Here is a 55,805-nt window from a genome sequence, read left to right as displayed (position 1 = left end):
GCAGCTGGAAGATACCGATGACGGTGGCCGTCATGGCGAGGGCGAAGGAGGCGACGGCCTGACCGTAGAAGGCGGCCGTGTTCTGTTGTCTGACCGGTGTGTCACTCATACCTCGAGCATCGGCGGACGTGTCCCGCGCCACATCCGCCGAGATACTCAGGGACCTACTCAGAACGCCGAAACGCCCGTCAGCGCCCGCCCGATGAGCAGTTTCTGGATCTGGCTGGTGCCCTCGTAGAGGGTCATCACCCGGGCGTCGCGCAGCAGTTTGCCGACCGGGTACTCGTCGATGTAGCCGTAGCCGCCGAAGACCTGGAGGGCGTTGTTTGCGGCGCGTACGGCGGCCTCGGAGGCGAAGAGCTTGGCCTTGGAGGACTCGGTGGCGAACGGCAGGCCGCGGTCGATCAGATCGGCGACCCGCCAGGTCAGCAGCCGGGCCGCGTCCACGTCGACGGCGATGTCGCTGATGAGTTCCTGGACCAGCTGGTGCCCGGCGATCGGCGTCCCGAACTGCTCGCGCTCCCCCGCGTACCGCACTGCCGCGTCCAGCGCGGCCTGGGCTATGCCGACGCAGCCCGCGGCGACCGACATCCGCCCCTTGGCCAGCGCCGACATGGCGACCGAGAAGCCCTTGCCCTCGGGCCCGAGCAGCGCGGAGGCGGGGATGCGGACATCCTCCAGGACGAGCTCCGCGGTGGCCTGGCCGCGCAGGCCGAGCTTGCCGTGGACGGCGCGGCGGGTCAGGCCGGGGATGTCGGCCGGCACCAGGAAGGCGGAGACGCCCTTGTGGCCGGGCGCGTCGGTGGAGCGGGCGAAGAGGAGCACCACGTCGGCCCAGGTGCCGTTGGTGATGAACATCTTGGAGCCGTTGACCACGTAGTCGTCGCCGTCGCGAACGGCACGGGTGGTGAGGTTGCCCGCGTCGGAGCCGGTGCCGGGTTCGGTGAGGCCGAAGCAGCCGACGTACGCGCCGGAGGTCAGCCCCGGCAGCCAGCGCCGCTTCTGCTCCTCGCTCCCCCAGGCGGCGACGGACTTGGCGACAAGCCCGAGGGAGACCGACACGATTCCGCGCACGGAGGAGTCCCCACGGCCGAGTTCCTCGGTGACCAGGCAGTACGACAGGTGGTCGCCGCCCGCGCCGCCGTACTCCTCGTCGACTGTCAGACCGAGGAAGCCGACCTCGCCGAGCTTCTTCACGATCCCCCGGTCCACCTCCTCGGCGCGGTCCCAGGCGATCACGTGCGGGGTGATCTCGCGCTCGACGAAGTCCCGGGCGAGCTGCCGTACGGCGGTCTGCTCCTCGCTGAGTCCCAGGTCCACCATGCGATCACCCACATCTAAATTAGCACTGCTAGTTTCTTGGTGCAGCCCTACTATGTGCGCCATGGCCCGACCGCGCAAGCCCCTCCTCAGCACCGACCGGATCGTCCGGGTGGCCCGGGAACTCGTGGACGCGGAGGGCCTGGCGGCCGTCTCCACCCGCCGGCTCGCGGCCGAACTGGGGGTGAGCGGCCCCTCCCTCTACAACCACTTCCGCACCAAGGACGAGATCCTGGAGGCGGTCGCGGACTCGGTGAGCGCGCAGGTCGACCTGTCGATGTTCGAGGGCGGCGGCGGGCTGGACTGGCGGACCGCGCTGCACGACTGGGCGGTGTCGTACCGGGCCGCGCTCCGCGACCACCCGAACATCGTCCCGGTGCTGGCCGGCGGTCCCGGCCGCCGCCCCGCCGGACTGCGGCTCGCGGACGCGGTCTACGGCGCGATGGTGGACGCGGGGTGGCCACCGTCGCAGGCGACGTCGATCGGGGCGCTGATGCGGTACTTCATCATGGGGTCGGCGCTGGGATCGTTCGCCGGGGGGTTTGTGGACGACGCGAGCGCGTACGACCCGGCCGACTATCCGCATCTCGGGCAGGCGCATCTGCTGGCGGAACAGCAGGAGAAGATCGACGAGCGGGCGTTCGAGACGGGCTTGCGGGCGTTGCTGGACGGGTTGCAGGAGCAATTTACGCGGCTGGGGCAGGGGGCTTAGGGGTACCCCGCACCCGGACCTCGCCCACCAGCCCCCCGTCCGAAAACCGCGAGCCCGCGCACACCCCTTCTCTCTACCCTCGGGGACATGACCGATCGCACCGCCCCCGCACCCCGCCCGCTCCCCGCCCTCGCCGCCGTCGTCACCGTCGTGCTCTGGGCCTCCGCCTTCGTGGCCATCCGGAGCGCGGGCGACTCCTACTCCCCCGGAGCCCTCGCCCTCGGCCGGCTGTTCTCCGGCTCTCTCGCGCTCGGACTGCTCTGTCTCCTGCGGCGCGAAGGGCTGCCGCCCCGGTCCGCCTGGCGGGGTATCGGGATATCCGGAGTGCTGTGGTTCGGCTTCTACATGGTCGCCCTGAACTGGGGCGAGCAGCAGGTGGATGCCGGGACGGCCGCCCTCGTGGTGAACGTCGGCCCCTTGCTGATCGCCCTGCTGGGAACACGGCTGCTCGGCGACCCCATGCCGCCCCGGCTGCTCGCGGGGATGGCGGTGTCGTTCGCGGGTGCCGTCACCGTGGGGCTGTCGATGGCCGGCGGGGGCGGCTCCTCGGTGCTGGGTGTGGTGCTCTGCCTGCTCGCGGCGGTCGCCTACGCGGCCGGTGTCGTCTCCCAGAAGCCCGCCCTGGCCCGGGCGAGCGCGCTCCAGGCGACCACGTACGGGTGTCTCGTCGGCACCGTGGCCTGTCTGCCGTTCGCCGGGCAGCTGGTGCACCAGGTGGCGGGCGCGCCGCTGTCCGCGACCCTCGACATGGTGTACCTCGGTGTCTTCCCGACCGCGCTCGCCTTCACGACCTGGGCGTACGCGCTCGCCCGGACCACCGCGAGCCGGATGGGCGCGACGACGTACGCCGTGCCGGCGCTGGTCGTGCTGATGTCCTGGCTGGCCCTCGGCGAGGTGCCGGGGCCGGTCACCCTGGCGGGCGGGGTGCTGTGCCTGGCCGGTGTGGCGGTGTCCCGGTCTCGGGCACGGACACGGGCTCCCCGTACCGTCCCGGCGGCCGGGGAGCCGCACTCCGAACAGGTGCCGTAGCGGTCACCTGACGGTCAGAAGACGACCAGCGCGCGGCCGCCCCTGCCCGCCAGCATGTTCTCGAACGCGGCGGGGATGTCCTCCAGGGCGATCCGTTCCGTCACCAGCGCGCCCAGGTCCAGGCGACCCGCCCGGACGTGTCCGGCGAGCACCGGCAGGTCGCGGGCCGGGTCCGAGTTGCCGTAGACGCAGCCGGAGAGGGTGCGGCCCCAGTGGAAGAGCTCCAGGGCGTTGAAGGTGACCTGCTCCGTCCTGCCGCCGATGCCGACCACCGTCGTACGGCCGCCCCGCCGGGTGGACTCCCAGGCGGCGCGGATGCTGACCGCGCGGCCGACGCACTCCACGGCGACGTCGACGCCCTGTTTGCCGGTGAGGGCGCGGATCGCGCGGGGCGTGGTGTCGGAGGCGACCACGTAGTCGGTGGCCCCGGCGGCCCTGGCCAGCTTCTCCTTCTCCTCCGAGACGTCCACCGCGATGATCCGGGACGCGCCCGCGATCCGCGCCGCCTGCACCGTGGCCAGGCCCACGCCGCCGACGCCGAACACCGCGACGGTCTCGCCCTCGCGGACGCGCGCCGAGTTGTGGACGGCGCCGTAGCCCGTGAGCACCGCGCAGCCGAGGAGGGCCGCGTCGGTGAGCGGGATGCCGGCGGGGAGCGGCAGGACGCAGGACTCGGCGACCACCGTCTCCTCGGCGAACGCGGCGACGTTCAGGCCGGGGTGGAGGTCGGTGCCGTCCGCCGTACGGGCGTAGACCTCGGCGGCGCCGGCCAGGGCGTTGGCGCACAGCCAGACCTCGCCGAGCGCGCAGGCGTGGCAACGTCCGCAGGAGGGCGCCCAGTTGAGGATGACCGGGTCACCGGGTGACAGCCGGGTGACCCCCTCCCCCACGGCCACAACCGTGCCCGCGCCCTCGTGGCCGAGGACCGCCGGGACGGGCACCCGCATGGTGCCGTCGGACAGGGAGAGGTCGGAGTGGCAGACACCGGCGGCGGCGAGGCGGACCCGGACCTGGCCGGGGCCGGGGTCCGGGAGGTCGATCTCGGTGACCGCGAGCGGGGCGCCCACGGCGGGCAGTACGGCGGCTCGGACCTTGGTGGCCATCAGAGCGACCTCCTCAGAACTGAAGGGACTTGGTCTGGAGGTACTCGGCGAGGCCGTGCGTGCCGAGTTCGCGGCCGACGCCCGACTGCTTGTAACCGCCGAACGGCGCAAGGGGGTTGAAGCGGCCGCCGTTGATGTCCACCTGCCCGGTCTCCATGCGCCGGGCGAAGGCCACCGCTTCTGCGTCGTCCCCGGCCCAGACGGCTCCGGCGAGCCCGTAGACCGTGCCGTTGGCGATCCGGAGCGCGTCCTCCTCGTCCACGTAGCGCAGGATCGACAGCACCGGGCCGAAGATCTCCTCCTGCGCGATGGTCATCTCGGGGGTGACGTCGGCGAACACGGTCGAGCTGACGAAATAGCCCTGCTCGCGAGGGGACTCGGGACCGCCGGCGACCAGCCGGGCGCCCTCCGCGATGCCCTTCTCGATGTAACCGCGTACCCGCGCCTGCTGCCTGGCGCTGACGACCGGCCCGATCCGCTCGCCGTACTTGGCGGCGGCGGCAGCCGCCAGCTCCACCGCCTGCGCGTACTGGTCGGTGTGCACCAGCATCCGCGTCCAGGCGCTGCACGTCTGGCCGGAGTTGGACATCACGTTGGCCACCCCGACGTTGACGGCCTTGGCGAGGTCGGCGCTCGGCAGGATGACGTTGGCGGACTTACCGCCCAGTTCGAGGGCCACCTTCTTCACGGCCGCGCCGGCCACCGCACCGATCTGCTTGCCGACGGCCGTGGAGCCGGTGAAGGAGACCAGGTCGACACCGGGGTGCTCGGCGAGAGCCTGCCCGGCGACCGGGCCCAGGCCGGTGACCAGGTTGAACACACCGGCCGGGAAGGCCGCCTCGGCCACCGCCTCCGCGAACAGCTGGGCGGTCAGCGGAGTGTCCTCTGCGGGTTTGAGTACGACCGTGCAGCCGGCGGCGAGCGCAGGGGCGACCTTGGCGACGATCTGGTGCAGCGGATAGTTCCAGGGCGTGATCGCGCCCACCACACCGACCGGCTCCTGGTGGACGGTCGAGTTGCCGACCTTCTCCTCGAAGGGATGGGTCGCGGCCAGCTCGGCGTAGGAGCCCGCGACCGCGATCGGCAGCCCCGCGTGGACGGCCTGCGAGAACTGCGGCGGCGAACCCAGCTCCGCGGTGACCGTCTCGGCGATCTCGTCCTTGCGGGCCGCCAGGACGTCGCGCAGCGCGCCGAGCCGGGCGGCACGCTCGGCGGGCGGGGTGGCGGCCCAGACGGGGAGAGCGGCACGGGCGGCGCGTACGGCGGTGTCGACGTCCAGCGCACCGCCCGCCGGGACCCGGCCGATGACCTGCTCGTCGACCGGGTTCACGACCTCGATCACGTCCTGGCTCTCGGCGGCGCGCCAGGCGCCGTCGATGTACAGGCCGTCGTGTGCCTTCATGCTGCTTCCTCCCGGCGGGGCTGTCTCCGATCTCACAAACTAGCGGCGATAGTTTTCCGGCGCCAGAGACAGGTGCGTGGCGGGACCGTCAGAAGTCGACCTGGGCCCGTTCGTCCACCCGTCCCACGCTGTCCTGCGCGTACGCCTTCTCATAGGCCCGCCGGATCTCCTCGATCTTCCGGTCGCTGCCCTTCGCCACCGACTCCGGATACAGCAGGATCAGCTCGTACGACCGCTCCTTCTCGATCGTGCCGCGCGTGTCCCGCCACTGCCCGCGCCCGCTCTGCACGGTGAGCCCGTCGGGGAAGTCGGGGGTGATCTCCTTGTCGACGAAGGCCGTGAACTGCCGGTCGGTGACGGCGGGGCCACCGTCCGGCCGGCCCGTGCCGAAGAACAGCCGTGTCTCGACGTAGGGTTTGCCACGCGTCGGCGCGGCCGCCGGCCGGTCGTCGGCCAACGCCGTGTACGCGGCAGGGGTACCGGCGAGCAGAACTCCGGCCAGGGCCAGGGCCGACCGGTTACGGAGCGAATGAGTACGCATGCCCCCTTCCTAGGGGGTTCGGCCCTGACAAGTCCCCGATTCCGGCCGGGGTTCACCCATCCCGGTCGGGCAGCCGCGCCGGGGACGGGCAGATTCGCCGCCGCGCTCATCGAAGAAGAACCACTGTCCCTGGAGCACAGGCTGCTGCGGGTGCAGCAGGGGGCGGAGGTGGCACTTGTACACCGGTTCCCGGCAGTTCGAGGCGGGGAGGGACCGGTCGTGGTACCGGGCGCGCAGGAGATTGACAACGCGGGGTGCCGATGAAGGCGGCGACGAAGGTGTTGCGGGGCAGGGCGTAGACCGCGCGCGGGCTGCCGACCTGCTGGACCGCTCCCCCGGACGGTGACATTCGGCGCTCGGGGCGGGGCCCCAGCGACTGTCGGCGACTTGGCGGTGCGGCGGTGCGGCGGTGCGCTCAACCGCCCGCACCGCCGGGTCACTCCGTCGCGGTCAGGTGGGCGAAGACCACCACGTTGCTGGTGTAGCCCGTCCTCCGACTGAAGAGGCCACCGCAGGTGATCACGCGGATTTCCGGACGCCGGGTCGGACCGTACACCTCCTTGTCGGGAAAGCCGGCCTTGTCGTAGACCTTCACCCGGTCCACGGTGTAGACGGCGGTACGGCCGTCCGCACGCCTGGCCTCGATCCGTTTGCCGGGCTTCACCTGGGCGAGCGCCGCGAAGACGGCGGGCCCCGTCCTTGTGTCGCGGTGGCCGACGGCGACCGCGAGGCCGGACTCGCCCGGCGTGGCGCCGCCCTGGTACCAGCCGATCAGCTTCGGCTTGTCGACCGGCGGGGTCTCCAACTGCCGGCCCCGGTCGAGCCGGACGCCGATGACCGGCGCGTCGACGCCCAGGGAGGGGATGCGCAACGACGTCGGCCGGGACCGGGGCAGCGGGCGGGGCGGCGGCATGGGCCGGGCCGCGGGACGGGCCCCGTCGGACTCGTCCCGCCCCGCGCCCGGCCCGTCGTGCCCCCCGCACCGGACCACTGTCACCAGGACGATCGCCAGCAGGGCCGTCCTGGCGAGGCGGTAGGCGCGGGTCCGGTACCAGGGCCTGCGTCTGCGCCTACGCGGCGCCATGGGGCCGACGGCGGATCAGCCGGACGTACACCACACCGCTGGCCGCGACCAGGCCCACGGCCGCGGCGGCGGTCACGGGCGAGAACGCGGCCGCCGTGTCGACGAGGCCGCCGCCACCCGCGTGCACCCCGCCCTGCGGGCCGTTGTGGTCGCCGCCCTGTCCCCAGCCCGCCTCGCCACGCTGGTTGTCCTCGATCTGCCCGTTCGGGCCGCTTTGACCGTTCGGGCCATTCTGACCGTTCGGATCGCCCGGTCCGTTGGGGCCGCCCTGGCCGTTCGGGCCGTTCTGGCCGTGCTCCCCGTCCTGCTTTCCGTCCTGCTTTCCGTCATGGCAGTTGACCCGGAAGACCTTCTCCTTCACCGCGCCGCCCACGCCGCCCACGACCCACGTGATCTTGTACTGGCCGTCCGCCAGACCCAGTGGGTCGGTATGGCCGGCGCCGCCCGCGAGCTGGATGGTGCCGGCGACGGTGGCGGCAGTGGGCAGCGGGGGCTGCGGCGTGATGGTGTAGGCGATGGCGGTGAGGACGTCGAAGTTGACGGCGTCGAGATAGAACTTGCAGACCGCCGGGTCGTCCTTCGAGACGCCGAAGGGCACGCCCACACGGTGGATCCTGATGTCGCCGTTCTCCCCTTGGGCCACCGCGTTCGGCGCAGCCACCCACGATGCGCCCGCCACGGCGAGGGCGCTGAGGACGACGGTTGCACCCGCACGGGAAGCGGCGGAGCGTGGAAGTGTGAGGGTGGGCATGCAGGCTCCTCCAAGTTAGACGATTTTCATACAAATCGGCCTTTCGCCTGGACTGTCACTCATGCACTCCACGGACCGTGGCATCAACGCCCGACGCGCCGTCAGATATCGCTCGTGCGGCGCAACGCCGAACCCTTGCGCCCCGTCCGCGGCACCGGACCGGCATCCTCGGACGGCCCCACCGCCCCCGGCGCGCGCACCGCCACTCCCGCCGACAGCAGCAGCAAAGCCCCCAGCATCACGAACGGCGCGGCCACCCCCGCCACGCCCGCGACCAGGCCCGCGGCGGCCGGGGCGGCGACCTGGCCGAGCCGGTTGCCGGTCAGACGCAGGGCCAGCGCGGTGGACCGGGCGCCGTCGGGCGCGGCCTGGACGACCGTCGTCATCGACAGCGGCTGCCCGACTCCCAGGCAGAACCCGAGCGCGGCGAGCATCAGCCCGAGCACCCACACCGGCACCGGCAGTGCGATCCCCGCGCACAGCACGGCCGCCAGAAAACACGTCACCGTCAACAGCACCGGCCGCCCGAGCAGCCGTAGCAGCGGCGTGAGGACCAGCCGGCACGCGATCGTCGCCCCGGCCCGCACGCTCAGCAGCACGCCGATCACCGCCGGCGCGACACCCCGGTGCTCGCCGACCACCGGGAGGTACGCGGTGAGGATGTCCGTCGCGGACAGGACCGAGAGGCTGATCAGCATGCCGGCCGGGACACCCCGGGCGCGCAGGATGCCGCCCACCTGGACGCGGCCGCCCTTCTCGGGACGGGACGTGACCGCCGTACGGTCCTCGATGCGCCACAGCGAGGTGAACGCGATCGCCGCCCCCGCGCCCGCCACCACGAGGGCGAGCGCGCTGCTGCCCGCCATGTCGGGGCCGCCGATCAGCACACCCGCGGCGATCGGCCCGACCAGCTGGCCCAGCGACGCACCGATGGTGAAGTGACCGAAGTTGCGGTCCTGTTCGTGCGGGGCCGACTGACGGGCCACCAGTGACTGGGCGCCGATCACGAAACAGAGGTGGCCGAGGCCCATCACCCCGCTCCACAGGGCCATCGCCCAGAGGGAGTTCGCCAGCCCGCTGAGCGCACAGCCACCGGCTATCAGCACCACTCCGACCGGCAGCAGGGGCGCACAGCGGCCGTGGTCGGTACGGCGGCCGAGCGGTACGGCGGCGAAGAGGGGGAGCAGCGCGTAGACACCGGCGATGACACCGACGGCCCGTTCGTCGGCGCCGAGCGCGAGCGCCCGGTAGGAGACGGCGGGCCGGGCCATCGACACCGCCCCCTGCGCGAAGCCGAAGGCGATGACGAGGCGGAGCAGCCAGCCGCGGTTCCTGCCGGGCGCCATGGTGAAGTCCTCCGTGGAACAGGTCAGATGATCCCGAACAGGATTCCTGCCCCGAGCACCACGAGTGATGTGAGCGCGGCCCACTTGACGACGAAGCGTGTGTGGTCGCCGAACTCGACCTTGGCCATGCCGACCAGGACGTAGACCGCGGGCACCAGCGGGCTGGACATGTGCAGCGGCTGGCCGATGATCGAGGCTCGGGCGATCTCCACGGAGGAGACTCCGTGGGCCTGGGCCGCCTCGGCGAGGACCGGGAGGATGCCGAAGTAGAAGCCGTCGTTCGACATGAAGTACGTGAGCGGAATGCTGAGCACACCGGTGACGAGGGCCATGTGCGGGCCCATGACACGCGAGCAATAAGCGCAAAACTCCAGGTCACAGGGTTGTCGCTGGAACACGGGCGGTTTCGTCGTCAGTCCAGGACGCGCGCCAGATAGGCCCGCAGCAGTTCCCGGGTCTCCGTGATGATCGCCTCGTCACCCTCCGGGTCCATCCGGAAGGACAGGTGGACCAGGGTGTCGGCGGTCTCCACGGCCACCAGGAACGTGCGGCGCAGGGCCTCGTCGGGGGCGCGGCCGATGTAGGCGGAGAGCAGGTCGGTGAGGCGGTCGGCGACCCTGCGGTTGGGTTCGGCATGGCGGGCTCCGACCGGGATCTGGTTGCCGAAGTCGACGAGCGAGAAGCCGGGGGCGGTGCGCTTCATGGCCAGGTACTCATCGAGGACCGCGTCCATCGCCGCCCGCCAGTCGCCCTTCGGTGCGTCCTTCAGGCGCTCGGTGACCCGCTCGGCGTAGCGCTCCAGGTTGCGCTGGGCGAGGGCGTCGGCCATCTGCCGCTTGTTGCCGAAGAACCGGTAGACCGAGCCGATGGGCACCCCGGCCCGCACCGCGACGGCCCGGGTGCTCAGCTCCTCGTAGCCCACCTCGTCGAGGAGGTCGGCGCAGGCGTCGAGAATCCTGGTCAGCCGTTCCGCACTGCGGCGCTGGACGGGAGCTTTGCGAAGCGAGGGCGCTTGGGGCACGGGCTTCATGATGCCTTTCCGCAGGGATCAGGTGAACCTCGCCCCCCAGTACGGAGACAGATGGCCCATGCACTCATCCGAGGGACGTGCCGTGGGTGCCGGCCACGACCCCGTGCGTGGCCGTCGGTGCCGCCTTCGCCGTCTCCGCGCCCGACGCCGTGACGTCCGCCGTGCTCTCGACCGGCTTGCCGTGCACCGCCCACACGGTGGCGTCGTCCGCGTAGAGCCGGGCGGTGACGTGGTGGGTGCCGTGCGGGACGAGCCGGGCGGGGAGGTGGTACGCGGGGGTGCGCAGCCGGGTCACCAGGTCGCCGTCCACGAAGAGGTAGGCGAGGCCGCTCCCTGCGACCGCCCGGGCCGTGGTGCCGGCCCGGGAGAAGCGGAAGCGGTGCACGTCGAGCCGTACGTCCCAGCCGCCGGCGCTGTCGGGCGTGACCACCGTGTCCACCTCGGGCGCCTGCTTCTTGTCGATCTCCCGGTAGTGGCGTCCGCTCTCGTCCGTGTCGTGGAGGATCTTGCCCACCGGTGAGGGCGACCCCGTCTCCCGCTGCTCGTGCGCCTCCCCGGTCCCGCAACCCGCCGCCGCGACCAGCAGCAGCACGCAGACCGCGAGCGCGCCCGGCAGTCCACGCGTCCACGACATGCCCGGGAGCGTAGAACAGCGCGTCGGCGACCGGATCCCCCTGAAGTCGGGTTCTCGCCGTACGACCCTGGGATGATCCCGGCCCTCTTGCACCCGCCCCCACTCAATCCTACGGTGATACATAGGAATCGGGACTCAGAGGGCCAAGGAGCGATCATGAGGGATGGGGGCACCTCCCGCGCGGGCGTGTTCGAGCGTGAGGGAGCGCGGAAGACCGCCGAGGGACTGTCGTATCTCTCGGGGTTCGGCAACGAGCACTCCTCGGAGGCGGTGCCGGGCGCCCTGCCCGAGGGCCGCAACTCCCCGCAGCGCGCCCCCCTCGGCCTCTACGCGGAGCAGCTCAGCGGTACGGCCTTCACCGAGCCCCGGGCCCACAACCGCCGCTCCTGGCTGTACCGGATCCGCCCCTCGGCCGCCCACCCGGCGTTCACCCGGGCCGCCGGCGACGGGTCGCTGCGCACCGGCCCCTTCACGGACGTCGCCCCGGACCCGAACCGGCTGCGCTGGAACCCGCTGCCGGAGCCGGCGCCCGGTACGGACTTCCTCGCCGGTCTGTGGACGCTCGGCGGCAACGGCGACGCGACCCAGCGCACCGGCATGGCCGTGCATCTCTACCACGCCAACTCCTCGATGGAGCGGGTCTTCTCCGACGCGGACGGCGAGCTGCTGATCGTCCCCGAGCACGGCGGACTGCTGCTGCGCACGGAGTTCGGCCTGCTGCATGTGGAGCCGGGACATGTGGCGCTGATCCCCCGTGGAGTCCGCTTCCGTGTGGACCTGCTGGATGCCACGGCCCGGGGCTATGTGTGCGAGAACTACGGCTCGCCCTTCCGCCTCCCCGACCTGGGCCCGATCGGCGCCAACGGCCTCGCCAACGCCCGGGACTTCCAGGCCCCCGTCGCCGCCTACGAGGACGTGGAGGGCCCGGTGGAGGTGGTCAACAAGTTCTGCGGCAACCTGTGGACGGCCACATATGACCACTCCCCACTGGATGTGGTCGCCTGGCACGGCACACATGTGCCGTACCTCTACGACCTGCGCCGTTTCAATGTGATCGGCACCATCTCGTACGACCACCCCGACCCGTCGATCTTCACGGTGCTGACGTCCCCGTCGGACACTCCCGGCCTGGCGGGCGTCGACTTCGTGGTCTTCGCCCCGCGCTGGCTGGTGGGCGAGAACACCTTCCGGCCGCCCTACTTCCACCGGAACGTGATGAGCGAGTACATGGGCCTGATCGAGGGCGCCTACGACGCGAAGGCGGAGGGCTTCGTTCCCGGCGGGGGCTCCCTGCACAACATGATGTCGGCGCACGGCCCGGACCGGGAGACGTTCGACCGGGCGAGCGCGGCCGAGCTGCGTCCGCAGAAGGTCGACGACGGCCTCGCCTTCATGTTCGAGACCCGCTGGCCGGTGACGCTCACCCCGCAGGCGGCGACCGCCGAGCATCTGCAGCAGCGCTACGACGACGTGTGGCAGGGCCTGGAACGCCACTTCCGGCCCTTGCACTGAAGATCCCCTACCGGTACGGATGGCCCGTGACCTCCTTCGCCCCTGACTCGATCGTCCTGAACCGCAAGCTGCCGCTCTGGTATCAGGTGTCGCAGTCACTGCGCGCCTCGATACTCGGCCGCTCGCCCCGGGACCCGCTCCGGCTGCCCACCGAGGAACAGCTTGCGGAGCACTACGGCGTGAGCGTGCTGACCATGCGGCAGGCGCTGAAGGAGCTGGAGGACGAGGGCCTGATCAGCCGGCACCGGCGCCGGGGCACCTTCATCGAACCGGACGCCCGGCGGGGCACCCCGGTACGGCTGCTCGGCTCGGTGGACGCGATCGTGGCCCAGCAGTCCGGTATGACGGCCGAGCTGCTTGACCACGGCACGGCACCCGTGACGGGCGAACTCACCGAGTACTTCCCGGATCTCGACGAGGTGGCGACGTACCACCGCCTGCGCAGTGACGAACAGACGGGCGAGCCGACCAACCACGCCCGCAACCACGTCCGCCCCGAACTGGCCGAGCGCATCGACCCGGAGGACCTGGCCCGCCGGCCCATGACCAAGGTGCTCCGCGATGTGGTCGGCGCGGACATCAGCCGCATCACGGACACGGTCGAGGCCCGCCTGGCCGACCCGGAGACGGCCCGGTTGCTCCAGGTGCCCCTCCTCAGCCCGATCCTGCACTACACGGGTGTCACCTACGACACCGCCGGCCGGGTCCTGGACCTGGCGGTCATCCACTACCGGGGCGACCGTTTCTCCTTCACGGTCACCCTCGACGCCACCTGAACCCGTCGTACGATGCCGGGCGTGACGCACGACGACGTTCCGCTCCTTGCGGACCTCATGCCGTGGTCCGTCGCACCACTACGGCTCGGCCGGGGGTGGCCGACGGCCCCCGATCCGGCGACCCTCAGGGCCCGGTGGGACGCCCTCCTCAAGGCCGAGGGCCCCCACCGCGAGACCCTGTTCGAACCGACGCGTGCCCGGACGGTCCACTCGGCGGTGGCCCAGCTCCCGGGCCGGGCGACCGGCACGGAGCGGCTGGAGCAGGCCTCGTCCCTCTGTCCGGACCCGGTCCGCGTGCTCTCGGCCCCCTTCGACGAACAGTGGCTGATCCCGGACCACCGCCTGATCGACACGGCCCGCCCGGAGTTGTGGCGGACGGCGGACGACCACCAGATCTTCGCGGTGGAGTCGGCGGAGGGCATGCCCTTGCTGGCGACCTCCCTCCTCCCCACTCTGCGCGCCGGCCGCATCCGCCCCCTCTACCGCCGCCCCGGCGGCACGGAACCGAATCTGGCACCGGGCCTGCTGAGGTACCTGGCCGACCGCCTGGACCGCGCTCTCACCCCGCTGGACGTCCTGGCCTGGGCGGTGGCGACGATCCGTCCGGACCACACGGTCCCGCTCACCGAGGACCCCGACCTCTGGTCGCAGGGCGTGGAGCTGGGCCGCCGAGCCCTCTGGCTGCTCCGCCGCGACGGCGAACGCCCCAAGCTCCCGGGCGGCCGCCGCCCCTACGTCCGGGCCCCTCTACCCTCCCGCCCGCTCACGATCCGCTACGACCCGCAGGAGGAGACCCTCCGCATCGACGAGGGCCGCATCTCCCCGGTGCCACCGGAGGCGTGGGAGTTCGCGATGGGGGAGGTGAAGATCCTGGAGGCGTGGTTCGCGGCACGGACGACGACGGCGGAACCGGGAACCCTGGCGGCGATCACTCCGCAGACCTGGCCCCAGTCATGGACGTCGGACCTGCTCGAACTGATCACGGTCCTGGCCCTGCTGTCCGAAGTGCGCGACCGACAGGCCGAGTTGGAGATCAAGGCACCGATCACGTCAACGGACCTGACGGCAGCGGGCGTACTCCCACCGCCGGAAGCGTCCCGCAAACCGGCATCGATCCTGGAGCACACGGAAGAAGGACCGGCCGGCCAGCTCACGCTGCTGTGACCGGCCACGACCCCGCGGCCTACGGCGCGAACCCGTCCAAAACCCTCTCCAGAGCCCGCCTGAGGACCCCCTCCAGATCAATGGGCCCCGAATCCTCCGCAAACGCCGCGGCCATCCGCGGATACGCCCCCGAGGCGATCTGCCCCCCGAGATAGGCGATCCGCACCGCGTTCTCCTGTTCCTCCGACCACGGCAGACTCCGAGCCCGCTCGGCCGTGTCGATCTCGTTGCGCACATAAGTGGTCACCACCCCGTTCAGCATGGCGACCAGCTCAAGCTTCGTCCCGTACGGCGCGTCCAGCGGATCCAGGCAGGCCAGGCAGTGCTCCAGATACCGCAGCGCATGCGGGCTGAACCCGTAGACCGGCGACATGAGACGGGGGACCCAGGGATGCCGGTGCATCAGCTCCCGCGTCTGCTCGGCGACCCGCAGCATGTCGGCCCGCCAGTCCCCCGTCGGCTCCCACAGCTCGTGCTCCGCGCTGACCGCGTCAACCATCAGCTCGTACAAGTCCTCTTTGCGGGGGACGTAGTTGTAAAGGGACATCGTCCCGCACCCCACCGCGGCCGCCACATGCCGCATCGACACGGCGTCCAGCCCCTCCGCATCGGCGACCCGCACCGCGGCCGCCGCGATGTCGGCGCGTGTGAACGCGGGCCTCGGCCCCCGCCCCGCCCGTTCGGGGCGGGCCCAGATCACCTCGGGTTCGGCCCCTCGGACTGACATCGATCATCACCTCGCCCCCCATGCTAGTTACGTACGGCGTACGTAGTGCGCTATGGTCGAGCCATGGCTACTACGTACGCTGTACTTAGTGAAGGTCTGGAGAAGCGCTTCGGCGCTGTGCACGCCCTGCGCGGCCTCGATCTGGCCGTCCGGCAGGGCTCGGTCTGCGGACTGCTCGGGCCGAACGGGGCGGGGAAGACGACGGCCGTACGGCTGTTGACCACGCTCCTTCGGCCCGACGCGGGCTCCGCCCACATCGCGGGGCACGACCTCGTACGGGAGGCGGCGGCCGTGCGCCGCAGCATCGGTGTCACGGGCCAGTACGCCTCGGTCGACGGCGATCTCACCGGCCGCGAGAACCTGCGTCTCTTCGCCCGGCTGCACCGGGTCCGGGGGCCCAACGACCGGGCGGCCGAACTCCTCGACCGCTTCGGCCTCACCGAGGCCGCCGACCGCAAGGCCACCACCTACTCGGGCGGTATGCGCCGACGTCTCGACCTCGCGGCGAGCCTGGTCCGCCGGCCGGAGGTGCTGTTCCTCGACGAGCCCACCACCGGCCTCGACCCGGTCAGCAGGAACGGCATCTGGGACGCGGTGCGGGAGCTGGCGGCGGCCGGTACGACCGTGCTGCTGACCACGCAGTACCTGGAGGAGGCCGACCAACTCGCCGACGACATCGTGCTGATCGACGAGGGCCGGGTGGCGCAGACCGGCACGCCCGCCGAACTCAAGGCGCTCATCGGCTGGTACGCGGAGGCGGTGGTCGCCGATCCGGACGCGCTGGCGAAGGCCGCCGCCGTTCTCGACCACCTCACCGGAACCGAGCCCCGGTTCGACCACGACCGGCACACCGTCGGCGCTCTCACCACCGACCCGACGCTCACCCTCCCCCGTCTGGTACGCGAACTCGACGCGGCGGGAGTGCCGTTGCTCGACGCGACCCTCAGACCGCCGACCCTGGACGACGTCTTCCTCCGACTGACGGGAAACCCCGTATGAGCACGCTCGCGTACGACGGTGTGGCGATGGTGGGCCGGCAGCTGCGCCGGGTCCGCAACAGCCCCGGCCTCGCGGTCCTCACCCAGATGATGCCGGTCAACATGCTGCTGTTCTTCGGCTATGTCTTCGGCAGTGCGCTGGCGATGCCGGGCCCGGAGTACCGCTCCTTCCTCGTCCCGGGGCTGCTGGTGGCGACCGCGGCCGGTGGGGTCATGACCGGGATGTTCCAGGCCGCCCAGGACACCCACCGGGGTGTGATGGACCGCTTCCGGACCATGCCGGTGAGCCGGGCCGCCGTACCGCTGGGGCAGGCCGTGGCCGATCTCGTCGTCACCACGGCGGGTACCGTGCCGCTGCTCGCGGTGGGCCTTGCCGTGGGCTGGCGGGTCGAGGGGTCGGCGGTCGCGGCCGTCGGCGCGGTGGGCCTGCTGCTCCTGTTCCGGTTCGCCTGCACGACCGTCGGCATCTTCCTCGGCCTGCTCACCCGCAGCGAGGAGGCGGCCGGTCAGCTCGGCGCGGCGTCCTTCGTCCTGCCACTGCTCTCCAACGCCTACATTCCCACCGGCAACCTCCCGGGATGGCTGCGCACCCTGGCCGAGTGGAACCCGATCAGCGCGGTGACGACGGCCCTGCGCGACCTCTTCGGCAACGCGCCCGTCCCGGAGGGCGCCGCCTGGCCGGTGGCCCACCCGGTCGCGGGCTCGCTCGCCTGGAGCGTGCTCCTGATCGCCGTCTTCCTTCCGTCGGCCGTACGCCGGTACGGCCGCGGCTGACCCGACCCGCGGCACTCGGCAGCAGCGGTGCTGCTGACAGAAGGGCCGGTCGCGGGACATGATCCAGCCCATGGACCGTCTCCCGCTGCCCCTGGAGGGCATCACCGTCGTCGCCGTCGAACAGGCCGTGGCCGCGCCCTTCGCCACCCGGCAGCTCGCCGATCTGGGTGCCAGGGTCGTCAAGGTCGAGCGGATCGACGGCGGCGACTTCGCTCGCGGTTACGACACCACCGCCCACGGGCTCGCCTCGCACTTCGTGTGGTGCAACCGGGGCAAGGAGTCCATCGCGCTGGATCTGAAGGACCCGCGCGGACTGGATGTCGTGAGAAGGCTCGTCGCGGACGCGGACGTCTTCGTGCAGAACCTCGCGCACGGGGCCGCCGCCCGGCTCGGTCTCGACGCGGCCACGCTGTGCGCCGCGCATCCCCGGCTGGTCGCCGTGGACATCTCCGGATACGGCGCGTCGGGGCCGTACGCCGGCAAACGCGCGTACGACATGCTGGTGCAGTGCGAGGCGGGCCTCGTGTCGGTCACCGGGACGCCGGAGCAGCCCGTGAAGGCCGGGATTCCGGCAGCGGACATCGCGGCGGGCATGTACACGTTCTCGGGCGTTCTCGCGGCGCTGGTGCGGCGCGGGACGACCGGGCGGGGCGGTCCTGTGGAGGTGTCGATGCTGGACGCGCTGGCCGAGTGGCTGGGGCATCCGCTGCATCACACCCTGCACGGCGGGACCCCGCCCGAGCGCACCGGTCTGGCGCACGCGGTGATCGCGCCGTACGACGCCTATGCGACCGCGGACGGCGGCCGAGTGCTGCTGTCGGTGCAGAACGACCGGGAGTGGCGGCGGCTTGCCGAACAGGTGATCGAACGGCCGGAGTTGGGTGCGGATCCGGCGTTCGCGACGAACGCGGCGCGGGTGGCGAACCGGGCGCGGACCGACGAGCTGGTCGCGACGGCCCTCGGGGCGGTCGGCGCCGACGCGGCCTTGGGGCGCCTCGAAGCCGCGGGCATCGCGTGCGCGCGGCTGCGGGATCTGCACGAGGTGGCGGAGCATCCGCAGCTGGCGGCCCGGGAGCGGTGGCGGGAGGTGGGGTCGCCGGTCGGGCCGCTGCGTGCGCTGCTGCCGCCCATCACGCTGCCGGGCGGGGACGAGGCGCGGATGGGGGACGTACCCGCGCTCGGACAGCACACCGAGGCGCTGCTGCGTGCCGTGGGGATGACGGACGCCGAGATAGCAGCGTTGCGCCGGGACGGTGTGGCTGCCTGAGCGCGAGCCTGGTGGTCAGTGCTTGTTGCCGCCGAACAGCGAACGGCGCAGCCGACGCAGCGGGGCGAAGAGGGAGACGCGGCTGACCCGCGCACCCCGGTCGCTGCGCTGCGCGGGTTCACGCGCGGTCAGCTCACGCATCAGCGACGTCGCCTCGACCGCCTGCTGCTGCGGTATGGCGGGACCCGCCAGTACCGACAGATGGCGGTCGAGGCGCGAACTGGTCGCGCTGCTCCCGCAGGTGATCGCAGGAACCCTCGCCCTGCTGCGTGTTATCTGCTCCATGTCACTCCCCACCCGTACGAGTCCACCCGGCCCGGGCAGGGTAACCCTATCGCCCCGATGAGGCACTCGTGTATCGCGGTCACAGGATTCACCTTTCCCGCAAGGCTGTTGACGACCCCTATGCGACTACTCTCCGAATCCAGCCGATTTCAGGGCGAGTTGGACAACTGGCTGGCTGGTGGGTTGCGCCGAGCCGCCCGCGGGCTCGACGGTTACGGCGAGTGATGTAGCGGACTTGTCGAGACCCGTGGCGACCAAGGGCGCGTCGGCCTTGAAAAGCCCGAGGGAGCGCGGTTGCACACGGGGGCGCATGAGCCAGAGCTGGTGCACGCGCCCCTTCGGCAGGGTCCCGTATCCGCTGAGCGTGACGACGGCCTGCCCCGCCGATGCGGAGACCACCGCTCCGATACTTCGGCCCTGGGCGTCCTTACTGCTGGTCGCACGGGCATCGGTCGCGGCCAGAACGTGGGCGATCTCACGCGACTGGGCCCGCTCGGCATCCAGTTGGTCCTGGGTCCGGCCGGCCTGCACCGCGAAGAGGGAGGCGACGACCAGCGCGGCGGCCGCGGTGGCGGTGGCGAACGGCACGAACAGCGGGCGCGGCCGTCTGCGCGGCGGCGGGGGCTGCGCACCCCAGACATGCGGCGGCAGGCTGGGGACGTGCTCACGGCCGGGGGCCGGTTCCTGCGGGGTGGCGCGTACGGCGGACAGGACGCGGTCGCGCATCGCGAGGGGCGGTGGGGCCGCCGCGGACCAGGCCAGCCGTACCGCGTCCTCGGTCAGCGCCCGGACCTCGGCGGCGCACCGGTCGCAGTCCCCGAGGTGCTTCTCGAACCGGCGCCGCTCGCCGGGCTCCAGGGCGTCCAGGGCGTAGGGCGCGGCCAGGGAGTGCAGGTCCTCGCGGTACAGCAGCCGGCCGACCAGGCTCATGCGGCACCTCCCAGGCAGTCGCGCAGCCGGGTCAGTCCGTCGCGCATCCGTGTCTTGACCGTGCCCAGCGGCAGCCTGAGCCGCTCGGCGACCTCACGGTACGTGTAGCCGTCGTAGTAGGCGAGGGTGACCGACTGGCGCTGGAGGGCGGTGAGGCGGTCCAGGCAGCGGCGTACCCATTCGCGCTCCAGGCCGGCCTCCACCTCCTCGGCGACCTGGTCGAAGGCCGGTTCGCCCGCGCGCAGCGCCTCGCGCTGTTCGCGTTCGCCGGCCGCGCGGGCGCTGCGCACCCGGTCGACGGCGCGGCGGTGGGCGAGGGTGAGGATCCAGGAGAGGGCACTGCCCCGGCCGGGGTCGAACTTGGGTGCGGAACGCCAGAGTTCCAGGAGCACCTCCTGAGCCACCTCCTCGGACTGGGCGGGGTCACGGACCACGCGTCGTACGAGTCCGAACACCGGACCGGACACCAGTCCGTAGAGGTCCTCGAACGCCTTCTGGTCGCCGGCCGCGACGAGCACCAGCAGTTCGTCCGCCTCCACCCCGTTCCCCCTTCTGTGGCCGCACCCGGCCCGTCCTCCCACACCAGGCATTCGCAACTGACACACCTCCGGCAGAAGTACGTACGCAAGGGCCGAGAACGCGGGTCGAGCAGGAAGAAAAGATTTTTTCCCTCGGACCAATCCAATCGGCCGTCCTGCTCCGTATACCCGTCCGTCAAGCAAGTTGGGACCGAGGGACGGACGGCATGACACCTCTAATCTCCAGGAGCGGCGCGGGGCGCAAGGGCCTTGTCTCGCTCGTCTGTGGGGCACTGGCCACCGGCGGGATCACAGCCGCCAGCGTCGCCGCGCTGGAACCGGGAGCGGCCTCCGCCTCCTCCCACCGGGAAGCCCCGCTCATCTCGGGCACCCCCCAGTACGACAACACCGACCTGTACGCGTTCGTCAGCCCGGACAAGCCCGACACGACGACGATCGTGTCGGACTACATCCCCTTCGAGGAACCGGCCGGCGGCCCGAACTTCTACCAGTTCGCCGACGACGCCCAGTACGACATCCACATCGACAACAACGGTGACGCGAAGGACGACCTGATCTTCCGTTACACCTTCCGCACGCAGATAAAGAACAAGAAGACGTTCCTCTACAACACGGGGGTGGTCGACAACCTGACCGACCCCGACCTGAACGTCACACAGGCGTACAACCTCGACCTGATCAAACTCAAGAACGGCAGGCAGCAGCACACGACGAGGATCGCCGGCAACATCCCGGCGGCTCCGTCGGACGTCGGCAAGGCGTCGATGCCGGACTACGGGAAGCTGCGCTCCCAGGCCATCTACAAGACGGTCAACGGCGGCGCCACCTTCGCCGGCCAGGCGGACGACCCGTTCTTCGCCGACCTGCGCGTCTTCGACCTGCTGTACGGCGGCAACCTGAGCGAGGTCGGCCGGGACACCCTCAAGGGCTACAACGTCAACACGATCGCCCTGCAGGTGCCGAACTCCCTGATCCGGCAGTCGGCGTCGCGTCCGACCGTCGGCATCTACGCGACGACCCAGCGCAGGAACGCGCAGGGCTACTACACGCAGGTCTCGCGCCTCGGCAACCCGCTGGTCAACGAGGTCGTCAACCCGCAGAAGGACAAGGACAAGTTCAACGCGTCCCAGCCCAAGGACGACGGGCAGTTCCTGAAGAACGTGACCAACCCGGAACTGCCGAAGCTCATCCAGGCGATCTACAACATCAAGGCGCCGTCCGAGCCCCGCAACGACCTCGTCGACGTGTTCCTCAAGGGCGTCAAGGGCCTCAACCAGGAGCAGCCGTACGCGACGCCGTCGGAGATGCTCCGCCTGAACACGTCCATCAAGCCCACCGCGAAGCCCAAGCGGCTCGGTGTCCTGGACGGTGACAACGCGGGCTTCCCGAACGGGCGCCGGCTCACGGACGACGTGATCGACGAGGCGCTCCAGGTCGTCGAGGGCGAACTGGTCGGTTCCAAGAACGACCTGGGCGACGCGGTCGACAAGAACGACAAGGGCTTCGAGAAGTACTTCCCGTACGTGGCCGAGCCGACGTCCGGTTCGCGCGGTGCGCTCGCCAAGGGCACGGCCGCCGGGAGCAGCACGAAGAGCGCGCTGGGTGACGCCCTGTCCGGCTCCGGCAGCAGCAACACGACGCTGATCGCCGGGTCCGCGGCCGCGGGTGCGGCGGGCGTGCTGCTGATCGGTACGGCGTTCGGCTGGTGGCGGCGTCGGATGCAGCGGCCGTACTAGGCGCCGTTGCGGTGTGAGGTAGCCGGGTGACTGCGGGCCGCTCATGGCTGGTCGCGCCCACGCGGCGGTAGCCGCTCATCCCACGCAGCCCCGAGCCCCTCACGGGGCGCTGATGCGCCCCTCACTTACTGGCGCGGCCCGCACCCACCCAATCCCCCACGGCGCGGGCCGCGCCACCCCATGCGACAGCTACTAGGAGAGGGCATGGCCCCGGGTACGAACGACAAGCAGCCCGCCGAACCGAAGGACGACGAGCGGGTCACCGCCCTGCGCCGCTTCGCCGCCGCAGGCCGGAACTGGCGACGGGCTCAACTCGCCGGTTCCGCCGCGCTGTTGGCCATCGCGCTGACCGGCGGGGCGATCGCCTTCGGAGCCGCCCGGGACGGCAGTACGGCACCGGTGGCCGCGTCGAGCGCCGTGTCACCGGCGCTGCTGGCGAGCGGGGATCTCGACACCAGCATCGCCTCCCTCCAGGCCCATCTCCGCACCCAGCCGATGGACTCCGACAGCTGGGCCACCCTGGGCCTGGCCTATGTCGAGCAGGCGCGCACCAAGGGCGATCCGTCCCGCTACCCGCAGGCCGAGAAGGCCCTCGAGCGCGCCCTCCGGATCACCCCGGACAACGACCAGGCGCTGGCCGGCGAGGCCGCGCTCGCCGCCGCCCGGCACCAGTTCGCGCAGGCGCTCAGCTACGCGGACCAGGCCCTCAAGCAGAACCCCTACAGCGCGGGCGCCCTGTCCTCCCGTGTCGACGCCCTGGTCGAGCTCGGCCGCTACGACGAGGCGGCGAAGGCGGCCGACCTGGCCGACCAACGCAAGCCGGGCGTACCGGTGTTCACCCGCTACGCGTATGTGCGGGAGCTGCGGGGTGATGTGAAGACGGCCCAGCAGGTGCTGCGACAGGCGCTGTCCACGGCAACCTCCAAGGGCGACATCGCCTACGTGGCCGCGCAGCTCGGTCTGCTCGCCTGGAACCAGGGCGACTACAAGAGCGCGCTCGACTACTACGCCCGCGCCCTGGCCGCCGACGAGAACTACCTCCCCGCGCTGGAGGGCCGGGCCCGCGCCCAGGCGGCGAGCGGCGACCGGGCCGCCGCCATCAAGGGCATGGAACTGGTCGTCTCCCGCTACCCGCTGCCCCAACCACTCGTCGAACTGGGCGAGTTGTACGAGGACCGGGGCGCCGAGGGCGACAAGGCGAAGGCCGCGGACCAGTACGCCCTGGTCGACGCCTGGATCGCGCTCGCCCGCGCCAACGGCGTCAACGCCGACCTCGACACCGCCCTCGCCGCGGCCGACCACGGCGACAAGGCCGAGGCCCTGAAGGCCGCCCGCGCCGAGTGGGCCCGCCGTCACACCGTGCACACGGCGGACGCGCTGGCCTGGGCGCTGCACGTCAACGGCAAGGACAAGGAAGCGCTGCCGTACGCCCGCCGGGCCACCGCCACCGGCTACCGCAACGCCTCCTTCATCTACCACCTGGGCATGATCGAACTGGCCGACGGCGACAAGGCGGCCGGCCGGGCCGCCCTCACCAAGGCCCCGAAACTCAACCCCGGCTTCTCCCCGCTGGGCGCCCGCACGGCCCGTAAGGCGCTGGAGGCCTCGAAGTGAACCTCCGCCGCATCACCGCCCTCTCCGTCCTGGCCTGCGCCCTCACGCTCCTCCCGGCCACGGCCGCGAGCGCCCACCCGCTCGGCAACTTCACCGTCAACCGGTACGACGGTCTCGTCGCCGCCCCCGGCGAGCTCCGCGTCGACCATGTCGAGGACCTGGCCGAGATCCCGGCGACCCAGGTCAAGCCCGACCTGAAGCGGCTGGGCACGGCCAAGTGGGCCGAGCAGCGCTGCGCGACCGCGGCCGACGGCAGCAAGCTCACCGTCGACGGCAGGGCAACCGCCGTCGACGTCCGGACCAGCCACGCCGAACTGCGCCCGGGCCAGGCCGGTTTGAACACCCTCCGCGTCGAGTGCCGCTTCACCGCTCCCCTCCCCAAGGGCACCACGGCCGCCCTCTCCTTCCACAGCGAGGGCACCACCACCGGTCCCGGCTGGCGGGAGATCACCGCGCGCGGGGACCGGATGACGCTGACCAGGACGGACGTACCGAAGACGTCCGTCTCCCACGAACTCACCACTTACCCCAAGGACCTGCTCTCCTCCCCGGCGGACATCACGACCGCCGCCGTGCGCATACGGCCGGGCGGCCCGGCTCTCGCGGAGGAACGCCAGGACGCGCCGGGCGCCGCGATCCTTCCCAGGGGCGTAGACCGCTGGACCCAGGCCCTCACCGACCTGGTCGCCCGCAACCACCTCACCGTCGGCTTCGCGGCGCTCGCGCTGTGCGTCGCGATCGGCCTCGGCGCGATGCACGCACTCGCGCCGGGCCACGGCAAGACGCTGATGGCGGCGACAGCGGCGGCCCGTGGCGGCCGCGCCCGCCTCCGCGACGTCCTCCCGCTGGCCGCGTCGGTCACCGTCACCCACACGCTGGGCGTGGTGGCCCTGGGCGTCCTGGTGACGGCCGGCTCGGCGGCGACGCCGTCGGTGATCGCCTGGCTGGGTATCGCGAGCGGCGCCCTGGTCCTGGTGGCGGGGGTGAACCTGGCACGGAGGGCGTGGCACAACAGGGCGCACGAGCAGACGCATGCCCACGGCCACCACCATCACCACGATCACGACGACCAGCACGAGGTGGCCGAGAAACGGGAACTGGCCGTGGTCGGCGCGCACGAACACGCCCGCGCCCACACCCACGACCACCCTCATGAGCACGGCCATGCTCATGGCCATGACGAAGGCGCCCGGCCACGCGCTTCAGCCCGTCCGGTACCCCCTCTGGGGGAGATCGAGGACGCGGCCGTTCAGGCCGAAGGGGGGTCCGTGGGCGCAGGCCCCAGCGCCGGCCACACCGACACGCCGCACAGTCACGGCGGGTTCACCCATACCCATCCCACGGCTCCCACGCTGCGCGGCACGGTCTTTCTCGGCTTCGCCGGGGGCATGGTCCCCAGCCCGTCCGCCGTCGTCGTGCTCGTCGGTGCCGCCGCCCTCGGGCAGGCCTGGTTCGGGCTCCTCCTCGTCGTCGCCTACGGCGTCGGTCTCGCGCTGACGCTGACAGCCGCCGGATTCGCCGTCGTCAGGCTGGGTACGGGAATGACCCGGGTGCTGGACAAACGCCCTCGCTGGACCACCCACCCCATGGCCACGCTGGTCCGCAGGACCATCCCGCTCGCCTCGGCGCTCGTGGTCGTGGCCCTGGGCGCCGGACTGGTGCTCAAGGGGGCCGCATCCGCACTGGGCTGAGTTACGTTTGTGATGAGTCCGCGCGAGCTGCCGTGGGGAGCACCCGTGACCGAAGAGCCGGGCCGTGAGCGAGTGATCGCGGGCCGCTACCGACTGTTGTCCCCGCTCGGCGAGGGCGGCATGGGCACCGTGTGGCGAGCCCGGGACGAGGTGCTGGGCCGCGAGGTCGCCGTCAAGGAGGTGCGGGCGCCGGCCGGGCTGCCCGGCCCCGACGTCGAGCGGATGTACGCCCGTCTGGAGCGCGAGGCCTGGGCCGCGGCCCGGGTCGCGAACCGCAATGTGGTGACGGTGTACGACGTGGCGATGGAGGGCGGACGGCCCTGGATCGTCATGGAGTTGATCCGCGGGGTGTCCCTCGCCGAAGTGCTGGACGCGGAGGGCCCGATGTCCCCGCAGCGGGCCGCCGGCATCGGCGCCGAGGTGCTGTCCGCGCTGCGGACCGCGCATGCCGCCGGGGTGCTGCACCGGGATGTGAAGCCGGCCAACGTTCTGCTGTCGAACGACGGACGGGTGGTGCTCACCGACTTCGGGATCGCCACCGTCGAGGGCAGCTCGGCGCTGACCATGACCGGCGAGGTGATCGGTTCGCCCGAGTTCCTCGCCCCGGAGCGGGCGTTGGGGCGTGCGTTCGGCCCGGAGTCCGACCTCTGGTCGCTCGGTGTACTGCTGTACACGGCGGTGGAGGGCACCTCCCCGTTCCGGCTGGACACCCCTCTGAGCACACTGCGTGCCGTGGTGGACGAGGAGTTGCCGCCGCCGTACCGGGCCGGACCGCTCGCGCCCGTCATCGAGGGACTGCTCCGCAAGGACCCGGCCGACCGGCTGTCGGCCGAAAGGGCCGAGCATGAAATGCGGTTGGTCGCGGCAGGCGATACGCCGTCTTCCTGGGGCACACCCAGTACCGCCGCCACCGTCCCGATCCCGGGGCGGTACGACGCCCCGACCCGGGTCGTCCAGTCTCACCCCGCTTCCCCCACAGCGCCGTTGCCCGCCCCGGCGGCCACCCAGCCGCCGGCTTCCGGCCGCGACGGCACCCGGAGCGCCGGGGTGCTGCTGCTGGTCGGTCTGGTGCTGGTCGTCCTCGCACTGGGCGGGTTGACGTACGTCCTGCTCAACCGCGGCGAGGGCGGCGGGAGTGGCGACAACGCCGGTGCGAGCCGGTCGGCCAGCAACCTCAACTCCCCGGCGCCCGGCCGGAGCAGCGGCTCGGGGTCCAAGTCCCCGTCAGCGTCCGCGAGCAGCAGCGCGCCCGCGCAGAGTGTGAAGGTCAGTGTGGCCGGGTCGCGCACCGACTACTCGGGGAGCTGTCCGCCGTCCACCCCGCAGGCTCCCGCCTTCACAGCGACGTTCACGGTCGGGAGCGTGCCTGCCGAGGTGCAGTACCGGTGGGTGCTGAAGAACGGGTCGTTCGACGACCAGGGATGGAAGACGCTGTCCTTTCCGGGCAGCGGCGGGAAGACCCGGCAGACCGGGGTGACCGTGACGACCTGGTCCGACAGCGGGACGCTGAACGACGCGATCGCCGTCGAGGTGCGCAGCCCGGTGAGGACGACATCCGACTCGGTGCCGTTCTCGGTGACCTGCACCAAAACGACGGAGACCCCGACCAGCGGGGCCTCCTCTTCGCCTTCACCCTCAAGCTCGTACTGAAAGACGCGGTACTGACGTACCGAGGGTCACGCGTTGTTGGTCAGGACCGGCAGATAGCCCCCGGACTGGCCGGCCGCGGTGGGGTGGTACGACTCGCCGATGTCCAGCCAGTTGACGCTGTGCAGCCAGGAGCTGCCGGAGCAGATCTCGTGGCCGGTGAACGTGGAGCGGACGTCGCCGAAGACGAAGCCGTGGTCGGCGGCGCGTTTGGCGATCGCGGCGTCGATGTAGTCGGCGGCGTTGTTGATCGCGGAGCGCTTGGTCTCGGAGAGGCCGAGGCAGGTGGTGCCCAGCTTGTAGAAGCGGGGGTAGCTGAGGACGACGACCCGGGCGTTGGGGGCCTTGGCGCTGATCGCGTTGTAGACGTTGTCGAGCTTGCCGGGGAGCGTCGAGTCGACGTAGGCCTTCGCGGTGTTGATCCGGGACAGACAGGTGCTGTCGGAGCTGGTCACACAGGTCGTCATGACATCGGCGAAGCCCGCGTCGTTGCCGCCGATGGTGATGGAGACCAGGGTGGTCGAGGAGCTGAGCGAGCCGAGCTGGCCGGAGAGCACGTCGTCCGTGGTGGCGCCCGAGCAGGCAGTGAAGGAGAACGAGGACGGGCTGTGGGCGGCGTTCCAGAGGTAGGGGTAGGAGTTCGTGCTGCGGTCGCAGCTGCCGCTTGAGCTGATGTAGCTGCCGGCGCCGACGCCGGAGGAGTACGAGTCGCCGAGCGCCACATAGCCCCCGGTAGCGGCCTGCGCTTCCGTCGCGGCCGCGCCGGTGAGGGCGAGGCCGCCGGCGAGGAGGAGTGAAGTCACGTATGCCGTAATTCGGGAACGTCTCATGGAACCTCCCTTTAGCAGGATCTCTGCCACAACTGTCGTACCAACTACGGGTGTTGACGGGAAGTGTTCATGCCAAAACTTTTCAGGGCCTCAACCAGCCCTGACCGGATCGATCCCGTGCGTTCCCGGCGCGTTTGATTACGTGCCCATGACAGCTGAGTGACGCGTCGTCAACTCCCTTGCCCTTTGCCTGCGGAAAACCGATTCTTTACTCGGCCCACGAGCGGAACGCGACGCTCCCGGGCCGTGTGCGCGAAGCCGTGCGCACACCCCCACACCCGCGCGCGCCCGACCCGGACGCGCGCCGCCTGAGGAGGACTCCCTCGTAATGGCACATCTGCGTATCCAGAAGCTGCGGTTCGCCGCCGTCACCACCGTGGCGGCCGCCGCCCTCGTCGGCGGACTCACCGCACTCCCCGCCCAGGCCGCACCCGCCACCGGCAGGGTGCTGCACGCCGGCTCCCCCACGGCCGTCAAGGGCAGCTACATCGTCACCCTGAAGAACAGCGCCGGCTTCAAGGCCTCCTCGACCGAGGGCAAGGGCCTGATCAAGGAGTACGGCGGCACGGTCAGGAAGACGTTCGGCAAGGTGCTGAACGGCTACTCGGCCAAGCTCTCGGCGGCCCAGGCCGCGAGACTCGCCGCCGACCCGTCGGTGGCCACGGTCGAACAGGACCAGACGGTCCACCTCACCGACACCACCCAGTCCAGCGCCCCCTGGGGCCTGGACCGCATCGACCAGGCGAGCCTTCCGCTCTCCGGCACCTACACCTACCCGGACACCGCGGGCAGTGGTGTGACCGCCTATGTCATCGACACCGGTGTGCGCATCACCCACACCCAGATCAGCGGCCGTGCCTCCTACGGCTATGACGCGGTCGACGGCGACACCACAGCCTCCGACGGCAACGGCCACGGCACCCATGTGGCGACCACCATCGCCGGCTCCACCTACGGTGTGGCGAAGAAGGCGAAAATCGTGGCCGTGCGGGTGCTGGACAACAACGGCTCGGGCACCACGGCCGGAGTGATCGCGGGCATCGACTGGGTGACCTCGAACCACACCACCCCGGCGGTCGCCAACATGTCGCTGGGCGGCTCGGCCTCCACCTCGCTCGACACCGCGGTCGCCAACTCCATAGCCAGCGGCGTGACCTACGCGATCGCGGCCGGCAACAGCAGCGCCAACGCCTCCTCGTACTCCCCGGCCCGGGTCGCGAGCGCGATCACCGTCGGCGCCACCACCAGCTCCGACGCCAGGGCCAGCTACTCAACTACGGCTCGGTCCTGGACATCTTCGCGCCCGGCTCCTCCATCACGGCGGGCTACAACACCAGCGACACCGCCACCGCCACCCTGTCGGGCACCTCGATGGCCACCCCGCACGTGGCAGGGGCGGCCGCCGTGTACCTCGCAGGCCACACCTCGGCCACCCCGGCCCAGGTCGCCACGGCACTGGTCAACGGAGCGACCTCCAACGTGCTCACCAGCGTGGGCACCGGCTCCCCGAACAAGCTCCTGAAGGTCGTGCCGTAAGGAACCCGGTGCTCATGTCGTAAGGAAAACGAACGACTTGTTCCCCGGAGCACCAGGTGTCTCCGGGGAACGGTCATGTCCGGAGACCCGCTTGACGCCCCCCGTTCTCCTGCGCGACATTGAAGCCCGGCATCCGACGCCTTGGGGGGCAAAGTCGGCCATGCAGACCATACGGCTCAAGACACCATCGCTCGAGGGCGACGAACGGGCACGGCCAGGACCGGGGAGGGACCTGGGGCCACTGCTCGCGGGCGCCGCCACAGCCGTCACCGGAACCGGCGCGCTGCTCGCACTGACCGACTCGGACTCGCCACTGCGTGGCCCGTTCACGCTGTTCTTCCTGCTCGCCGCGCCGGCCGCGGCGATCGGTCTGGCGCTGCGCGGGCTCGATCCGTTCGTCCGGGTGCTCACCGCGGTGGCAGGCGCCGTCGCCCTGGACATGCTGATCGCCCAGGGCATGCTCGCCACACACCGCTGGTCCTGGCGCGGCGGAATCGTCGCCGTGACCGCGGTCAGCGTTCTCCTGCTTCTGCTGGTAGGGCTGCGACCAGTGGAACGAATTCTCAAACGGACACCCCGACGGACTGGGAAATCCGTTCGAGTTGAAGAATGAGTTCGGCCAAAGTTGCGTAACGGCCAAACCAACAAAAACGTGAGGCTCAGTTCCAGGCCTTGCCATACTGGTCCAATCATCAATACCGTCGTACATCTCACCCGCATCAGATCGTCATCAAGCGGCTCCAGGGGAGGGCTCAAGGACCGCGATGTTCCGGAGCGGGGCGCGGTAGGGGGGTGCCGTGCTCGGTGACCACAATGACCACTGTCGTTTCGTGTGTGACCACTGTCGTTTCCGAGCCGTGCCGCGCGACCGGCTGCCGTTTTCGGGCAGACCGGCCAGCTTTGCCAGCTCATCTGCGGGTACGGAGATCCATTTTCCGTGCCACGGGTGAGAACCCCCCTTTCGAACCGGACACAGAAGCGAGCCGCCCAGGGGCGGGCGGTCCACCGGACGAGAGGGACAAGACTCATGAGTTCTGTTCTGCAGCCGCCGACTTCGGACCAAGATCCGTTAATGGCGGCCGAATACCGACCGATCTCCTCTCACCTGGCGATCACACCGCCGGTGAGCGTCGTGATCCCCGCCATGAATGAGGCGGAGAATCTCCCCTACGTCTTCAAGACACTTCCGGGCTGGATACACGAAGTGGTCCTTGTGGACGGCAATTCCACCGACGACACCGTGGAAGTGGCCCGGGACCTGTGGCCCGGCGTGAAAGTCGTCGAACAGAGCGGCAAGGGCAAGGGGGATGCCCTGATCACCGGGTTCGAGGCGTGCACCGGCGACATCATCGTCATGGTGGACGCGGACGGCTCGGCCGACGGCCACGAGATCGTGTCGTACGTATCCGCCCTGGTCTCGGGCGCCGACTTCGCCAAGGGCTCGCGCTTCGCCAACGGCGGCGGCACGGACGACATGACCTTCATCCGCAAGCTCGGCAACTGGGCGCTGTGCACGATCGTCAACCACAAGTTCGGCGCCCGCTACACCGACCTCTGCTACGGGTACAACGCCTTCTGGCGGCACTGCCTCGACAAGATCGACCTCGACTGCACCGGCTTCGAGATCGAGACCCTGATCAACATCCGGGTGGTCAAGGCGGGCCTGAAGGTGCAGGAGATCCCCAGCCACGAGTACCTCCGTATCCACGGCACCAGCAATCTGCGTGCCGTACGGGACGGGTTCCGGGTCCTCAAGGTGATTCTCGGGGAGCGCTCCAACCGACGTGCCCTGCGCCGGCAGGTGCGGCACTCCCCGATGCTCACCATGGGCCGGGGAGAGTCGTCTTGAGCGATCCCGACATCTCCGTCGTGATCTGCGTGTACACCGAGGACCGCTGGGAGGACATCCTCGCGGCGGTCTCCTCGGTGCGCGCCCAGTCGTATCCGGCGCTGGAGACCCTGCTGGTCGTCGACCACAACCCGGCGCTCCTGGATCGGCTCACGAAGGAGTACAAGGAGTCCGAAGAGAACGCCTCCGTCCGGGTGCTCGCCAACGCGGGCCCCCGCGGCCTGTCCGCTGGCCGCAACACCGGTATCGCGTGCTCCTACGGCGAGGTGATCGCCTTCCTCGACGACGACGCCGTGGCCGAACGGGACTGGCTGCGCCGCTTCGCCGAGGGGTACGCCGACCCGAGGGTGATGGCCGTCGGCGGCCGGACGATGCCGATCTGGGCCTCGGGCCGCCGCCCGGACTGGTTCCCGGAGGAGTTCGACTGGGTGGTCGGCTGCACCTACCGGGGGCTGCCAGCGGGCCGTGTCCGGGTCCGGAACGTCCTCGGCGGAAACGCTTCTTTCCGGCGTACGGCGTTCGACGCGGCGGGCGGTTTCGCCACGGGCATCGGACGGGACGGCGACAAGCGACCGCTGGGCTGCGAGGAGACCGAGCTGTGCATCCGGCTCACCCGGGCCCGCCCGGACGCCGTGCTGCTCATCGACGACCGCGCGGTGATCCACCACCGGGTGCCGGAAGCCCGTGAGCACTTCGGCTACTTCCGCACCCGCGCCTACGCCGAGGGCCTCTCCAAGGCGCTGGTCGCCCGGAGTGTGGGCGCCGGCAAGGGACTTGAGTCCGAACGCCGGTACACCACCCGTGTGCTGCCCGCGGGGGTCGCTCGTGGCCTGCGGGACGCACTGCTGGCCCGGCCGGGGGGCGCCGGCCGGGCCGGGGCGATCGTCACCGGGGTGCTGACGGCGGCGGGCGGCTATGTGGTGGGGAGTGTGCGGGCACGGCGGGGCGGGGCGACCTTCTCCGTCGCCGAGATCGAGGGGGGATCCCATGGCTGAGGCACCGGTGCCGATCCTCATGTACCACTCGGTCGCGACCGCGCCGAACGAGGCCACCCGTGCGCTGTCGGTAGCACCGGAGGCGTTCGCCGAGCAGATGGCACTCATCGCCGAGCTGGGCCTGACCCCCGTCAACACGGCTGACCTGGCCGCGAGCTGGCGCTCCGGCAGCACGCTCCCCGACCGGTCCGTCCTGATCACCTTCGACGACGGCTACGAGGGCGTGCACCGGCACGCCCTCCCCGTCCTCGCCAAGCACGGTTACGCGTCCACCCTGTTCGTCTCGACGGGCTGGATCAGGGGCGCGTACGACACCGGAGGCGGCCTGGACACCATGCTCGACTGGGACCAGGTGCGCGAACTCGCTCACGGCGGCTGCGAGATCGGCGGGCACAGCCACACCCATCCGCAGCTCGACCAGCTGGACGACGACCGGCTGCGGACGGAGCTGGTGCGGTGCCGGGAGATCGTCACCGAGCAACTGGGCTCCGGACCGGCCTCGTTCGCCTACCCGTACGGCTACTCCAGCCGCCGGGTCCGGCAGGCCGTGCGGGAGGCCGGATACGCCCAGGCGCTCGCCGTCGGGAACGGCCTCGCCCGCCGCCGTCAGGGCCCGTACGCGCTGCACCGCGTCACCGTGCGCCGCAGCACGGACGCCACGGAGTTCGCACGGCTGCTCGAAGGCCGTGCGATCCCCCGCACCTTCGCCAGGGACCGTGCCCTCACCAAGGGTTACGCCGTTCTCCGCAGAGTCCGCCAGGTCCGCCGGAAGGCCATCCGTTCCCGTGTCTGACACGACGACCACCACAACCGAGGCCGCAACCAACGACACAGCGGCGCCCGAGCAGTCGGGGCGCCGCCTTCGCCTGCCCGGCAGAGGCAGTTCGTCCGGTGGCAGCCCGCTCTTCCGGAACGCCTACGCGCTGATGCTGAACACCGGCATCTCCGCCGTGCTGGGCCTGGGCTTCTGGCTGGCGGCGGCCCGCTACTACTCCGAGTCGGCGGTCGGCCAGGGCTCCGCCGCGATCGCCGCGATGAAGTTCCTCGCGGGCCTGACCGCGGTGACCCTGACCGGCGCCCTGGCCCGCTTCATCCCCGTGGCCGGACGCCACACGGGCCGGCTCATCTTCCGTACCTACGCGGGCAGCTCGCTGATCGTGGCGCTGGCGGCCGGCGTGTTCCTGTTGACGCTGGACGTGTGGGGGCCGTCGTACCGCTTCCTGCACGGGCCCCTCAACGGGCTCGGGTTCGTGGTGGCGGTCGTCGCCTGGAACCTCCTCACGCTCCAGGACGGCGTGCTGACCGGGCTGCGCAGTGCGCCCTGGGTGCCGGTGGGCAACACCGTGTTCTCGGCGGTCAAGCTGGGGCTGCTGGTCGCCCTCTCCGTGGCGATCCCGACGGCCGGTGTCTTCGTCTCCTGGGTCGCCGCCATCGCCACCTCGGTGATCCCGCTCGGCTGGCTGGTGTTCCGGCGCCTGGTGCCCCGGCACATCAAGGCGACCGAGGAGCACGCCAAACCGCCCACGCTGAGGGAGATCGGCAGGTTCCTGTCCGGTGACTACACCGGTTCGCTGTTCTCCCTCGCCGTGGTGTACCTGATCCCGGTGATCATCGCCTCGCAGGTCAGCGCCGAGGACAACGCGTACTTCTACATCACCACCACCATCGGCGGCACCACCAACCTGCTCGCCATCAACATGGGCGCCTCGCTGACAGTGGAGGGCTCGCACGACCCGGCGCGGCTGGCCGCCAACACCCGGGCCGCGCTGAAGCGGATGGCCCGGATCATGATCCCCATCTGCTCGCTGCTGTTCTTCGGGGCGCCCTGGCTCCTCGGTGTGTTCGGCCCGGGCTACGCGGACGCGGCGACCCCGCTGCTGCGCTGGTTCGCGGTCGGCGCACTGCTCAGGGTCGTGATGGAGACGTACTTCGCGGTGCTGCGCGCCCAGAGCCGTACCGCGGGACTGGCCTGGCTGCAGGGCCTGTTGTGCCTGCTGGTGCTCGGGCTGACCCTGCTGCTCCTGCCCCGGATGGGGCTGACCGGCGCCGGCGTGGCCGAGATCTCCAGCCTCACCGTGATCGTGATGATCGCGGCGCCCCGGCTGTGGAGGACGCTCCGGGCGGCCCCGGCCGACGTACCCGAGGACGCGGCGCCGGACGGGGACCTCGCCGACCTGGGGGCGCTCGAGGCCCCGGCCACTTCCGTACTCCGCAAGCGGGGCCCGGCCTGGGCGCTGGACACCGACACGCTCGCCCTCGGCATCCATGTGGACTTCGACCATGTGGAGCGGCGGCCGGACGTCCGTCCCGGTCCGGGAACCCCGCCCACCGGCATGCCCGTTGTCCGCCCGGACGACCGGCCGACCTGGGCACCGCGGCCACCGCGGAATCCGGGGCTGCCGGTGGAGGAGAGGGAGCCTGGCTCGGAGGCCTCGCTCGGACCGGCCGAGGCCTCGCTGCTGAAGGAGGCGGAGGTCGACGCGCCGTTCGGGGAGGCGGTCGTGCCGGAGGAGGAAGTGGTACCGGCCGAGCCTCCCGAGGAGCCGGCGGATGAGCCCGCGCGCTCCCTGCGGGAGCGGCTGGTCCCCACCCGCCAGGGAGTCGTCCTCGGCTGTCTGCTGATCGCCGCCCTCCTGCTCTACTGGGTGCCGGCCGCCCGGCTCGACGACTCCGACCTGGACCGGATGGGCGGGCTCGGGCTGATCTCGGTGCTGCCACTGCCGACGCTGGTCGGAGCGGCGCTGCTGGTCACGGTGTTCGCCGCACTGCTGTGGCTGCGCCGCAAGCACAAGGCGCTGCTCCTGGTCACCCTGCTGGCGACGGTCGTGTCCCTGCACGCGCTGCCCGCCGTGATCGAGACGGAACCCCGGTTCCCGACCGCCTGGCAGCACCTCGGGTTCATCGACTACATCGACCGCACCGGGTCGGCCGTGCCCGACCTGGACGCCCGCTGGAGCTGGCCGGGCTTCTTCGCGGCGGCGGCCTTCATCGGCAGGGCCTGCGGAGTCACGGACTTCACCGAGGTCATCCGCTGGTGGCCGACGTTCATCCAACTCGCTTACCTGGCACCGATGTTCCTGCTCGTACGGTCGCTGCGGGCGAGCTGGCGGGCGAAGTGGACCGGCATCTGGATCTTCGTGCTGTGCGGCTGGGTCGGCCAGGACTACTTCTCCCCGCAGGGCTTCACCTACCTCCTCTATCTGGTGTTCGTGGCGATCCTGCTCGTCTGGTTCCGCGCCCCGCACGTCATCTGGACGAGGTTCCGCCCGGGCGAGGCGGAGGTCGAGCCGACCGACCGCCGCCAGCAGGCCGTCCTGCTCATGGTGTTGATCGGCCTCTACGCGGCGACCGTCCCGGCACACCAGCTGACCCCGTTCGTGATGCTGGGCGTGCTGGCGGCCCTGGTCCTGGCCGGCAGGTCCGAACTGCGCGGCCTTCCCATCCTGTTCGGGGTGGTCGCGGCCGTCTGGCTGGGCTTCATGGCCGAGCCGTACTGGTCCGGTCACTTCAACGACCTGTTCGGCGGGGTCGGCGGGGTCGGAAGCAACGTCTCGACCTCGGTCTCCGGCCGTATTAAGGGCGGCAGCTCGACCCACAAGCTGGTCCTGTACGTCCGGGTCCTGCTGGCCGGGAGCATGATGGCCTTCGCCGTCTGGGGCTGGTGGCGCCGCCGCTTCCACAAGTACCGCGAGCGGTCCCTGCTGGTCCTGACCTTCGTCCCGTTCCTGGGCTTCGGCATGCAGTCGTACGGCGGGGAGATGGCCCTGCGGGTCTTCATGTTCGCCGTGCCGGGCGCGGCCCTGCTGGCGGGTCTCGCCCTGTTCCCGCGTACCGGCGCCACGGCGAAGGAGCGCGAGAAGGACCGGGTCAGCCTGGCCCCGGTGGCCGCGCTGATGGCAGGTCTGCTGCTCATGGGCGGCTTCCTGGTGGCCCGTTGGGGCAACGAGCCCTTCGAGCGGGTCCGGCCCGGCGAGGTCGCCGCGATGGACTATGTCTACGCCCATGACAAGCCGACCGTCCGGCTGCTGTGGCTGAGCAACGACACGGTCAACGACGTGACCCCGGCGATGCCGTGGGGCGCGAAGGACATGGAGCGGGTCGACTATGTGCCGACTCTGGCGCCGACCGACCCGGTGCTGGTGTCGAGCCTGGTCAAGGCGCTCAAGGACGCCGGCCCGAACTCGTATCTCATGATCAACAGGAGTCAGGTCGTCTATCTCCAGATGGACGCCGGCTACTCGGCGACCTGGGAGAGCCGGCTGATCGAGAACCTGGACGACCGGCAGGATCTGACGAAGGTCATGGTCAACGACGACGTGACCATGTACACGCTGCGTACACAGCCCGTGGGGGCGGTGGAGGATCCGCGTCCGGGGCCGATCGGGCCGCGGATCACCTGGACGCCGTGGTCGGTGGTCGGCGGTCTGGCCGCCGTGGCGCTGATCCTGCTGCTGACGGCACGGGAGGTGGTCCGGGTCGCGGTCCGGCCGGGAGTGCGTCAGCTGCGGTGGCTGCAGGGCGGCTTCTGGTTCTCGCTGCCCCTGCTCGCGGTGCTGCTGGCGTCGCTGGCGCAGCGGTTCCTGACACTCAAGTAGAAGGGAGGGAGTGGCTCACCCGGCTCACCCGGTACAGCCGGTTCACCTGGTGAGCCACTTCACCTCGTACCCCTTCATGTCGAACCGCTTCCCGTCCACCTGCGCGCTGATCGTCCGGGCGAGGGTGTTGACGACGAGGACGGTCCTGTCGCTGGCGAGGACACGAACGTTGGGCGTGTCGTCCCTGGCGACGGAGACCGTCTCGTACCGGGTCCCCGGCGGGAACGCCTTCGCGAACCTCGACACCAGGTCGTACATGGGCAGTCGCCGTCCCCCGTCGGCGCTGTCGGTCGTGGTCCACAGACAGCCGGCGCAGTCGCCGCCCTTCTCGTCCTCCGGGTTCCAGTAGAAGCCGGAGTCGGCGCCGCCCCTGACCATGGCGATCATGCCGGTGGCCTGGACGGCGACCCGGTGTGGTTCGGTCCAGCCGTCGCGTGAGTCGCTGCCGTCGGCGGGCTCGACGTAGTACTCGGCCCACCACAGCGGCAGGTCGTGCGTCTGCCTGCGCACCCACTCGCTCACATACGTCAGCTTGTCGGTGGCCGCGAACTCGTCGGGCAGCATGTCGTCGTCGTTGGTGTAGCTGGACCCGTCGACGACCACGAAGTCGGCGCCGGCCTTGTGGGTGTTCCAGTAGTCGAAGGCATCGACGACCCGCTGGTCCATCACGCCCCAGGCGCCCTTGAGGGTGGGCGAGGCGTTCTCGGTCTGGCGCGGGTCGAAGCTGTCCATGACGAGATACGGTCCGCCGACCATGACGTCCTTGTCGACGGCCTTCAACGCCTTGTAGACGAGGTTGTAGAGCTCGGTGTAGCCCTCGTAGTCCCAGCGGGCCTTGTCGTTGTTCCAGAAGCCCTTGAACTCGTTCCAGACGAGGAAGTGCCGTACGTCCGGATAGCGCCTGGCGACGGTCGCGGCGAGGTTCGCGTAGTCCTGGTAGTGCTCGGGGGTGGGGGCGGTCTCCAGGGCGGCCTGGCTCCAGTCGGTGTTGTTCACACCGGCCTTGCCTCCCTTCATCCAGTCCGGCGAGCAGCACAGGGTGATCACCGGGGTGCCGCCGGACCTGCGCATGAAGTCGACCCGGCGGTCGAGGGCGCCGAAGTCGTAGCGCCCCTTCACCGGCTCGGGGTTGTCGGCGCCCCAGCCCATGACGGCCTGGTCCTGGGGCAGCCCGCCGTCCCCGGCCAGCAGGTTCCCCACCCGGTCGGTGGCGGTCGTACTGCCCTCGTCGGCGCTGTACTGGGTGTGGGTGAAGCCCCAGCCCACATACGGCTCGGCCGCGTCCGGCGGGGTGGCCGGGGTGCCGTGCACCCTGTCGCCGTCGCGGGTCGTGCCCGCGGTGCTGCCGCCGCCCCCGGGCAGCGTGTTGATCAGTGTCACGATCAGGGCGAGAGCGGCCACGCCCACACCGAGCAGGGCGGTGAGCCGCCACCGCCGAGCCCCCGAATTCCACCCATGACGTCCCATCAAGGACAACAGTAGGGGCGGAAATCGTCCCGGGGGCAGGTATCGGGAATCGACAGCTGTGTAACAGGGCCGGGGGTGCACACCGGATACTCCGGAAGCTCGGCACACACCCGACACTCTCCGCCCACTTCGGAAAACGGATGCGCGCCGGCCCCCGGTGGCGGATCATGGCGGCATGTCTGCAAAGCCGCACGAGACGCTGCCGATCCGGCTCAACGTCGACGACTCCGACTCACCGTCCGATGTCGTCGACGCGCTGTTCCTCGGCCGCTTCGCGACGGGCGAGCAGCCGTACTCGCACGCGGCCAACATCGACCGGGTGCGCACCGGGGCGACCCTGCTGCCGAAGGAGGCGCGGGTCTTGCGGGTGGCCCGTGACGACGACCGCAGCGCGACGCTCGCGGAGGGCGACGGCTGGACGCTGCTGGTCTCCCGCTGGAACCGGGGCGCGGACGTCACCGTCACCGCGACCACCGCCGAGCTGGCCGCACAGGTGCTGAACGAGGCGACGGACGGCGCGGCGGACGAGCCGGAACCCCAGCCGGAGAACGTCACGATGGGGTTCTGGTACGTCTCCCCCAGGCGCGGCCCGCACCGCACCACCCGGCAGATCTCCGCCGGCACCTGGGACGAGGTCCGCGCCAACTACACGGCACCGGTGGCGGACGCGATGGACCGTCTGATGAAGACGACACCCGAGGACATCGCCGGCCGTCTCCTGCTGCTGCACGGGCCGCCCGGCACCGGGAAGACCTCCGCCCTGCGCACGCTCGCCCGTTCCTGGCGGGACTGGTGCCAGGTGGACTGCGTCCTCGACCCCGAACGGCTCTTCTCCGACGTCGGCTATCTGATGGACATCGCGATCGGCGAGGAGGACGGCGCCGGCAAGGGCCGCTGGCGGCTGCTCCTGCTGGAGGACTGCGACGAGCTGATCCGAGGAGAGGCCAAGCACACGGCGGGTCAGGCCCTGTCGAGGCTGCTGAACCTCACCGACGGGCTGCTCGGCCAGGGCCGTAACGTGCTGGTCGGCGTCACCACCAACGAGGACCTGGAGCGCCTGCACCCCGCCGTGGTCCGCCCCGGCCGCTGCCTCGCCCGTATCGAGGTGGGCCCCCTGACCCACCGCGAGGCGGTGAACTGGCTCGGCACGGAAGAGGGCGTGGGCCGCGAGGGAGCGACCCTAGCGGAGCTGTACGCACTGCGCCGGGGCACGGCACCGGCATCTGTACCGGGGGCACGGGAGGGCGCGGACGCGGGGCTGTATCTGTAGTGCTTTGATGGGGTGTATGCCCCTGTTCATCGGAACCTCGGGCTGGCAGTACAAGGACTGGCGGAACGTCCTGTACCCGGCCGACGTGCCCATGCGGTCGTGGCTGGAGGCGTACGCGGAACACTTCACGACCGTCGAACTGAACAACGCGTTCTACCGCCTGCCGAGCCGCGAGAACTTCGAGTCATGGCGGGACCGGGTCCCCGCGGACTTCGTGATGGCGGTCAAGGCGAGCCGCTATCTCACGCACATCAAACGCCTGAAGGACCCCGGGGAGCCGGTCGACCGCCTGATGACCCACGCGGCGGGCCTGGGCGACCGGCTGGGTCCGGTCCTCCTCCAGCTCCCACCGACCCTCAAGGCCGACCCGGCCCTGCTGGACGCCTGCCTTGCGTGCTTCCCGCGCGGCACGAGGGTGGCGGTGGAACCCCGCCATGACTCCTGGTGGACGCGGGAGACCCGCCAGGTCCTGGAGTCCCGGGCCGCGGCCCTGTGCTGGTCCGACATCCAGGCCCGCCCCATGACCCCCCTGTGGCGCACCACCGACTGGGCCTACGTCCGCTTCCACCAGGGCCGAGCCACTCCCTGGCCCCGCTACGGCCACCGCTCCCTGGAAACCTGGGTCGACCGCATCGCCACGGCGTACCCCAAGAAGGCCGATGTCTACACGTACTTCAACAACGACCCGGGCGGAGCGGCGGTGAGGGACGCGGTGGCGTTCAGGAGGATCGCGGAGAGGGCGGGGCTGCCGGTGACCCGAACACCGGAACTGAGCACCAGCGGCTGACCTTCTCCCCGCCGCTGTTTCCTCCCCGGACCTCCTACTCCCCATAAGCCGCCCGCAGGGCATCCCGCACCGCGGCCAGCGCTTCCTTCTCCCCCAGCCCCAGCCGGCGCACCCGCTCCGCGTACGCCTGTGCGGCCGACGACGCCTCGCGCTCGGCGGCCGACCCGGCGGCGGCGACGAACGTGCCGTTGCGGCCCCGCGTCTCGATCACTCCGTCCGTCTCCAGCGCCCGGTACGCCTTGGCCACCGTGTTCACCGCCAGCCCCAGCGACTCGGCCAGCCCCCGCACCGTCGGCAGCCGGTACCCCACCGGCAGCACCCCGCCCCGCGCCTGCTCGGAAATCTGCGCCCTCACCTGCTCGTACGGCGGCGCGCTGTCATCGATGTGGATCTTCAAGGTCACGGCCCGATTCTCCCGTATCCGCCGGAAAATGAGAGGCACCCGCACTCGCCCCCGCATAGCGTGCGCCCATGACAGTGATCGTGCGCGATCTGCGCCCCGACGCCAGAGGGGACGCCGAAGGCTTCGTCCGGGTCCGGCAGCTCGCCCTCCCCTACATGCTGTTCACTCCGGAGTCCCTGCTCCACGATCTGACGCACACCCACCCCGACGCCCGCTTCCGTCAGCTGATCGCGGAGGAGGACGGCGAGATCATCGGCACGGCCCAGGTCGGCCTCGCCCACGAGAGCACGGAGCCGGGCCAGGGCTTCGCCAACGTGTACGTCCATCCGGAGCGCACCGGCCGGGGCGCCGGCACCCTCCTCGTCCGTACGGCGGAGGCTCACCTGTCGGAATCCGGCGCGACCACGTCCTACGCCTGGGTCCTGGACGCCCCGTCCAACCGGGCCTTCGCCGAGCGCCGCGGTTACACGGCGAGCCGTTCCGCCCACTTCCTCCGCCTCGACCTCGCGCACGGCGCGCTCCCCCCGCTCCGGACTCCCCCGCCCGGCGTCGAACTTCGCTCCGCCGCCGATCTCGCCGACGACCCGCGCCCCCTCTTCACCCTGGACGCGGAGACGACGCTGGACGAACCGAGCGACATCGACACCGAGTTCGCCGACTACGAGGCCTGGCTGGACGAGACCTGGCGGCATCCGCTGTTCAGCCGGGAGCTGACCTCGGTCGTCCTGGTGGACGGCCACCCGGCCGCGTTCAGCGCGGCGCGGACCGACGGCGGCACCCGCTATGGCACTGTCATGACCGGTACCGCCCGGGCCTTCCGTGGCCGGGGCCTGGCGAAGCTCGCCAAGAACGCCTCCCTGCACCGCGCCCGCGCCGCCGGCTGCACGGAGGCGCTCACGGGCAACGACAGCGGCAACGGCCCGATGCTGGCGATCAACAAGTGGTTCGGGTACGACATCTGCGCGACGGAGGTCAGGTATGTCCGCGAACTCGGCTGAACCGACGGCCACGGTGGACGTCGTCCTGGTCAAGGCGGGCCGCACGAAGATCCGTTACCCCGCGCGGTTGCTGCACGACGACGGCACCCGGATCGCCGTACGCGCGCCGTGGGCCGGTGACACGCCCCGCGACTTCGGCTTCGTGCGTTTCGAACAGGGTGATGTCTTCACCGAGTTCTACTGGCGCGACCGCTGGTACGCGGTCAAGGAGGTCCGCGCCGCCGACGGCACGCTGAAGGGCTGGTACTGCGACATCACCCGCCCCGCGACGCTCACCGGCGGCGCGCTGGTCGTCGAGGACCTCGACCTGGACCTGTGGCGGTCCGCCGACGGCACGGACGTATGCCGGCTGGACGAGGACGAGTTCGCCGAGAGCGGGCTGGCGGACCGGGACCCGGCGGCCGCCGCGGCCGCCGTGACGGCGCTCGACACGCTGGAGACGCTGGCCCGCGAGGGCGGTTTCGAGGCCCTGCTGTCCTGACGGTCACGCGGCGGAGCCGCATGTCGACACAGCCGCGCCGCTCACACGGTCGCCACCACCGCGTACCGCTCGTCGCTCACCTCCTTGCCCCACAGCAGCGGCTGCTCCGACAGCCGCTCCACGCGCACGTCCGTGGCGAGCGGGGCCAGCAGGGCGGTGAGCCGGTCGGCGGGTATGCCGACCGGGGCCACGGTCCCCCACACCCCCTCCACCAGCACGAACCGTCCCCCGGGCCGCAGCAGACCGCGCCAGTGCCGCAGCACGCGCGCGGGGTCGGGCAGCGCCCACAGCACATGCCGTACGAGCACGGTGTCGAAGAGCCGCTCCCCCACCGGTGGCGCCGCCGCGTCGCCGAGGAGGAACACCGCGTCCCGGCCGGCGAGCTTGGCGCGGGCCCGCTCCACCATCGCCGGGGAGCTGTCGACCCCGGTGACCCGGTGGCCCTGCTCGGCGGCGAGGAGGGCCAGGCTGCCGGTGCCGCAGCCGAGGTCGAGGAGGTCGGCGGGGCGTCCGGGCAGCCATGTCCGCAGCCGCTCCGCCCAGGCCGCGCGCACCTCGGGCGAGCCCAGCCCGTGATCCGGCTCGGCGTCGAAGGTGGCGGCCTGCGCATCCCAGTCGACACTCACCGCAACGGTCCGATCACTCTGGTTCGTCATGCCCCCAGGGTGACACCCGCCACTGACACTCGGTCCGTGTGACAGCGACCACTGACAGACCGGCACCGATGAGGAACTCTCACCGAAAGCGTCTACCTCCGTGACAACACGGAACTCGGTAGGCGCTGAAGGAGGCAGCCATGCGCCGCGCAACCGTGCAGAAGCCCCTGAAGAAGACGGACAGCCGCCGGATCCGCGAGGAGGCCGACGACTGCCCCGCCGGACGCCCCGAGGTGCGGAAGGACATCGCACGCACCTGGTGGCCGGACGGCTGACCGCGGCCGTCCCCGCGTCCTTCAGCCCAGCCGCTTGCGGTAGTGGACACGGTCGTACGGCCCGTCCACCCGCCGCCCGACGACTTCGTAGCCGTACTTCGGGTAGAGCTCCTGGTTCTCCCACATCAGCGCGTTGGTGTAGAGCCTGACCTCGGGCAGGCCGAGCGCACGCGCGCGTGCGTCCACGAACTCCAGCAGCCGCCGTCCCACCCCCTGCCCACGCGCGTCGGGGTGGACGGCGATGCTGTCGAGGAAAAGATGATCGTCGTGGGCCTCGATGACGACGAGCCCGCTGACCGGCTCCCCGACGACAAACACCCTGCCCGCGGCCACGTTCGCCATGTGGTCCGCCTCCATGGGCTGCGGCACCACCCCTATGCGCGCGATGTAGTGGTGGTACGCCATGTCGGTCACGGCCTTCACGGCCGGTACGTCGGCGGCCCGGGCGGGCCGGATCTCGTCGTTCGCCATGGCGGGAACGCTAGCTTCCTCAGCGCAGTCTGAGCACTCCCTTAAGACGACCATAAGGATCTCCTTCGCCCGCTCCCAGCAGGCGATTCCACGGTTTCTTGGGGCTAGCTTTCTGATCGCCCCCACGGGATTCGGCCTGGCGGGACCGAGCCCGCCCCGAGGACCGTTCCGAGGAGTTCCCGCATGTTCGCAACACGCCGTAAGGCCGCCGTCGCCGTCGCGCTCGGTGTGGGAGCGGTCACGTTCACCGCCGCGCCCGCGTCCGCGCACGGCACGATGGGCGACCCGGTCAGCCGGGTCGCCCAGTGCTACGCGGAGAACCCGGAGAGCCCGAAGTCGGCCGCCTGTAAGGCGGCGGTGGCGGCGGGCGGCACCCAGGCTCTCTACGACTGGAACGGCATCCGCATCGGCGACGCGAACGGGCAGCAGCAGGCGCTGATCCCTCATGGCTCCGGGGCCTGACCGGCGGCTCAGGCCGGACAGGCCCCGGTGGCGTTCAGTTGGGCGGGCCGCTCAGCTGAACGCCGACGCGCAGCTGGTGGCGGTGGCGTGTGCCGGGTCGAGCGCGTTGGCCACCTCGTGGAAGGCGATCCGGTCGAAGAGCCCGATCGCCACGTGTTCGGAGAGGTCTGGCGGGCACAGGTTCTGGAGCAGGACGTTGTCGACGTCGGAGCCGCTCAGGTACTGGCTCTGCCAGGGAGTGGCCACCTCGTCGTACTTGGTGGCGATGACCGTGTAGTGCACACCGGGGACGGTGTCGCCGCCCGCGTTGAGCTTGGTGAGGAAGGCGGAGCCGGGGATCTGGTCGGCGAGGCCGGGGGTGGTGGCCGTGATCAGCTCCTCGGCGCCGGGGAAGTAGGGCAGCAGGTTGGTGAGGCCGCTGATGGTGGCACCGTGGTTGTCGGGGGCAAGACCGACGAGGGCGTTCACCTTGGCGGCACCGCCGAGGAACCTGAGGTAGTAGCGGGGCATCATGCCGCCCTGGGAGTGGCCGACGAGGTCGGCCTTGGCGGCGCCGGTCGCGCTGAGCACTTTGTCGACGTAGGCGGAGAGTTGCTCAGCCGACTTGTCGATGGGTCCTAGACCGTAGAAGACCGGGACGCCGTTCAGCTGGCCGTAGTCGAGGGAGAAGACGCAGTAGCCGCGGTCCTCCAGATACGGGGCCAGGGAGAGCCAGTTGTCGACGGAGTTGCCCAGTGTTCCGTGGACCAGGATCACGGGGCGGGGGTGGGCTGCGGAGGGGCGGCAGGAGTAGTCGTTCCAGCCGGTGCTGGGGGCGCTCGACGCGTGGGCGGTGGCGGCGGGGACGGTGGCGACGGCGACGGCGAAGAGCAGTGCGGTCAGGGGTCTGAGCACTCGTTTCCAGGGCAGCATCGTGTGATCTCCTTGCGGCTCAAGGGAGTTGCGACGGCCTTACGCCCTGTGATCCGGATCACGAGGATGCTGTTCACCCATCAAGTTACGGACGAGTAGTGCAACCGTGAAGTTACGCGTCGGTAAAACTTCCGGGTAACCGGTCGCGCACTACCCACCTGACGGGATGTCACCAGCTGGGCCTGAGGGGACCATAGGGGGCGATGCGCGCCAAACTGTCCCGCAACACACGCACTTCACCCTCCCCCAGCACATCACCCCAGCCCCGCACGACCTCCGCGGCTGCCTCCTCCGCCGCCCGCGCGCACGCCCACCCCCGCTCGGTGAGCACGACCAGCCGAGCCCGCGCGTCCTCGGGATGCGGCCGCCGCTCGGCATACCCCTTGCGCACGACTTCGTCGACAAGCTGACTTGCCGCCTGCTTGGTCACCCCGAGGTGCGCGGCGAGCTCGGTGACGGTCGCCCCGTCCGGGGCGAGTCGCGCGAAGGCGAAGCCATGGGCGGGCCTGATCCCCTCGAAGCCGCGGGCGACGACCCCCTCGTTGATGCGCTGGGTCAGCTCACCGGCGGCGGCGAGCAGGGCTGCGGACAGGGCCATGGCCTCGGAGTTCTGCACGGAGGCATTGAAACACCCTTGACGGAATGGTCAAGCAGCTTGACCATAGAGGCAAGTAGTCAAGTTACTTGACCAAATCGACCGGAGGCAGCCATGCCCGTCGTCCGTTCCGCCGAGTCCGTCACCCACGAGATCCACGGCGCCCGTTTCGTCTCGTACGCCACGCCCCGCACCGGCAGCGAGGAGCTGTGCGCGTGGCGCGGTGAGATCCCGGCCGGGACCAAGGCGCCCGCCCACACCGTCACCCGGGAGGAGATCTTCCATCTGCTCGTCGGTGAGCTCCTGGTCTCCCTCGACGGCCACACCGACCGCATCCGGGCCGGCGACACCGTCATCGTCAACGCCGGTGCCACCTTCGCCGTCGAGAACCCGACCGACCACACCGCACTCTCCTGGGTCACCACGTCCGTCGGCCTGGAGGCAGAGATGACCGACGGCACGCGGATCGCACCGCCGTGGGCCAACTGACGTACAGGAAAAGAGCGTTGCGGGTCGGCGCATCCGGGATCACTGGAGTTTCGAGCACGTGACCGGCGAAGGACTCACGCGGGTTCTCGCGCTCGGACACTACCTTCCCGCCTGTTGTCTCGATCTTCAGGCGGTTCGGCGTGAACGGTCATGCCGGAGCTGCGGCAGCCCTGCCCGGCTGGGGAACTGACGGCATGGTGCCCGTTTTGGGCAACTTCCCACTCCTTCAAGAATCGCCGATGCGTTCGAATGCGGGTCGCTGACCGGGGCCGATAGGGTTAGAGTAATCGAACGAGCGTACGATGAACATATCGGACGCATGGCCGAAAAGGGGTGGAGTGATGGAGGTGCGGCATGACGGGCTTCGCCCATCTGCACGTCGCGTCCGGTTACTCCGCCCGCTACGGCGCCTCCCATCCCGAGCAGCTCGTCCGGCGGGCGGCCGAGCGGGGCATGTCCGCGCTCGCGCTCACCGACCGGGACACGGTCACCGGGGCTGTTCGATTCGCACAGGCCTGCATGAAGGAGGGGGTCCGGCCGGTCTTCGGTATCGACCTCGCGGTGGAGGCCCTGGCGCCCCCGCCGCCCACCCAGCGCCGTCGCACCCCGGCGCGCGGTGGCGCACACGTCGTGGAGCCGCCGCTGCGGTTCGTCCTGCTCGCACAGAACCGGGAGGGATGGGCTCGGCTGTGCCGCATCACGTCGGCGGCTCACGTCGGTGCCGTGTCCGGTACACCCCCGGTGGTGCCGTGGCAGGCACTGCGCGAGTACGGCGGCCCCGGCCTGGCCGTCCTGCTCGGTCCGCTCTCGGAGCCGGTGCGGGCGCTGTCGGTGGGCCGGGAGGACGTCGCGATGAAGCTGCTGGCGCCCTGGACGGAGATCTTCGGGAGAGAGGTCCGGTTGGAAGCCGTTGCGCAGAAACGTTTCGGCATGAATCCCGGGTCCCTGCGCCTCGCCGCCCGCACCCTCGCCCTGGCCGACCGCACCCGCACCACCGCCGTGCTCTCCAACGCCGTCCGCTACGCCGACCCCGACCAGCACCGCCTCGCCGACGTACTGGACGCCGCACGCCTGCTGCGCCCCATCGACCGGCGCCGGCTGGACAGCGGACAGCGCTGGCTCAAGGACGAGCGAGGAATGGAGACCGTCGCCCGCATGATCACCGAATGCGCCGGAGAAGACATCCGCCGGGCCCGCCGGCTGATGGCGGACACCGCCATCACGGCGGCCGCGTGCACCGTCGACCCGGTAGCGGACCTCGGACTCGGCGCCCGGCACTTCCCCGAACCGTCCCTCTTCGGCGCCGAGCCCCGGGCGGACGGAGCGGCCCAGCTGCTGCGCGGGCAGTGCGAGGCCGGCCTGGCCAGACGTGGCCTCGACCGCGACCGTACGGCGCTCGACCGGCTGGACGAAGAGCTCAAGGTGATTGCCGCGCTGAACTACGACTCGTACTTCCTCGCCGTCGGCCAGGTCGTCGCCGACATCCGGGCCAAGGGCATCCGGGTCGCCGCCCGCGGCTCCAGCGCCGGATCGATGGTCTGCCACACCCTGGACATCGCCACCGCTAACCCGCTCGACCACCGTCTGCTGTTCGAACGCTTTCTGAGTACGCGCCGCAAGTCGCTGCCCGACATCGACATCGACGTGGAATCCGCCCGCCGCCTGGAGTGCTACGACACGATCTTCGAACGCTTCGGCAAGGAGCGGGTCGCGGTCACCGCCATGCCCGAGACCTACCGTGCCCGCCGGGCCCTGCGGGACACCGGCCTGGCCCTCGGGATCGCGCCCGCGGACGTCGACCGGATCGCCAAGAGCTTCCCGCACCTGCGCGCCTGCGACATCACCGGAGCCCTCGCCGAACTGCCCGAACTACGGCAACTGGCCGCCGAGGCACCCCGGTACGGCCCGCTGTGGGAACTCGCCGAGGGCCTCGATGCCCTGGTCCACGGCATGGCCATGCACCCCTGCGGCGTGGTCATCAGCGACGCCACACTCCTGGACCGACTGCCGGTGCAGCCCACGCCGCAGGGCGACTACCCCATGGCCATGGCTGCAAAGGAGGAGATCGAGGCACTGGGCAACATCAAACTCGACGTCCTGGGCGTGCGCATGCAGTCCGCCATGGCCCACGCCGTCACCGAAATCGAACGGACCACCGGCAACCGCATCGACCTCGACAACCCCAAGCAGGTGCCGCTCGACGACGTCTTCGCGTTCAAGCTCATCCAGGAGAGCCAGACCCTGGGTCTGTTCCAGCTGGAGTCCCCCGGCCAGCAGGACCTCCTCTCCCGGCTGCAGCCGCGCGACGTGCAGGACGTCATCGCCGACATCAGCCTCTTCCGTCCCGGACCGGTCGCCGGCGGCATGCCCGAGCGCTACATCGCCGCCCGCCACGGCGGCACGCCCGACTACGCCCACCCGGACCTCGAACCAGTGCTGTCCGACACCTACGGCGTGACCATCTGGCACGAGCAGATCATCGAGACGCTGTCGGTGATGACCGGCTGCGACCGGGCCTACGCGGAGTTCACCCGGCGGGCGCTCGGCGACAAGAACGAACTGCCTGGGATCAGGGACTGGTTCCATGGCCTGGCACGCGCGCGTGGCTACAGTGCGGCTGTCCGGGACGAGGTCTGGAGGACCGTCGAGGCTTTCGGCGCGTACGGCTTCTGCCGCGCCCACGCGGTCGCCTTCGCCGTACCAGCCCTGCAGAGTGCCTGGCTGAAGGCGCACTACCCGGCGTTCCTGCTGGCCGGCCTTCTCGAACACGACCCCGGGATGTGGCCCAAGCGCGTCCTCGTCTCCGACGCTCGTCGGCGCGGTGTCCCCGTCCTGCCTGTCGACATCAACCGCTCCCGGGTGGGACACACGGTGGAGAAGACCGACGCAGACCAGTGGGGCGTACGGCTTGCCCTGTCCGCGGTGCACGGCATCAGCGAGGACGAGTGTGCCCGGATCGAGGAGGGTCAGCCGTACGGATCGCTGTCGGACTTCTGGCAGCGGGCCCATCCCAGCAGACCGGTCGCCGAGCGGCTCGCGCAGATCGGTGCGCTCACCTGCCTGCACGACGGCCGCCTCACCCGCCGCGACCTGCTGCTGCAGATCGCCGAACTCCATCGCCAGTCCCGCACCCGGTCCGCGCACGAGGGACAACTGCCCATCGCCGCGGACGCCGTCGGCGGGGCGGAGCCGAGTGGCCTGCCGGAGATGACCGGACGCGAGGCCCTGAGCGCCGAGCTGAGCACCCTCGGCATCGACGTCTCCAGGCACCTCATGGAGCACCACCACCGGCTGCTGCGCGAGATCGGCGCGACCGACGCGGCCCACCTGGCCGGACTGCGCGCCGGTCAGCAGGTCCTCGTCGCGGGTGTGCGGGCCTCCACCCAGACCCCGCCGATCGCGAGCGGCAGGCGGATCATCTTCGTCACCCTGGAGGACGGCTCCGGCCTGGTCGACCTGGCGTTCTTCGAGGACTCCCACCCGGCCTGCGCGCACACCGTCTTCCACAGCGGGCTGCTGCTGGTGCGCGGCACGGTGCAGGTGCGCGGCAGCCGTCGTACCGTCGTCGGCACCATGGCCTGGGACCTGGACGAGATCGCCGCCGCCCGCCGCGACAACGGCCCCGAGGCCGCGCTCGCCCTCCTCGGCGCCAGCCGCCCGCACCCGACGCCCGCCCAGCCACAGCGCACCCTGGCCAACGGCACCACCGGCGCCCGTCTGCACCCGTACGCCGACCTCCAGCCCGCCGGCACCCGCTCCGCCGACCTGAAGAAGTTCGGCCACCGAAGCCCAGGGAGCGCGGGATGAGCAGACGGCAGCGGCACATCGCCCACCTCCACCTGCACGCCGCACTGACCGAGGAACAGTACGCCGACGTGATCGAATACCTGTGCGGCATCACGCCCCACGTCCACGCCGTCCCACCCGACGCCGTCCAGCTCGACCTGACCTCGGCACTCCGATACTTCGACCTCTCCCCCTACGACATGGTCCAGACGACGATGATGAGGCTGAAGCTTCTCTACGGCATCGACTGCAGCGCCGGACTCGCGAGCAACCGCATGCTCGCCGCCATGGCCGCCGACGCCTCCGCACCGGGAGAGACCACCTGGGTCCCCGCCGAGCAGGCCGCCGACTGGCTGTACCCCCGCCCGGTCGTCGCACTGCCGGGCATCGGCCGCGCCACGGCGACCACCCTCAACCGGTACGGCCTGCACACCATCGGCCAGATCGCCGACCTGCCCGCGGCGACCCTGCAACGCCTTCTCGGCGTCGGCCAGGCCCGGCTGCTGTCCGAACGCGCCCGCGGCCACGACCCCCGCCCGGTCACCCCCACGGAACCGGCGACACACCTGAGCACCGACCTCGTGCTGGAGCGGGACTGTCTCGACCCGGCGCAACACCACCGATCCGTCCTGAGACTCGCCGACCAGATCGGACAGCGCCTGCGTGGCGAAAAACAGGTCACGGGCCGCATCACCCTCACGGTGCGGTACGCCGACCGCAGCACCACCACACGCACCCGCAAGCTCGAAGAGCCCACCGACCACTCACCCGCCCTCGCCACGGCCGCTCTCGGCCTGCTGGCCGGCCTCGGGCTGCAACGCGCACGAGTGCGTGCCTTCACCATCCGCGCCGACGACCTGCTACCTGCGGCCGCCGCCCACCGCCAGCTCTCCATGGACCCCGGCGACGATCACGCCCGCACCGCCGAAGCCGCCGCGGACAGAGCCCGCCGCCGCTTCGGGCCGGAAGCCGTAGGGCCCGCCGCTCTCGCCGGCGGCCGCCAGGGACGCCGGAGCCGGGCCATGAAGTGACCCCATGCCGGAACCACTGACCTCGGCAGGCAGAGGCCGAAGCACAGCCTATGGCCGCTGTCGGTGGCCGGACGTGGCTGAACGCGGGAGAGGCTGTTCGGCCCAGACGGTCTTGCCGTCGGGCGTATGGCGGACGCCCCAGTTCTGTGCGAGTTGGGCGACGATGAACAGGCCGCGCCCGCCTTCGTCGACAGTGTTCGCGTGGCGCAGCCGTGGCGCGAGGAAGTCTCCGTCGTGGACTTCGCAGGTGAGTGTGCGGTCCTTGATGAGCTGCAACCGGACAGGCGGGGCGCCGTAGCGGACGGCGTTGGTGACCAGTTCGCTGACGATCGTTTCGGCGGTGTAGGCGGTTTCCTCATCGACGCTCCACCGGAGGAGCTGGTGGCGGGCGTGGGCGCGCGCCGTGGCGACAGCCTTGGGGTGGTGGTCGAGATGCCAGGTGGCGACCTGGTCGGCGGGGAACGGGTTGGTGCGGGCGAGAAGGAGGATGACGTCGCCGTGGCGGGTGTCGTTGCGCAGCCGGTAGAGCACGTCGTCGCACAGGTCCTGCAGTGGCCGCTCCGGGTGGGCCAGCACCTGCCGGAGGGTGTCCGGGGACGGTGAGGTGTGCAGCAGGGACGAGGTGTAGAAGGCGAGGACGCTGCCGTCGGCGACGGAGACCGTGGTGGCGGCGAAGGGAGGTCCCGTGGCGCAGCCCAGGGAAGGCCCGCTCGGCAGGTCGGGTATCTCGGTGGTCCCGTCGGGGTGGGCGATGACGGGTGGGGGATGGCCGGCCAGGGCGATGGTGCAGGTCTGGGCGAACGGGTCGTGGACGGCGTACACGCAGCTTCCCGTGAGGGGCATGGGATCGCCGGGCGGCAGAGCCGCGCGCTCCTCGGCGAGGCTGGTGGCGGTGTCGTTGAGGCGGGCGAGGAGCTCGTCGGGCCCCAGGTCGAGTGCGGCCAGGGAGTGGATGGCGGTCCGCATCTGTCCCATCGTGATGGCCGCGTGGATGCCTTGGCCGGCGGCTTCGCCGACCACCAGGGCGGTGCGAGCGCCGGACAGGGCGAAGGTGTCGAACCCGCCGCCTCCGCCCACCGCGGAGGGCACGTGCATGTGCGCGCTTTCGACGGTCGCCCATGTCGAGAGGTGGGGCGGCAGCAGGTGACGCTGGACTGTCAGGGCGATGGTGTGTTCACGGGTGTAGCGACGGGCGTTGTCGATGCACAGCGTGGCGTGAGCGGCCACTTCCAGGGCGAGGGCGATATCGCCCTCGTCATAGACGTCGGCCTGGTCGGTGCGGTACAGGCTCAGCAGTCCCAGCACGGTTCCGCGCAGTGTCAGGGGTGCCGTGATGAGAAAGCGGGCGCCGGAAACACGGATCGCCTCGGCGCGGGGCGGGTCGGCCGCCAGCCAGGGGGTGTCAGGTGCCAGGGCGACGAGGCGGGGCTTGAGGTCGGTCAGCGTCTGGGCGTAGGGCGTGGGGAACGGCAGAGCGCGTACGTCGCCCACCGGATGTGCCTGGATCTGCTCCTCGCCGCCGCTGTGACGGTAGGCGGCACGGCGTAGCGGCACCTCCGGCCCCAGCGGGCTCGGGGGAGGTTCCTCGCCGCGTATCACGGCGTCCACCACTTCCACCACGACGATGTCGGCGAGGTCCGGCACCACGGCCTGCGCCAGTTCCTCGCAGGTGGCCACCACGTCGAGGGTCCGTCCCACGTGCTCGCGCACGGCACCGAGGACCCGCATACGGGCGCCCGCCCTTTCGCGCTCGGTGACATCGAGCATCTCCGTGAGCACGCCCCACACCCTCCCCTGCGCGTCCTCCAGACGGGACACCGAGACGGAGAACAGGTACTCCGGCCCCGGTGCGCCCTTCGGACGCACCCCGACGAGTCGCCCCCGCACCGGCGCGCCGTTCTCCAGCACGCCGCGCAGCATGGCCTCCACCTCACCGGGTGCGGAAAGGTCGTACACGTCGGTGACGGGCCGGCCCACGATCTGTTCGTCGGGCGCTCCGTGCAGAATCGGCCTGGTGAGGTTGATCCGCAGGATGCGCAGCTCCGTGTCCAGGATCAGCAGGCCGTTGGGCGACTGGTGGAACAGGGCTTCCAGCACTGCGGCACCCTTGCCCGGCGAGACGGCTTCGTTGTGCGCCACGGCAACCCACCTCCCTAGTCCAGCCTGCACCGAGCCCCGATGCGCCGCTCCTTCGACCGGTTGCCGTGTCGTGAGCACGGCAGGGCTGGGTAGGCCGGCGCGCATGGTCGATGTCGTCCCCACGGATCCACGGCAAGAGGCCGCCCAGGGCCGGGTGGCCATCTGGCCGGCGCCGGGGACCTTCGGTGGCCGGCACAGCACTGCTGCTGCTCCAAGGACGCCTCGCAGGAAGTACGGGACCGGTGCGGCCGTCTCCGGGTCCGGGCGAGCGCCTCCCTGCACAAGCACGGCCGGTCCGCCTGACGCCGCCCGGCGCACCGCATGGAGATGCCCCACCCCTTGGACGGCGGATTCCAGGGGGGCGGGGCATCTCGGGGGGGGTTCGGCGCGGGTCAGCCGATCTGGGTGCCGGTGGCCGACAGTGCCTCCGTCACCGGCTGGAAGAACGTCTCCCCGCCGGAGGTGCAGTCGCCGCTGCCGCCCGAGGTCAGGCCGATCGCGTTGCCGCCGGAGAAGAGCGAGCCGCCGCTGTCGCCCGGCTCGGCGCACACGTCGGTCTGGATGAGCCCGCTCACCGTGCCCTCCGAGTAGTTCACGGTGGCGTTGAGACCGGTGACCGTGCCGTCGTGGACCTGGGTGGTGGAGCCGCTGCGGGACACCTTCATGCCCACGGTCGCCTCGGACGCGCCCGTGATCTTCTGGGTGGAGCCGTTGTAGAGGTCGACCTCGCTCGGGTGGTCCACCGCGGAGGTGTACTTGACCAGACCGAAGTCGTTGCCCGGGAAGCTGGACTGGGCGTTCTGGCCGATCACGTTGCCGGAGGAGTCCGACCAGGTGGAGATGGCGTCGGTGCAGTGCCCGGCGGTCAGGAAGTACGGCTCGCCGCCCTTGACCACGTTGAAGCCGAGCGAGCAGCGCCCGCCCGACCCGCTGATCGCGTCACCGCCGGCGATGAAGGGCTTGAACTCCCCCTTCGAGTGGCGGAGTTCCACCTTCTCGCCGAGCCCGTCGACGACCTTGGTGAGCTTGGTCAGCGCGGCCCCGGCGACCGTCTTGTCGGCGGTGACGACGACCTTGTTGGTGACCGGGTCGGTCGCCCACGAGGTGCCTGGGATGGTGGCGTCCTGCTTGAGCGTGGTCCGCGCGCTGTCGAGTTCGGCGAGGGAGTTGGCGACGAGTCTCGCCTTGGCCCCGGCCGCCTCGACGGTCTGCGCGGCGGTGTCGTCGAGCACGTTGACGACGAGGTTCTTGGTCTTGGCGTCGTAGTACGTACCCGCCGCGTCGGTACCGAGGTCGGCGGCGAGCGCCGAGCCGAGCTTTCCGGCCGCCGGCACGGACAGGATCTGCGGTGCGGCGGCCTTGGCGGGCTCGCTGGCGTTCGCACTCTGGAAGGTCACTCCTGCGGCGACGAGCGCGGCTATGCCCGCGCCGGCGAGGGCCGCCCGGCGCCTGGGTATGCGTCGGTGCTTCAACTCATGTCCTCCTGTGGGGGGTCGGCCCGTAAGGTTGTGGGGACCTCGGAGCCGGAAGGCTGGTTGACGGGCGCCCACTATTCCGAGACCCACGGGGAGCACACAAGGTCGAGTTCAGTACGCGCGTGCGCGGATGTTGTGCGCCCCCTGTGCCCGAGCCGTTCACAGTCACCCACGGAGGGCCCAGGAGGATTCGCACTGCAAACACTAGGGCGAGTAACCGTTGACGGAGAGTGGCCTTTACCCCTGTCCGGAATTCGCCTCTCCAGGAGCGCCCTTCGCCCCGTTCCCCCCGGCCCCGTCCGCCCCGGGCGGCAGTTGCTGCTGAGCCCGCTCCAGGAACCGCAGCAGTTCCACCGGGAACGGCAGCACCAGGGTCGAGTTCTTCTCGGCGGCGACCGCCACCACCGTCTGCAGCAGGCGCAGCTGGAGCGCGGCGGGCTGCTCCGACATCTCCTTGGCCGCCTCGGCGAGCTTCTTGGAGGCCTGGAGTTCGGCGTCGGCGTTGATGACCCGGGCCCGGCGCTCCCGGTCGGCCTCGGCCTGCCGGGCCATGGACCGCTTCATGGTCTCGGGCAGCGAGACGTCCTTGATCTCGACACGGTCGATGGTGACACCCCACTCCACGGCCGGGCTGTCGATCATCAACTCAAGGCCCTGGTTGAGCTTTTCGCGGTTCGACAGCAGGTCGTCCAGCTCGCTCTTGCCGATGATGGACCGCAGTGAGGTCTGTGCCATCTGCGAGACCGCGAACCGGTAGTCCTCGACCCGGACGATCGCCTCGGCGGGCGCGGTCACCTTGAAGTAGACGACGGCGTCGACGCGGACGGTCACATTGTCGCGGGTGATGCCCTCCTGCGCGGGCACCGGCATGGTGACGATCTGCATGTTGACCTTCTGGAGCCGGTCCACGAACGGGACGATCATGGTGAACCCGGGCTCGCGCACCTCCGGTCGGAGCCGGCCGAGGCGGAACACCACGCCTCGCTCGTACTGTCTGACGACCCGCGCCGCGGCCAGCGCGTAGACCGCGCCGACGGACACGAGAGCGGCTCCGGCCGCCACCAGCGCCTCGACCATGCCGGCCCCCAGGGGGTGACTCCAATGGTCCTTCGACGGTAACCCCGGCACCCGCCCAAAAGGGAGCCCCCGCACGCCGGTTGCGTACGGGGGACCACTGGGCTGGGAGCGGATCCGGGAGGATCGTCAGCCGACGCTCACGCCGTAGTAGCTCAGCGCCTCGGTGACCGGCTGGAAGAAGGTCGTACCGCCGGAGGTGCAGTCGCCGCTGCCGCCGGAGGTCAGACCGTAGGCCACGGAACCGCCGTAGAGCGGGCCGCCGCTGTCGCCGCCCTCGGCGCAGACCGTGGTCTGGATCATGCCGTAGACGACGTCACCGCTGCCGTAGTTGACGGTGGCGTTGAGGGCGGTGACCCGGCCGCTGTGCGTGCCGGTGGTCGAACCGCGGCGGTACACCGTCGTACCGACGGCCGGGGTGGCCGCGCTGGAGATGGTCTGGCTGCCGACCGCGCTCGGGTGCGCGATCGAGCTGTTGGTGTACTTCACCAGCGCGAAGTCGTTCGTCGGGAAGCTGTAGCTGACGTTGGTGCCCAGGACCGTGGTGTGGCCGGAGTTGCTGTACCAGGTCGAGGCCACCTGACCGCAGTGCCCGGCGGTCAGGAAGTAGTACGTGC

Annotated in this window: 50 protein-coding genes and 3 pseudogenes (2 of these 53 cut by a window edge); 27 read left to right on the top strand and 26 right to left on the bottom strand. The window is 70.9% G+C overall.

What is annotated here, in order from left to right:
* Window positions 1–109, bottom strand: the 5' end (the start) of a protein-coding gene (locus ACZ7OO_RS15565; protein ID WP_471505085.1) for a YiaA/YiaB family inner membrane protein. The gene continues 179 nt to the left of window position 1, outside the view; the window shows 109 of its 288 coding nt (coding positions 1–109); it begins with the start codon at window positions 107–109; its stop codon lies off the left edge, out of view.
* 59 nt (window positions 110–168) lie between these two features.
* Entirely contained in the window at window positions 169–1,320 is a 1,152-nt protein-coding gene (locus ACZ7OO_RS15560; protein ID WP_471505555.1) for an acyl-CoA dehydrogenase family protein, read from the bottom strand.
* A 64-nt stretch (window positions 1,321–1,384) separates the two neighbouring features.
* Between ACZ7OO_RS15560 and ACZ7OO_RS15555 the strand changes: the two genes are divergently transcribed.
* Together ACZ7OO_RS15555 and ACZ7OO_RS15550 are read left to right on the top strand one after the other, a co-directional pair.
* Window positions 1,385–2,032: a TetR/AcrR family transcriptional regulator gene (locus ACZ7OO_RS15555; protein WP_471505084.1), complete on the top strand. Its 648-nt coding sequence runs from the start codon at window positions 1,385–1,387 to the stop codon at window positions 2,030–2,032.
* Between the two features lie 87 nt (window positions 2,033–2,119).
* Entirely contained in the window at window positions 2,120–3,061 is a 942-nt protein-coding gene (locus tag ACZ7OO_RS15550; protein WP_471505083.1) for a DMT family transporter, read from the top strand.
* A gap of 14 nt (window positions 3,062–3,075) precedes the next feature.
* Here ACZ7OO_RS15550 and ACZ7OO_RS15545 read toward each other — a convergent pair whose 3' ends face one another.
* From ACZ7OO_RS15545 to ACZ7OO_RS15505, 9 genes and pseudogenes are all read right to left on the bottom strand, one after another.
* Complete coding sequence (locus ACZ7OO_RS15545) at window positions 3,076–4,164, bottom strand: Zn-dependent alcohol dehydrogenase (protein ID WP_471505081.1); 1,089 nt, start codon at window positions 4,162–4,164, stop codon at window positions 3,076–3,078.
* A gap of 13 nt (window positions 4,165–4,177) precedes the next feature.
* Window positions 4,178–5,566 (bottom strand): aldehyde dehydrogenase family protein, encoded by a 1,389-nt coding sequence (locus ACZ7OO_RS15540; protein ID WP_471505080.1) that lies wholly within the window; start codon window positions 5,564–5,566, stop codon window positions 4,178–4,180.
* Between the two features lie 88 nt (window positions 5,567–5,654).
* Window positions 5,655–6,107, bottom strand: a complete 453-nt coding sequence (locus ACZ7OO_RS15535; protein WP_471505078.1) for a DUF3574 domain-containing protein — start codon at window positions 6,105–6,107, stop codon at window positions 5,655–5,657.
* Window positions 6,108–6,543: 436 nt separating this feature from the next.
* Window positions 6,544–7,191, bottom strand: a complete 648-nt coding sequence (locus ACZ7OO_RS15530) for a class F sortase (protein ID WP_471505077.1) — start codon at window positions 7,189–7,191, stop codon at window positions 6,544–6,546.
* Window positions 7,178–7,942, bottom strand: coding sequence for a hypothetical protein (locus ACZ7OO_RS15525; RefSeq protein ID WP_471505075.1), 765 nt, complete (start codon window positions 7,940–7,942; stop codon window positions 7,178–7,180). Before ACZ7OO_RS15525 ends, ACZ7OO_RS15530 begins: the two co-directional genes overlap by 14 nt.
* Window positions 7,943–8,043: 101 nt before the next feature.
* Window positions 8,044–9,288 (bottom strand): MFS transporter, encoded by a 1,245-nt coding sequence (locus ACZ7OO_RS15520; protein WP_471505074.1) that lies wholly within the window; start codon window positions 9,286–9,288, stop codon window positions 8,044–8,046.
* 23 nt (window positions 9,289–9,311) lie between these two features.
* Window positions 9,312–9,632 (bottom strand): annotated as a pseudogene (locus ACZ7OO_RS15515) (citrate:proton symporter); the annotation flags it as partial.
* A 68-nt stretch (window positions 9,633–9,700) separates the two neighbouring features.
* Window positions 9,701–10,318 carry a TetR/AcrR family transcriptional regulator gene (locus tag ACZ7OO_RS15510; protein ID WP_471505073.1) on the bottom strand — a complete coding sequence of 206 codons (618 nt, stop codon included), beginning with the start codon at window positions 10,316–10,318 and terminating at the stop codon, window positions 9,701–9,703.
* 64 nt (window positions 10,319–10,382) lie between these two features.
* Window positions 10,383–10,952 carry a hypothetical protein gene (locus ACZ7OO_RS15505; protein ID WP_471505071.1) on the bottom strand — a complete coding sequence of 190 codons (570 nt, stop codon included), beginning with the start codon at window positions 10,950–10,952 and terminating at the stop codon, window positions 10,383–10,385.
* Window positions 10,953–11,108: 156 nt separating this feature from the next.
* On the opposite strand from ACZ7OO_RS15505, the gene hmgA reads away from it, so the two are divergent.
* From hmgA to ACZ7OO_RS15490, 3 genes are read left to right on the top strand one after another with little or no spacing between them, the layout of a single operon-like run.
* The gene (gene hmgA / locus ACZ7OO_RS15500; protein ID WP_471505070.1) at window positions 11,109–12,464 is read left to right on the top strand and encodes a homogentisate 1,2-dioxygenase; all 1,356 of its coding nucleotides are present in this window, start codon (window positions 11,109–11,111) and stop codon (window positions 12,462–12,464) included.
* Window positions 12,465–12,490: 26 nt separating this feature from the next.
* Complete coding sequence (locus ACZ7OO_RS15495; RefSeq protein ID WP_352220101.1) at window positions 12,491–13,240, top strand: GntR family transcriptional regulator; 750 nt, start codon at window positions 12,491–12,493, stop codon at window positions 13,238–13,240.
* A gap of 12 nt (window positions 13,241–13,252) precedes the next feature.
* Window positions 13,253–14,404 carry a type ISP restriction/modification enzyme gene (locus tag ACZ7OO_RS15490; protein WP_471505068.1) on the top strand — a complete coding sequence of 384 codons (1,152 nt, stop codon included), beginning with the start codon at window positions 13,253–13,255 and terminating at the stop codon, window positions 14,402–14,404.
* Window positions 14,405–14,423: 19 nt separating this feature from the next.
* Here the strand turns inward: ACZ7OO_RS15490 and ACZ7OO_RS15485 are convergent, their stop codons facing one another.
* On the bottom strand, window positions 14,424–15,131 hold the full coding sequence (locus ACZ7OO_RS15485; protein WP_471505066.1) for a TetR/AcrR family transcriptional regulator: 708 nt from the start codon (window positions 15,129–15,131) through the stop codon (window positions 14,424–14,426).
* A gap of 63 nt (window positions 15,132–15,194) precedes the next feature.
* Between ACZ7OO_RS15485 and ACZ7OO_RS15480 the strand changes: the two genes are divergently transcribed.
* From ACZ7OO_RS15480 to ACZ7OO_RS15470, 3 genes are all read left to right on the top strand, one after another.
* The gene (locus ACZ7OO_RS15480) at window positions 15,195–16,130 is read left to right on the top strand and encodes an ATP-binding cassette domain-containing protein (RefSeq protein WP_471505064.1); all 936 of its coding nucleotides are present in this window, start codon (window positions 15,195–15,197) and stop codon (window positions 16,128–16,130) included.
* Entirely contained in the window at window positions 16,127–16,903 is a 777-nt protein-coding gene (locus ACZ7OO_RS15475; RefSeq protein ID WP_471505062.1) for an ABC transporter permease, read from the top strand. Before ACZ7OO_RS15480 ends, ACZ7OO_RS15475 begins: the two co-directional genes overlap by 4 nt.
* Before the next feature lie 70 nt (window positions 16,904–16,973).
* Window positions 16,974–18,170 (top strand): CaiB/BaiF CoA transferase family protein, encoded by a 1,197-nt coding sequence (locus tag ACZ7OO_RS15470; RefSeq protein ID WP_471505061.1) that lies wholly within the window; start codon window positions 16,974–16,976, stop codon window positions 18,168–18,170.
* Between the two features lie 15 nt (window positions 18,171–18,185).
* Here the strand turns inward: ACZ7OO_RS15470 and ACZ7OO_RS15465 are convergent, their stop codons facing one another.
* The 3 genes from ACZ7OO_RS15465 to ACZ7OO_RS15455 form a co-directional block, all read right to left on the bottom strand.
* Window positions 18,186–18,455 carry a hypothetical protein gene (locus ACZ7OO_RS15465; protein WP_352220104.1) on the bottom strand — a complete coding sequence of 90 codons (270 nt, stop codon included), beginning with the start codon at window positions 18,453–18,455 and terminating at the stop codon, window positions 18,186–18,188.
* A 126-nt stretch (window positions 18,456–18,581) separates the two neighbouring features.
* Window positions 18,582–19,385 (bottom strand): anti-sigma factor, encoded by an 804-nt coding sequence (locus tag ACZ7OO_RS15460; protein WP_471505059.1) that lies wholly within the window; start codon window positions 19,383–19,385, stop codon window positions 18,582–18,584.
* Window positions 19,382–19,924 (bottom strand): sigma-70 family RNA polymerase sigma factor, encoded by a 543-nt coding sequence (locus ACZ7OO_RS15455; RefSeq protein WP_471505058.1) that lies wholly within the window; start codon window positions 19,922–19,924, stop codon window positions 19,382–19,384. Before ACZ7OO_RS15455 ends, ACZ7OO_RS15460 begins: the two co-directional genes overlap by 4 nt.
* A 206-nt stretch (window positions 19,925–20,130) precedes the next feature.
* Between ACZ7OO_RS15455 and ACZ7OO_RS15450 the strand changes: the two genes are divergently transcribed.
* From ACZ7OO_RS15450 to ACZ7OO_RS15435, 4 genes are all read left to right on the top strand, one after another.
* The gene (locus tag ACZ7OO_RS15450) at window positions 20,131–21,660 is read left to right on the top strand and encodes a DUF4331 domain-containing protein (protein WP_471505056.1); all 1,530 of its coding nucleotides are present in this window, start codon (window positions 20,131–20,133) and stop codon (window positions 21,658–21,660) included.
* 204 nt (window positions 21,661–21,864) lie between these two features.
* Complete coding sequence (locus tag ACZ7OO_RS15445; RefSeq protein WP_471505054.1) at window positions 21,865–23,274, top strand: tetratricopeptide repeat protein; 1,410 nt, start codon at window positions 21,865–21,867, stop codon at window positions 23,272–23,274.
* On the top strand, window positions 23,271–24,965 hold the full coding sequence (locus ACZ7OO_RS15440) for a nickel transporter (protein WP_471505053.1): 1,695 nt from the start codon (window positions 23,271–23,273) through the stop codon (window positions 24,963–24,965). The genes ACZ7OO_RS15445 and ACZ7OO_RS15440 overlap by 4 nt, the downstream gene beginning before the upstream one ends.
* Window positions 24,966–25,010: 45 nt before the next feature.
* Window positions 25,011–26,615 (top strand): serine/threonine-protein kinase, encoded by a 1,605-nt coding sequence (locus ACZ7OO_RS15435; RefSeq protein WP_471505051.1) that lies wholly within the window; start codon window positions 25,011–25,013, stop codon window positions 26,613–26,615.
* A gap of 26 nt (window positions 26,616–26,641) precedes the next feature.
* Here the strand turns inward: ACZ7OO_RS15435 and ACZ7OO_RS15430 are convergent, their stop codons facing one another.
* The gene (locus ACZ7OO_RS15430) at window positions 26,642–27,442 is read right to left on the bottom strand and encodes an SGNH/GDSL hydrolase family protein (RefSeq protein WP_471505050.1); all 801 of its coding nucleotides are present in this window, start codon (window positions 27,440–27,442) and stop codon (window positions 26,642–26,644) included.
* Between the two features lie 445 nt (window positions 27,443–27,887).
* On the opposite strand from ACZ7OO_RS15430, the pseudogene ACZ7OO_RS15425 reads away from it, so the two are divergent.
* The 6 genes and pseudogenes from ACZ7OO_RS15425 (at window position 27,888) to ACZ7OO_RS15400 (ending at window position 36,417) form a co-directional block, all read left to right on the top strand.
* A pseudogene (locus tag ACZ7OO_RS15425) lies at window positions 27,888–28,978 on the top strand (S8 family peptidase).
* A 160-nt stretch (window positions 28,979–29,138) separates the two neighbouring features.
* Entirely contained in the window at window positions 29,139–29,591 is a 453-nt protein-coding gene (locus ACZ7OO_RS15420) for a hypothetical protein (RefSeq protein WP_471505554.1), read from the top strand.
* Between the two features lie 414 nt (window positions 29,592–30,005).
* Window positions 30,006–30,827, top strand: coding sequence for a glycosyltransferase family 2 protein (locus ACZ7OO_RS15415; protein WP_471505048.1), 822 nt, complete (start codon window positions 30,006–30,008; stop codon window positions 30,825–30,827).
* The gene (locus ACZ7OO_RS15410; protein WP_471505047.1) at window positions 30,824–31,822 is read left to right on the top strand and encodes a glycosyltransferase family 2 protein; all 999 of its coding nucleotides are present in this window, start codon (window positions 30,824–30,826) and stop codon (window positions 31,820–31,822) included. The genes ACZ7OO_RS15415 and ACZ7OO_RS15410 overlap by 4 nt, the downstream gene beginning before the upstream one ends.
* A complete protein-coding gene (locus ACZ7OO_RS15405) occupies window positions 31,815–32,615 on the top strand; it encodes a polysaccharide deacetylase family protein (RefSeq protein ID WP_471505046.1) in 801 nt (266 codons plus the stop codon). The genes ACZ7OO_RS15410 and ACZ7OO_RS15405 overlap by 8 nt, the downstream gene beginning before the upstream one ends.
* Window positions 32,608–36,417: a lipopolysaccharide biosynthesis protein gene (locus tag ACZ7OO_RS15400; protein ID WP_471505044.1), complete on the top strand. Its 3,810-nt coding sequence runs from the start codon at window positions 32,608–32,610 to the stop codon at window positions 36,415–36,417. The genes ACZ7OO_RS15405 and ACZ7OO_RS15400 overlap by 8 nt, the downstream gene beginning before the upstream one ends.
* A gap of 42 nt (window positions 36,418–36,459) precedes the next feature.
* Here ACZ7OO_RS15400 and ACZ7OO_RS15395 read toward each other — a convergent pair whose 3' ends face one another.
* Window positions 36,460–37,884: a GH39 family glycosyl hydrolase gene (locus ACZ7OO_RS15395; protein WP_471505042.1), complete on the bottom strand. Its 1,425-nt coding sequence runs from the start codon at window positions 37,882–37,884 to the stop codon at window positions 36,460–36,462.
* 175 nt (window positions 37,885–38,059) lie between these two features.
* Between ACZ7OO_RS15395 and ACZ7OO_RS15390 the strand changes: the two genes are divergently transcribed.
* Window positions 38,060–39,154: a DUF5925 domain-containing protein gene (locus ACZ7OO_RS15390; RefSeq protein WP_471505040.1), complete on the top strand. Its 1,095-nt coding sequence runs from the start codon at window positions 38,060–38,062 to the stop codon at window positions 39,152–39,154.
* A gap of 16 nt (window positions 39,155–39,170) precedes the next feature.
* On the top strand, window positions 39,171–39,941 hold the full coding sequence (locus ACZ7OO_RS15385; protein WP_471505039.1) for a DUF72 domain-containing protein: 771 nt from the start codon (window positions 39,171–39,173) through the stop codon (window positions 39,939–39,941).
* 34 nt (window positions 39,942–39,975) lie between these two features.
* Here ACZ7OO_RS15385 and ACZ7OO_RS15380 read toward each other — a convergent pair whose 3' ends face one another.
* On the bottom strand, window positions 39,976–40,344 hold the full coding sequence (locus ACZ7OO_RS15380; protein WP_352220121.1) for a GntR family transcriptional regulator: 369 nt from the start codon (window positions 40,342–40,344) through the stop codon (window positions 39,976–39,978).
* A 68-nt stretch (window positions 40,345–40,412) separates the two neighbouring features.
* Here ACZ7OO_RS15380 and ACZ7OO_RS15375 point away from each other — a divergent pair, with 68 nt between their 5' ends.
* Both ACZ7OO_RS15375 and ACZ7OO_RS15370 read left to right on the top strand, forming a co-directional pair.
* Entirely contained in the window at window positions 40,413–41,342 is a 930-nt protein-coding gene (locus ACZ7OO_RS15375) for a GNAT family N-acetyltransferase (protein ID WP_471505037.1), read from the top strand.
* On the top strand, window positions 41,323–41,823 hold the full coding sequence (locus ACZ7OO_RS15370) for a ribonuclease FAU-1 family protein (RefSeq protein WP_471505036.1): 501 nt from the start codon (window positions 41,323–41,325) through the stop codon (window positions 41,821–41,823). Before ACZ7OO_RS15375 ends, ACZ7OO_RS15370 begins: the two co-directional genes overlap by 20 nt.
* A 41-nt stretch (window positions 41,824–41,864) precedes the next feature.
* On the opposite strand, the gene ACZ7OO_RS15365 is transcribed toward ACZ7OO_RS15370, so the two are convergent.
* Window positions 41,865–42,479, bottom strand: a complete 615-nt coding sequence (locus tag ACZ7OO_RS15365) for a class I SAM-dependent methyltransferase (protein ID WP_471505034.1) — start codon at window positions 42,477–42,479, stop codon at window positions 41,865–41,867.
* 140 nt (window positions 42,480–42,619) lie between these two features.
* On the opposite strand from ACZ7OO_RS15365, the gene ACZ7OO_RS15360 reads away from it, so the two are divergent.
* On the top strand, window positions 42,620–42,754 hold the full coding sequence (locus tag ACZ7OO_RS15360; protein WP_471505033.1) for a hypothetical protein: 135 nt from the start codon (window positions 42,620–42,622) through the stop codon (window positions 42,752–42,754).
* A gap of 21 nt (window positions 42,755–42,775) precedes the next feature.
* On the opposite strand, the gene ACZ7OO_RS15355 is transcribed toward ACZ7OO_RS15360, so the two are convergent.
* On the bottom strand, window positions 42,776–43,225 hold the full coding sequence (locus tag ACZ7OO_RS15355) for a GNAT family N-acetyltransferase (RefSeq protein ID WP_471505031.1): 450 nt from the start codon (window positions 43,223–43,225) through the stop codon (window positions 42,776–42,778).
* 183 nt (window positions 43,226–43,408) lie between these two features.
* Here ACZ7OO_RS15355 and ACZ7OO_RS15350 point away from each other — a divergent pair.
* A pseudogene (locus ACZ7OO_RS15350) lies at window positions 43,409–43,675 on the top strand (lytic polysaccharide monooxygenase); the annotation flags it as partial.
* A 63-nt stretch (window positions 43,676–43,738) separates the two neighbouring features.
* Here the strand turns inward: ACZ7OO_RS15350 and ACZ7OO_RS15345 are convergent.
* Together ACZ7OO_RS15345 and ACZ7OO_RS15340 are read right to left on the bottom strand one after the other, a co-directional pair.
* Window positions 43,739–44,599 carry an esterase/lipase family protein gene (locus ACZ7OO_RS15345; RefSeq protein ID WP_471505029.1) on the bottom strand — a complete coding sequence of 287 codons (861 nt, stop codon included), beginning with the start codon at window positions 44,597–44,599 and terminating at the stop codon, window positions 43,739–43,741.
* 169 nt (window positions 44,600–44,768) lie between these two features.
* Complete coding sequence (locus ACZ7OO_RS15340; protein ID WP_471505027.1) at window positions 44,769–45,215, bottom strand: MarR family winged helix-turn-helix transcriptional regulator; 447 nt, start codon at window positions 45,213–45,215, stop codon at window positions 44,769–44,771.
* Between the two features lie 93 nt (window positions 45,216–45,308).
* Here ACZ7OO_RS15340 and ACZ7OO_RS15335 point away from each other — a divergent pair, with 93 nt between their 5' ends.
* The 3 genes from ACZ7OO_RS15335 to ACZ7OO_RS15325 all read left to right on the top strand — a co-directional run bounded on the left by ACZ7OO_RS15335 (window position 45,309) and on the right by ACZ7OO_RS15325 (window position 50,500).
* Window positions 45,309–45,683, top strand: a complete 375-nt coding sequence (locus ACZ7OO_RS15335; RefSeq protein WP_471505025.1) for a cupin domain-containing protein — start codon at window positions 45,309–45,311, stop codon at window positions 45,681–45,683.
* A gap of 354 nt (window positions 45,684–46,037) precedes the next feature.
* Entirely contained in the window at window positions 46,038–49,490 is a 3,453-nt protein-coding gene (locus tag ACZ7OO_RS15330; RefSeq protein WP_471505023.1) for a DNA polymerase III subunit alpha, read from the top strand.
* The gene (locus tag ACZ7OO_RS15325; protein ID WP_471505022.1) at window positions 49,487–50,500 is read left to right on the top strand and encodes a DNA polymerase Y family protein; all 1,014 of its coding nucleotides are present in this window, start codon (window positions 49,487–49,489) and stop codon (window positions 50,498–50,500) included. Before ACZ7OO_RS15330 ends, ACZ7OO_RS15325 begins: the two co-directional genes overlap by 4 nt.
* Before the next feature lie 48 nt (window positions 50,501–50,548).
* Here ACZ7OO_RS15325 and ACZ7OO_RS15320 read toward each other — a convergent pair whose 3' ends face one another.
* From ACZ7OO_RS15320 to ACZ7OO_RS15305, 4 genes are all read right to left on the bottom strand, one after another.
* The gene (locus ACZ7OO_RS15320) at window positions 50,549–52,639 is read right to left on the bottom strand and encodes a SpoIIE family protein phosphatase (RefSeq protein ID WP_471505020.1); all 2,091 of its coding nucleotides are present in this window, start codon (window positions 52,637–52,639) and stop codon (window positions 50,549–50,551) included.
* Window positions 52,640–53,031: 392 nt separating this feature from the next.
* Window positions 53,032–54,111 carry a S1 family peptidase gene (locus tag ACZ7OO_RS15315; protein ID WP_471505018.1) on the bottom strand — a complete coding sequence of 360 codons (1,080 nt, stop codon included), beginning with the start codon at window positions 54,109–54,111 and terminating at the stop codon, window positions 53,032–53,034.
* A gap of 240 nt (window positions 54,112–54,351) precedes the next feature.
* Window positions 54,352–55,191 carry a slipin family protein gene (locus ACZ7OO_RS15310; protein ID WP_471505016.1) on the bottom strand — a complete coding sequence of 280 codons (840 nt, stop codon included), beginning with the start codon at window positions 55,189–55,191 and terminating at the stop codon, window positions 54,352–54,354.
* A 126-nt stretch (window positions 55,192–55,317) separates the two neighbouring features.
* On the bottom strand, window positions 55,318–55,805 hold the 3' portion of the coding sequence (locus ACZ7OO_RS15305; protein ID WP_352220143.1) for a S1 family peptidase. It continues 412 nt past the right edge of the window; 488 of the gene's 900 nt are visible here — the last part of the coding sequence; the start codon falls outside the window, past its right edge; it ends in the stop codon at window positions 55,318–55,320.

Source organism: Streptomyces sp. NPDC111744 (assembly GCF_055634995.1).
Note: the sequence above shows the minus strand (reverse complement) of the source record. Positions and strands in the feature narration are given on the sequence as shown.

Excerpts from the sequence above, each read along its gene's own strand:
- ACZ7OO_RS15375 (WP_471505037.1), top strand. The coding sequence starts at position 40,413 with ATGACAGTGATCGTGCGCGATCTGCGCCCCGACGCCAGAGGGGACGCC.
- ACZ7OO_RS15505 (WP_471505071.1), bottom strand. The coding sequence starts at position 10,952 with ATGTCGTGGACGCGTGGACTGCCGGGCGCGCTCGCGGTCTGCGTGCTG.
- ACZ7OO_RS15490 (WP_471505068.1), top strand. The coding sequence starts at position 13,253 with ATGCCGGGCGTGACGCACGACGACGTTCCGCTCCTTGCGGACCTCATG.
- ACZ7OO_RS15420 (WP_471505554.1), top strand. The coding sequence starts at position 29,139 with ATGCAGACCATACGGCTCAAGACACCATCGCTCGAGGGCGACGAACGG.
- ACZ7OO_RS15460 (WP_471505059.1), bottom strand. The coding sequence starts at position 19,385 with ATGAGCCTGGTCGGCCGGCTGCTGTACCGCGAGGACCTGCACTCCCTG.
- ACZ7OO_RS15520 (WP_471505074.1), bottom strand. The coding sequence starts at position 9,288 with ATGGCGCCCGGCAGGAACCGCGGCTGGCTGCTCCGCCTCGTCATCGCC.
- ACZ7OO_RS15405 (WP_471505046.1), top strand. The coding sequence starts at position 31,815 with ATGGCTGAGGCACCGGTGCCGATCCTCATGTACCACTCGGTCGCGACC.
- ACZ7OO_RS15465 (WP_352220104.1), bottom strand. The coding sequence starts at position 18,455 with ATGGAGCAGATAACACGCAGCAGGGCGAGGGTTCCTGCGATCACCTGC.
- ACZ7OO_RS15545 (WP_471505081.1), bottom strand. The coding sequence starts at position 4,164 with ATGGCCACCAAGGTCCGAGCCGCCGTACTGCCCGCCGTGGGCGCCCCG.
- ACZ7OO_RS15415 (WP_471505048.1), top strand. The coding sequence starts at position 30,006 with ATGAGTTCTGTTCTGCAGCCGCCGACTTCGGACCAAGATCCGTTAATG.
- ACZ7OO_RS15555 (WP_471505084.1), top strand. The coding sequence starts at position 1,385 with ATGGCCCGACCGCGCAAGCCCCTCCTCAGCACCGACCGGATCGTCCGG.
- hmgA (WP_471505070.1), top strand. The coding sequence starts at position 11,109 with ATGAGGGATGGGGGCACCTCCCGCGCGGGCGTGTTCGAGCGTGAGGGA.
- ACZ7OO_RS15450 (WP_471505056.1), top strand. The coding sequence starts at position 20,131 with ATGACACCTCTAATCTCCAGGAGCGGCGCGGGGCGCAAGGGCCTTGTC.
- ACZ7OO_RS15485 (WP_471505066.1), bottom strand. The coding sequence starts at position 15,131 with ATGTCAGTCCGAGGGGCCGAACCCGAGGTGATCTGGGCCCGCCCCGAA.
- ACZ7OO_RS15370 (WP_471505036.1), top strand. The coding sequence starts at position 41,323 with ATGTCCGCGAACTCGGCTGAACCGACGGCCACGGTGGACGTCGTCCTG.
- ACZ7OO_RS15480 (WP_471505064.1), top strand. The coding sequence starts at position 15,195 with ATGGCTACTACGTACGCTGTACTTAGTGAAGGTCTGGAGAAGCGCTTC.
- ACZ7OO_RS15385 (WP_471505039.1), top strand. The coding sequence starts at position 39,171 with ATGCCCCTGTTCATCGGAACCTCGGGCTGGCAGTACAAGGACTGGCGG.
- ACZ7OO_RS15550 (WP_471505083.1), top strand. The coding sequence starts at position 2,120 with ATGACCGATCGCACCGCCCCCGCACCCCGCCCGCTCCCCGCCCTCGCC.
- ACZ7OO_RS15365 (WP_471505034.1), bottom strand. The coding sequence starts at position 42,479 with ATGACGAACCAGAGTGATCGGACCGTTGCGGTGAGTGTCGACTGGGAT.
- ACZ7OO_RS15325 (WP_471505022.1), top strand. The coding sequence starts at position 49,487 with ATGAGCAGACGGCAGCGGCACATCGCCCACCTCCACCTGCACGCCGCA.
- ACZ7OO_RS15535 (WP_471505078.1), bottom strand. The coding sequence starts at position 6,107 with ATGCGTACTCATTCGCTCCGTAACCGGTCGGCCCTGGCCCTGGCCGGA.
- ACZ7OO_RS15525 (WP_471505075.1), bottom strand. The coding sequence starts at position 7,942 with ATGCCCACCCTCACACTTCCACGCTCCGCCGCTTCCCGTGCGGGTGCA.
- ACZ7OO_RS15310 (WP_471505016.1), bottom strand. The coding sequence starts at position 55,191 with ATGGTCGAGGCGCTGGTGGCGGCCGGAGCCGCTCTCGTGTCCGTCGGC.
- ACZ7OO_RS15335 (WP_471505025.1), top strand. The coding sequence starts at position 45,309 with ATGCCCGTCGTCCGTTCCGCCGAGTCCGTCACCCACGAGATCCACGGC.
- ACZ7OO_RS15445 (WP_471505054.1), top strand. The coding sequence starts at position 21,865 with ATGGCCCCGGGTACGAACGACAAGCAGCCCGCCGAACCGAAGGACGAC.
- ACZ7OO_RS15355 (WP_471505031.1), bottom strand. The coding sequence starts at position 43,225 with ATGGCGAACGACGAGATCCGGCCCGCCCGGGCCGCCGACGTACCGGCC.
- ACZ7OO_RS15475 (WP_471505062.1), top strand. The coding sequence starts at position 16,127 with ATGAGCACGCTCGCGTACGACGGTGTGGCGATGGTGGGCCGGCAGCTG.
- ACZ7OO_RS15540 (WP_471505080.1), bottom strand. The coding sequence starts at position 5,566 with ATGAAGGCACACGACGGCCTGTACATCGACGGCGCCTGGCGCGCCGCC.
- ACZ7OO_RS15510 (WP_471505073.1), bottom strand. The coding sequence starts at position 10,318 with ATGAAGCCCGTGCCCCAAGCGCCCTCGCTTCGCAAAGCTCCCGTCCAG.
- ACZ7OO_RS15430 (WP_471505050.1), bottom strand. The coding sequence starts at position 27,442 with ATGAGACGTTCCCGAATTACGGCATACGTGACTTCACTCCTCCTCGCC.
- ACZ7OO_RS15395 (WP_471505042.1), bottom strand. The coding sequence starts at position 37,884 with ATGGGACGTCATGGGTGGAATTCGGGGGCTCGGCGGTGGCGGCTCACC.
- ACZ7OO_RS15390 (WP_471505040.1), top strand. The coding sequence starts at position 38,060 with ATGTCTGCAAAGCCGCACGAGACGCTGCCGATCCGGCTCAACGTCGAC.
- ACZ7OO_RS15330 (WP_471505023.1), top strand. The coding sequence starts at position 46,038 with ATGACGGGCTTCGCCCATCTGCACGTCGCGTCCGGTTACTCCGCCCGC.
- ACZ7OO_RS15345 (WP_471505029.1), bottom strand. The coding sequence starts at position 44,599 with ATGCTGCCCTGGAAACGAGTGCTCAGACCCCTGACCGCACTGCTCTTC.
- ACZ7OO_RS15470 (WP_471505061.1), top strand. The coding sequence starts at position 16,974 with ATGGACCGTCTCCCGCTGCCCCTGGAGGGCATCACCGTCGTCGCCGTC.
- ACZ7OO_RS15360 (WP_471505033.1), top strand. The coding sequence starts at position 42,620 with ATGCGCCGCGCAACCGTGCAGAAGCCCCTGAAGAAGACGGACAGCCGC.
- ACZ7OO_RS15530 (WP_471505077.1), bottom strand. The coding sequence starts at position 7,191 with ATGGCGCCGCGTAGGCGCAGACGCAGGCCCTGGTACCGGACCCGCGCC.